52 protein-coding genes and 1 rRNA gene (1 of these 53 only partly in view) are annotated in these 56814 nt (G+C 51.0%); 39 read left to right on the forward strand and 14 right to left on the reverse strand.

Translation table 11 applies throughout. The features are described 5' to 3' along the window. Positions 1-221: 221 nt before the first annotated feature. Positions 222-337: ribosomal RNA gene (rrf, locus tag ACQKE4_RS08240) — 5S ribosomal RNA — on the forward strand. Positions 338-591: 254 nt separating this feature from the next. Here rrf and guaD read toward each other — a convergent pair. The 4 genes from guaD to xdhA are packed head-to-tail and all read right to left on the reverse strand — an operon-like array spanning position 592 to position 6643. Beyond that, positions 592-1911 (reverse strand): guanine deaminase, encoded by a 1320-nt coding sequence (gene guaD, locus ACQKE4_RS08245; RefSeq protein WP_427387784.1) that lies wholly within the window; start codon positions 1909-1911, stop codon positions 592-594. 1 nt (position 1912) lies between these two features. Continuing rightward, complete coding sequence (gene xdhC, locus ACQKE4_RS08250; protein WP_427387785.1) at positions 1913-2782, reverse strand: xanthine dehydrogenase accessory protein XdhC; 870 nt, start codon at positions 2780-2782, stop codon at positions 1913-1915. Then, entirely contained in the window at positions 2779-5202 is a 2424-nt protein-coding gene (gene xdhB, locus ACQKE4_RS08255) for a xanthine dehydrogenase molybdopterin binding subunit (protein WP_427387786.1), read from the reverse strand. The genes xdhC and xdhB overlap by 4 nt, the downstream gene beginning before the upstream one ends. Beyond that, a complete protein-coding gene (gene xdhA / locus ACQKE4_RS08260; RefSeq protein ID WP_427387787.1) occupies positions 5186-6643 on the reverse strand; it encodes a xanthine dehydrogenase small subunit in 1458 nt (485 codons plus the stop codon). Before xdhA ends, xdhB begins: the two co-directional genes overlap by 17 nt. 199 nt (positions 6644-6842) lie before the next feature. Between xdhA and ACQKE4_RS08265 the strand changes: the two genes are divergently transcribed. Together ACQKE4_RS08265 and hrpB are read left to right on the forward strand one after the other, a co-directional pair. After that, positions 6843-7505, forward strand: coding sequence for a TetR family transcriptional regulator C-terminal domain-containing protein (locus ACQKE4_RS08265; RefSeq protein WP_427387788.1), 663 nt, complete (start codon positions 6843-6845; stop codon positions 7503-7505). A 6-nt stretch (positions 7506-7511) separates the two neighbouring features. Then, positions 7512-9959, forward strand: coding sequence for an ATP-dependent helicase HrpB (gene hrpB, locus ACQKE4_RS08270; RefSeq protein ID WP_427387789.1), 2448 nt, complete (start codon positions 7512-7514; stop codon positions 9957-9959). Between the two features lie 5 nt (positions 9960-9964). Here the strand turns inward: hrpB and ACQKE4_RS08275 are convergent, their stop codons facing one another. From ACQKE4_RS08275 to ACQKE4_RS08285, 3 genes are all read right to left on the reverse strand, one after another. Beyond that, positions 9965-12682: a cation-translocating P-type ATPase gene (locus tag ACQKE4_RS08275; RefSeq protein ID WP_427387790.1), complete on the reverse strand. Its 2718-nt coding sequence runs from the start codon at positions 12680-12682 to the stop codon at positions 9965-9967. A gap of 119 nt (positions 12683-12801) precedes the next feature. Next, positions 12802-13014 (reverse strand): hypothetical protein, encoded by a 213-nt coding sequence (locus ACQKE4_RS08280; protein WP_427387791.1) that lies wholly within the window; start codon positions 13012-13014, stop codon positions 12802-12804. A 76-nt stretch (positions 13015-13090) separates the two neighbouring features. Then, positions 13091-13450, reverse strand: coding sequence for a hypothetical protein (locus ACQKE4_RS08285; RefSeq protein WP_427387792.1), 360 nt, complete (start codon positions 13448-13450; stop codon positions 13091-13093). Positions 13451-13583: 133 nt separating this feature from the next. On the opposite strand from ACQKE4_RS08285, the gene ACQKE4_RS08290 reads away from it, so the two are divergent. The 5 genes from ACQKE4_RS08290 (at position 13584) to ACQKE4_RS08310 (ending at position 18185) form a co-directional block, all read left to right on the forward strand. Further along, the gene (locus ACQKE4_RS08290; RefSeq protein WP_427387794.1) at positions 13584-13757 is read left to right on the forward strand and encodes a DUF2970 domain-containing protein; all 174 of its coding nucleotides are present in this window, start codon (positions 13584-13586) and stop codon (positions 13755-13757) included. 127 nt (positions 13758-13884) lie between these two features. After that, on the forward strand, positions 13885-15000 hold the full coding sequence (gene coxB / locus ACQKE4_RS08295; RefSeq protein WP_427387795.1) for a cytochrome c oxidase subunit II: 1116 nt from the start codon (positions 13885-13887) through the stop codon (positions 14998-15000). Positions 15001-15045: 45 nt separating this feature from the next. Continuing rightward, a complete protein-coding gene (gene ctaD, locus ACQKE4_RS08300; RefSeq protein WP_427387796.1) occupies positions 15046-16683 on the forward strand; it encodes a cytochrome c oxidase subunit I in 1638 nt (545 codons plus the stop codon). A gap of 42 nt (positions 16684-16725) precedes the next feature. Then, positions 16726-17328, forward strand: coding sequence for a cytochrome c oxidase assembly protein (locus tag ACQKE4_RS08305; protein WP_427387797.1), 603 nt, complete (start codon positions 16726-16728; stop codon positions 17326-17328). Next, positions 17325-18185: a cytochrome c oxidase subunit 3 gene (locus ACQKE4_RS08310; protein WP_427387798.1), complete on the forward strand. Its 861-nt coding sequence runs from the start codon at positions 17325-17327 to the stop codon at positions 18183-18185. Before ACQKE4_RS08305 ends, ACQKE4_RS08310 begins: the two co-directional genes overlap by 4 nt. Before the next feature lie 5 nt (positions 18186-18190). Here the strand turns inward: ACQKE4_RS08310 and ACQKE4_RS08315 are convergent, their stop codons facing one another. Beyond that, a complete protein-coding gene (locus tag ACQKE4_RS08315) occupies positions 18191-18382 on the reverse strand; it encodes a DUF2909 domain-containing protein (protein WP_427387799.1) in 192 nt (63 codons plus the stop codon). Between ACQKE4_RS08315 and ACQKE4_RS08320 the strand changes: the two genes are divergently transcribed. The 13 genes from ACQKE4_RS08320 (at position 18381) to ACQKE4_RS08380 (ending at position 31119) form a co-directional block, all read left to right on the forward strand. Next, positions 18381-19067, forward strand: a complete 687-nt coding sequence (locus ACQKE4_RS08320) for an SURF1 family protein (protein ID WP_427387800.1) — start codon at positions 18381-18383, stop codon at positions 19065-19067. The two genes, ACQKE4_RS08315 and ACQKE4_RS08320, sit on opposite strands and share 2 nt — an antisense overlap. A 19-nt stretch (positions 19068-19086) precedes the next feature. Next, positions 19087-19596 carry a hypothetical protein gene (locus ACQKE4_RS08325; protein ID WP_427387801.1) on the forward strand — a complete coding sequence of 170 codons (510 nt, stop codon included), beginning with the start codon at positions 19087-19089 and terminating at the stop codon, positions 19594-19596. Positions 19597-19631: 35 nt separating this feature from the next. Next, positions 19632-20669, forward strand: coding sequence for a COX15/CtaA family protein (locus ACQKE4_RS08330; protein ID WP_427387802.1), 1038 nt, complete (start codon positions 19632-19634; stop codon positions 20667-20669). A gap of 124 nt (positions 20670-20793) precedes the next feature. After that, positions 20794-21708, forward strand: a complete 915-nt coding sequence (gene cyoE, locus ACQKE4_RS08335) for a heme o synthase (protein ID WP_427387803.1) — start codon at positions 20794-20796, stop codon at positions 21706-21708. A gap of 404 nt (positions 21709-22112) precedes the next feature. Continuing rightward, complete coding sequence (locus ACQKE4_RS08340) at positions 22113-22580, forward strand: DUF2489 domain-containing protein (protein WP_427387804.1); 468 nt, start codon at positions 22113-22115, stop codon at positions 22578-22580. 290 nt (positions 22581-22870) lie between these two features. Next, positions 22871-23746: an OmpA family protein gene (locus tag ACQKE4_RS08345; RefSeq protein WP_427387805.1), complete on the forward strand. Its 876-nt coding sequence runs from the start codon at positions 22871-22873 to the stop codon at positions 23744-23746. Between the two features lie 223 nt (positions 23747-23969). Then, positions 23970-25892: a threonine--tRNA ligase gene (thrS, locus tag ACQKE4_RS08350; protein WP_427387806.1), complete on the forward strand. Its 1923-nt coding sequence runs from the start codon at positions 23970-23972 to the stop codon at positions 25890-25892. A 60-nt stretch (positions 25893-25952) separates the two neighbouring features. Further along, positions 25953-26444: a translation initiation factor IF-3 gene (gene infC / locus ACQKE4_RS08355; RefSeq protein ID WP_107334128.1), complete on the forward strand. Its 492-nt coding sequence runs from the start codon at positions 25953-25955 to the stop codon at positions 26442-26444. Positions 26445-26525: 81 nt separating this feature from the next. Further along, positions 26526-26720: a 50S ribosomal protein L35 gene (rpmI, locus tag ACQKE4_RS08360; RefSeq protein WP_027959586.1), complete on the forward strand. Its 195-nt coding sequence runs from the start codon at positions 26526-26528 to the stop codon at positions 26718-26720. Positions 26721-26784: 64 nt separating this feature from the next. After that, positions 26785-27138 carry a 50S ribosomal protein L20 gene (rplT, locus tag ACQKE4_RS08365; RefSeq protein WP_078087679.1) on the forward strand — a complete coding sequence of 118 codons (354 nt, stop codon included), beginning with the start codon at positions 26785-26787 and terminating at the stop codon, positions 27136-27138. Between the two features lie 159 nt (positions 27139-27297). Next, positions 27298-28317: a phenylalanine--tRNA ligase subunit alpha gene (pheS, locus tag ACQKE4_RS08370; RefSeq protein ID WP_427387808.1), complete on the forward strand. Its 1020-nt coding sequence runs from the start codon at positions 27298-27300 to the stop codon at positions 28315-28317. 26 nt (positions 28318-28343) lie between these two features. Continuing rightward, positions 28344-30725, forward strand: a complete 2382-nt coding sequence (gene pheT / locus ACQKE4_RS08375) for a phenylalanine--tRNA ligase subunit beta (protein ID WP_427387809.1) — start codon at positions 28344-28346, stop codon at positions 30723-30725. Between the two features lie 94 nt (positions 30726-30819). Continuing rightward, on the forward strand, positions 30820-31119 hold the full coding sequence (locus tag ACQKE4_RS08380; RefSeq protein WP_035579533.1) for an integration host factor subunit alpha: 300 nt from the start codon (positions 30820-30822) through the stop codon (positions 31117-31119). A 222-nt stretch (positions 31120-31341) separates the two neighbouring features. Here ACQKE4_RS08380 and ACQKE4_RS08385 read toward each other — a convergent pair whose 3' ends face one another. Beyond that, positions 31342-31548: a DUF2788 domain-containing protein gene (locus ACQKE4_RS08385; RefSeq protein WP_290835051.1), complete on the reverse strand. Its 207-nt coding sequence runs from the start codon at positions 31546-31548 to the stop codon at positions 31342-31344. Positions 31549-31706: 158 nt separating this feature from the next. On the opposite strand from ACQKE4_RS08385, the gene ACQKE4_RS08390 reads away from it, so the two are divergent. The 8 genes from ACQKE4_RS08390 to ACQKE4_RS08425 all read left to right on the forward strand — a co-directional run bounded on the left by ACQKE4_RS08390 (position 31707) and on the right by ACQKE4_RS08425 (position 41290). Beyond that, the gene (locus ACQKE4_RS08390; protein ID WP_427387810.1) at positions 31707-32171 is read left to right on the forward strand and encodes a flavodoxin; all 465 of its coding nucleotides are present in this window, start codon (positions 31707-31709) and stop codon (positions 32169-32171) included. Positions 32172-32174: 3 nt separating this feature from the next. Next, positions 32175-32552, forward strand: a complete 378-nt coding sequence (locus ACQKE4_RS08395) for a hypothetical protein (RefSeq protein WP_427387811.1) — start codon at positions 32175-32177, stop codon at positions 32550-32552. A gap of 257 nt (positions 32553-32809) precedes the next feature. Further along, a complete protein-coding gene (gene tig, locus ACQKE4_RS08400) occupies positions 32810-34162 on the forward strand; it encodes a trigger factor (protein WP_427387812.1) in 1353 nt (450 codons plus the stop codon). Between the two features lie 67 nt (positions 34163-34229). Further along, entirely contained in the window at positions 34230-34847 is a 618-nt protein-coding gene (gene clpP, locus ACQKE4_RS08405) for an ATP-dependent Clp endopeptidase proteolytic subunit ClpP (protein ID WP_113270706.1), read from the forward strand. 74 nt (positions 34848-34921) lie between these two features. Beyond that, complete coding sequence (clpX, locus tag ACQKE4_RS08410) at positions 34922-36202, forward strand: ATP-dependent Clp protease ATP-binding subunit ClpX (protein WP_427387913.1); 1281 nt, start codon at positions 34922-34924, stop codon at positions 36200-36202. A gap of 257 nt (positions 36203-36459) precedes the next feature. Further along, a complete protein-coding gene (gene lon, locus ACQKE4_RS08415) occupies positions 36460-38871 on the forward strand; it encodes an endopeptidase La (RefSeq protein WP_427387813.1) in 2412 nt (803 codons plus the stop codon). Between the two features lie 196 nt (positions 38872-39067). Then, positions 39068-39340: an HU family DNA-binding protein gene (locus tag ACQKE4_RS08420; protein ID WP_007114333.1), complete on the forward strand. Its 273-nt coding sequence runs from the start codon at positions 39068-39070 to the stop codon at positions 39338-39340. A 126-nt stretch (positions 39341-39466) separates the two neighbouring features. Continuing rightward, positions 39467-41290 (forward strand): SurA N-terminal domain-containing protein, encoded by a 1824-nt coding sequence (locus ACQKE4_RS08425; RefSeq protein WP_427387815.1) that lies wholly within the window; start codon positions 39467-39469, stop codon positions 41288-41290. A gap of 89 nt (positions 41291-41379) precedes the next feature. On the opposite strand, the gene ACQKE4_RS08430 is transcribed toward ACQKE4_RS08425, so the two are convergent. From ACQKE4_RS08430 to ACQKE4_RS08440, 3 genes are read right to left on the reverse strand one after another with little or no spacing between them, the layout of a single operon-like run. Further along, a complete protein-coding gene (locus ACQKE4_RS08430; RefSeq protein ID WP_427387816.1) occupies positions 41380-42153 on the reverse strand; it encodes a UDP-2,3-diacylglucosamine diphosphatase in 774 nt (257 codons plus the stop codon). Positions 42154-42166: 13 nt separating this feature from the next. Then, entirely contained in the window at positions 42167-42667 is a 501-nt protein-coding gene (locus tag ACQKE4_RS08435) for a peptidylprolyl isomerase (protein ID WP_427387817.1), read from the reverse strand. Beyond that, positions 42639-42761 carry a hypothetical protein gene (locus ACQKE4_RS08440; RefSeq protein ID WP_427387818.1) on the reverse strand — a complete coding sequence of 41 codons (123 nt, stop codon included), beginning with the start codon at positions 42759-42761 and terminating at the stop codon, positions 42639-42641. The genes ACQKE4_RS08435 and ACQKE4_RS08440 overlap by 29 nt, the downstream gene beginning before the upstream one ends. Before the next feature lie 61 nt (positions 42762-42822). On the opposite strand from ACQKE4_RS08440, the gene ACQKE4_RS08445 reads away from it, so the two are divergent. The 10 genes from ACQKE4_RS08445 to ACQKE4_RS08490 all read left to right on the forward strand — a co-directional run bounded on the left by ACQKE4_RS08445 (position 42823) and on the right by ACQKE4_RS08490 (position 55485). After that, positions 42823-44502: a glutamine--tRNA ligase/YqeY domain fusion protein gene (locus ACQKE4_RS08445; RefSeq protein WP_427387819.1), complete on the forward strand. Its 1680-nt coding sequence runs from the start codon at positions 42823-42825 to the stop codon at positions 44500-44502. A 12-nt stretch (positions 44503-44514) separates the two neighbouring features. Beyond that, a complete protein-coding gene (gene cysS, locus ACQKE4_RS08450) occupies positions 44515-45909 on the forward strand; it encodes a cysteine--tRNA ligase (protein WP_427387820.1) in 1395 nt (464 codons plus the stop codon). Between the two features lie 102 nt (positions 45910-46011). Next, positions 46012-46938 (forward strand): glycine betaine ABC transporter substrate-binding protein OsmF, encoded by a 927-nt coding sequence (gene osmF / locus ACQKE4_RS08455; protein ID WP_427387821.1) that lies wholly within the window; start codon positions 46012-46014, stop codon positions 46936-46938. Positions 46939-46941: 3 nt separating this feature from the next. After that, positions 46942-48141: an ABC transporter permease gene (locus ACQKE4_RS08460; RefSeq protein WP_427387822.1), complete on the forward strand. Its 1200-nt coding sequence runs from the start codon at positions 46942-46944 to the stop codon at positions 48139-48141. Further along, the gene (locus tag ACQKE4_RS08465; RefSeq protein WP_427387823.1) at positions 48138-49100 is read left to right on the forward strand and encodes an ABC transporter ATP-binding protein; all 963 of its coding nucleotides are present in this window, start codon (positions 48138-48140) and stop codon (positions 49098-49100) included. The genes ACQKE4_RS08460 and ACQKE4_RS08465 overlap by 4 nt, the downstream gene beginning before the upstream one ends. Before the next feature lie 13 nt (positions 49101-49113). Further along, positions 49114-49866, forward strand: coding sequence for an ABC transporter permease (locus ACQKE4_RS08470; protein WP_427387915.1), 753 nt, complete (start codon positions 49114-49116; stop codon positions 49864-49866). A gap of 196 nt (positions 49867-50062) precedes the next feature. Next, positions 50063-51265 (forward strand): thiamine pyrophosphate-dependent dehydrogenase E1 component subunit alpha, encoded by a 1203-nt coding sequence (locus ACQKE4_RS08475; protein WP_427387916.1) that lies wholly within the window; start codon positions 50063-50065, stop codon positions 51263-51265. 1 nt (position 51266) lies between these two features. Beyond that, a complete protein-coding gene (locus ACQKE4_RS08480; protein WP_290835019.1) occupies positions 51267-52244 on the forward strand; it encodes an alpha-ketoacid dehydrogenase subunit beta in 978 nt (325 codons plus the stop codon). A 38-nt stretch (positions 52245-52282) separates the two neighbouring features. Further along, the gene (locus ACQKE4_RS08485; protein ID WP_427387825.1) at positions 52283-53602 is read left to right on the forward strand and encodes a 2-oxo acid dehydrogenase subunit E2; all 1320 of its coding nucleotides are present in this window, start codon (positions 52283-52285) and stop codon (positions 53600-53602) included. An 11-nt stretch (positions 53603-53613) separates the two neighbouring features. Continuing rightward, entirely contained in the window at positions 53614-55485 is a 1872-nt protein-coding gene (locus ACQKE4_RS08490; protein WP_427387826.1) for a protein kinase domain-containing protein, read from the forward strand. Positions 55486-55494: 9 nt separating this feature from the next. Here the strand turns inward: ACQKE4_RS08490 and ACQKE4_RS08495 are convergent, their stop codons facing one another. Both ACQKE4_RS08495 and ACQKE4_RS08500 read right to left on the reverse strand, forming a co-directional pair. Then, the gene (locus ACQKE4_RS08495) at positions 55495-56121 is read right to left on the reverse strand and encodes an ABC-type transport auxiliary lipoprotein family protein (protein WP_427387827.1); all 627 of its coding nucleotides are present in this window, start codon (positions 56119-56121) and stop codon (positions 55495-55497) included. After that, positions 56118-56814 carry the 3' portion of an MlaD family protein gene (locus ACQKE4_RS08500; RefSeq protein WP_427387828.1) on the reverse strand. The gene runs 245 nt beyond the window's last position, so 697 of the gene's 942 nt are visible here — the last part of the coding sequence; its start codon lies off the right edge, out of view; its stop codon occupies positions 56118-56120. Before ACQKE4_RS08500 ends, ACQKE4_RS08495 begins: the two co-directional genes overlap by 4 nt.

Consider the following 56814-nt stretch of genomic DNA (forward strand, 5'->3'; position numbering starts at 1 on the left):
TGGTTGATAGGCACGGTGTGGAAGCGCTGCAAGGCGTTGAGCTAACGTGTACTAATGGCCCGTGAGGCTTGACCCTATAACACCCAAGGGGTCTGGTCGTGATGATAACGTAGGTTGAGAGATCAACGAAAAGACGGATACGCAGCGTGTGGCTCAGGCAACAGCCTGGGCGGCAGGCGATGAGACGATCACAAACAGCATGATGTACATTAAAAGTTACGCCTGACGACCATAGCACGCGTGAACCACCTGATCCCATGCCGAACTCAGAAGTGAAACCGCTTAGCGCCGATGGTAGTGTGGGGTCTCCCCATGCGAGAGTAGGTCATCGTCAGGCACTTATTATGAAAAATCCCCCGGGGCTTACGCCTTGGGGGATTTTTTTTGGGCAAAACTAAAACAGGTGCGGCTATCAGGCTAGAAGCTAATTGTAGGAGGGCGCTTTAGCGCGCGAAGGGCGCCGAAGGCGCCCCGATGTTATCGGTTTGGGAGCCTAAGCAGTTGCGAGCTAAAGCTACCTCCCACGGTGCATCAATCAAGCTGGGAGCCAAATCACTTACCCCATGATGCGCTCCAAGCTATCAGTAACTTTTAGGCTTTATCCCTACGATGCTGGCACTGCCCACCCGCCCAGGTTTCATAAATAGCGCGGTCGTCAGCTAGCATCATTAGCGCAAACAACCGCTCTCCAAGCGTCGTGCAATGACTGATACGTCGAGACAGCAGCGATGTTGCCTGGGTGTCAATCACCACAAAGTCAGCTTCAAGGGTTGGCGCCAACTGACCGATATGGCTATCCAGCGAGAGAGCCTTGGCATTGCCCATGGTTAAGCCATAAAACCCCTGCCATGCGGTAAGGGGCTGTCCGCCTAGTTGACCCACTTGATAGGCTGCTTTAAGCGTTCCAAATCCCGATAAATCAGTACCTGCGCCGATATCACTGGCAAAGGTAAATGCCATGCCCGTTTGTTTGGCTGCTTCCCGGTCGAATAACCCGCTACCCAGAAAAAGATTGGAGCTGGGGCAAAAGGCAATATTGGCGCCTCGATCCGCCAAACGCGTGCGCATACCGTTATCAAGATGAATGCCATGGGCGAAGGTGCTACGGGGCCCGACTAAGCCTGCCTCCTCATACACGGCCAGGTAGTCACGGCTGCCTGGGAACAGTTCGGCTACCCAGTCGAGCTCACCGCTGTTTTCAGCCAAGTGTGTCTGTAACCAAAGGCTAGGGTCATTACGTAAGAGGGCGCCGGCAGCGTCCATTTGCGTTTTAGTTGAAGTCGGCGCAAAACGCGGTGTGACGCTATAGCCCAGGCGGCCATTGCCGTGCCAGTCCTCGATCAGTCGTTCGCTGTCAGCAATGCCTGATGCACCGTCCATCAACGCCTCTGGCGCATTACGATCCATCAATACCTTGCCCACCAGCATGCGCAGCTGGCGTTTTTGGCAGGCGGTGAAAAATGCATCTACGGAGCCGGGATGGCTAGAGCCGAATACCTGGGCAGTGGTAGTGCCCGCGCGTAGCATCTCATCCAAAAAAGCGTTAGAAAGCGCTTCAGCATGGGCATGATTAGCAAAGCGACACTCTTCAGGAAAGGTGTAGTCGTTTAGCCAGTCAAGCAGTTGGCGGCCATAAGACGCCATGATATCCAGCTGCACATAGTGCACATGGGTATCGATAAACCCCGGCATAATCAGCTTGTCACGATAATCGAGAACGTCAGCACCTTTGGGTAGTGAAGGTGAGAGTTCGGCGAAATGGCCGACGGCATGAATATGCTGGCCTTTCAACCAGAGCAGTCCGTCGCCGTAATGCTCTAAGCTGCCCGGTTCGGGGGTATTGCCATCGCCAGGGTCACGGGCAAAACTAATCAATTCGGCACGAATAAACGTATCAGCAGAAGAATTCATATTAACTCGGGGTCGTCGGAGAGTCGGTCATTAACGTTCGCAGTGCCTGGGAGTCAAGACCGCGGTTTTCTTGCGAAGAGGGCGTGTCCGTTAGCCAAAGCAGTTCAGCTACCACCGTTAAAGCAATCGCATAGGGCGTTTTATTACTCAGCTTAGTAGCGTGGATGCGCCCGATGGGGCATCGCACCCGCGCGATTTGATCGGCGGAGTAACCATCGCGCTTAAGGCGTCCTTCAAAGCTAGCCCATTTGCTGTCCGAACCAATCAGCCCAATTGATGCGATGTTATCTTGCGCGATCAGCGCTTTGATCAACGCATAGTCTTCATCGTGGTTGTGCGTCAATACCAGCGCGTGGGTACCTGTAGGCAAGGCGGCAACACTTTGCTGTGCATCCTGGAGTGAATAACAGCTAAGTCGCGGCTGCTGCTGTTCAGGAAATGCATCGCTACGGCTATCGTACCAGTTCAACTGCCAGGGCAGCGGCGCACTTAGCTTTACAATTTGCTGCCCTACGTGGCCTGCACCAAAGATCGCAATGTGCGTTGTAGTGCCTGGAAAGGCTTCCAAAAGGATATTAACGAACCCACCACAGCACTGACCGCTTCGTCCGCCCAGAGAGAAGGCTTCCAAGCTGATGCCGTAGCGCTGCTCTGTCAAACAAGCGCGTGCAGCGCTAATGGTTTGCCACTCAAAGGTACCGCCACCTAGCGTATCGAAGATATCATCGTCGGTGATCACCATGCGTGCACCAGGCTCCCGGGGAGTGGAGCCTGCGCTGGTTACCTGAGTTGCTAGCACATGGGGTATGCCGTCGCGCTGTAAGCGGTGTAGCGCCGCATGCCAGCTTTCTGGGTTGTGACTAGAACTCACAGCACTTTCTTCCTGATAGCATTGGCGGCCAGCATGACCCGCTCCGGCGTGGCAGGTGTATCTAAGTGGGGTGAGGTAGCGTAATCAGTCAGGCTTGATAGTGCGTCACGTAGCGCCGACCAGACACAAATGCCCAGCATAAAAGGGGGCTCGCCCACTGCTTTTGAACGGTAGAGACTGGCCATGGAGTTAGGGTGCCCCTCCAGTAGCGCGACATTAAAGATAGGCGGTAGGTCGCCAAAGGTAGGAATTTTATAGGTTGCCGGACCATCGCTGACCAGCACACCTTTGTCGTTCCACTTAAGCTCTTCACTGGTCAACCAGCCCATTCCTTGAATAAAGCCGCCCTCCACCTGGCCAATATCAATGGCGGGATTTAGTGAATCTCCCACGTCATGCAAAATATCGACACGGTCTACCTGGTACTCCCCGCTCAAGGTATCCACGCTCACTTCTGCCACTGCCGCGCCAAAGGCGTAGTAGTAAAATGGCCGACCCTGACCAATAGAGCGATCGTAGTGAATAAGCGGTGTGGCGTAGAAACCTTTTTCAGAAAGAGAAATGCGATTGAGGTAAGCGGTTTGAACTAGCTCGCCCCAGGGAATGCGTCGCTCACTTTCGCCAAGCCCGGCCACCAGCATGCCATCTTCCAAGCGCATGCCTTCACGGTCTAGGCCTGCGGTAAAGTGCTCAGCAGCGAAGTCAAAAAGACGCTCTCGTAGTTTGCTGGCCGCATCGCGGGCTGCCATACCATTTAAATCAGCGCCGCTCGAAGCAGCAGTGGGAGAGGTATTGGGCACTTTATCGGTGCGGGTCGCAGTAATCCGCACATTATCTACATTTAGGCCTAGTTCACGTGCCACCACTTGACAAATTTTAGTGTGCAGGCCTTGACCCATTTCGGTACCGCCATGATTGATCATAACGCTGCCGTCGGTGTAGACATGCAGAAGGGCACCCGCCTGATTCAGGTGCTGGGCAGTAAACGAGATACCAAATTTGACTGGGGTGAGTGCTAGACCTTTTTTAATCACAGCGCTATTGGCGTTATATTGTGTGATGGCTTCACGCCGTTGCCAGTAATTACTGTCGTTTTCTAGCGTTTCAACCAGTGTATGGAGCAACTGTCGTTGGTCGACTTGCTGACCGTAATGGGTGACTTCGCGGCCATCGCGGTAGAAGTTACGTTTACGCACCGTCAGCGGGTCTTCACCAATCTGGCGGGCAATATCATCCATCGCCCCTTCGATAACCATCATGCCCTGAGGACCACCAAAACCACGAAACGCCGTATTGGAAGCAGTATGGGTTTTTGCTCGGTGCCCAATAACCCGGGCATCACCTAATGAGTAGGCGTTGTCAGCATGAAACATGGCGCGATCGACAATGGCATCGGAGAGATCCGGCGAGTAGCCGCAGTCACCGATCACGGTGATCTCACCGCCTTGAATAATGCCCTGGTCATCAATTGCTAACCGGTATCGGTTATAAAAAGGGTGGCGTTTCCCCGTAGCGCGCATATCTTCACTGCGCGGCAAGCGCAAGCTAATTGACTTACCCGTGCGACGCGCGAGAATGGCCGCGATGCATGCCCATGGCGATGCTTGAGTTTCTTTGCCACCGAAACCTCCCCCCATACGTCTTACTTCCACTGTCACCGCATGAAAAGGAATATCCAATACTTCAGCCACTAACTTCTGGGTTTCGCTTGGGTGCTGATTAGAGGTGTGGACGATAACGCCTTCATCCTCGGTAGGATGGACAACGCACGCTTGGCCTTCCAGGTAGAAGTGTTCTTGTCCGCCAACAAATAACTCCCCTTCAATAACCTGTTTCGCTTGAGCAAGCGCCTGTTGCCAATCGCCTCTAATTTGAGTGTGGGATGGGCGGACAAACTCTTCGCGTTCCGCGGCAGTAATAGGATTTAAGCTGGCGGGCTGCTCATCAATCACCACCGTGGCTAGTTTTACAGCGCGGCGAGCCGCCTGCAGTGACGTAGCCGCTACCGCGAATAAGCATTGGCCCGCGTAGCTGATTTCTTGATCGACAAAAATGGGATCGCCAGGAAAAACCGGTCCAATATCGGTATGCCCTGGCACCTCATTGAAGGTGATTACATCGACAATGCCTGCCGCGTGTCGCACCTTCGCAAGATTCAATTGCGTTAAGGTGCCGTGAGCCACAGGAGAAAGGCCCAGCGCCACATGAAGTGCGCCAGCGGGGAGTACTAAGTCATCGATATAGGCGGCCTTGCCGGTAACATGTTTTTCAGCGCTTTCATGGAAGCTCGAACTCCCCGCTTGCCGATGACCGCTGCTATCTACTGTATGACGGGCCAGAGGGGCGGCCCCTTGAATATGATCGTGTAATTCACGGCGGGCGCGACTGCTATCGCCGTCCAGTTTAGTGAGCGTACGCATGGAGCATCACCTCTTGGTCGGGCGTTGAGAGAGAAAGAAAGAGGCGTTCAAGCAGGTTTTTAGCCGCCTGTTGACGATAATGCTGGCTGCCGCGTACATCACTCATGGGCTGGAAATCCTCGTCGAGTGCCTGCTGAGCAGCGCGAAAAGCCTCAGCAGTAATGGGCCTGCCTTCGAGCATTGCCTCAGCAGCCAGAGCGCGTTTGGGTATCGCCGCCATACCGCCGAATGCAATTCGTACATCGCGTAAGTTGCCTTGAATAACGCGGTAACTGAAGGCGCCAAGCACTGCCGAGATATCATCTTCACGACGTTTAGATAATTTCCACACACGCAGCTCGCTGTTTTGAGTCGGTTGCGGCACAAAGATCCGTGAGACGACTTCATCCACGGCTAATACGGTCTGTTTATAATCCAGGAAAAAATTCTCAATCGCTATGCGACGATTGCCCTTTACGCTAGCCAGTTCTACTTGGGCGCCTAACACGAGCAGCACCGGCGGTGTATCACCGATGGGGGAGGCGTTGGCGATATTGCCCCCCAGGGTGCCTTGGTTGCGAATCTGCTGAGAGCCTAGACGATGCAACAGATGGGCGAAAGCAGGGAAGTGCTCCTCAAATAGTGGCTCGAGCTGGGTATAAGTGACCCCCGCGCCTATCCACCAGCCGGATTGTTGCTCCAGTGTTGCTTTTTCGATGGCTAATAGCTCGGCAACGCGTGTTATATCGATTAGTTGGTCTAGGCGCTTTAAACGCTGGGTGCTTTCAAGCCACAAATCAGTTGCGCCTGCGACGAGTCTTGCTTGCGGCGCTTTAAGGCGCAGTTGCGTTAATGCTGCTAGCGAGTCGGGCTGGGCAAAAAAAGTGTCTGTGGCAGCAGGATCAAGAGATTCTGAGTTGCACTCGGAGGCTGGCAATGCAGCGTCATACCATTGTGGTCGCTCAAAGGGTATATCTTGCATGCGCAGCGCTGCATCACGGATAGGGCGATAGCCCGTACAGCGGCATAGGTTGCCCCCCAACGTCGCTTCAAGGCGTTCTGGCGTTAGCGGCGCAGGGCGTTGTATTAGGTCGTTATGCAAGGTAAACAGCGACATAACAATGCCCGGTGTGCAAAAGCCACATTGACTACCATGACACTCAATCATTGCTTCTTGTGCTGGGTGCAAGGGGCTATTTTTTGCCAAACCTTCAACGGTGATTAGATGTCGCCCCTGTAATTGATGGGCTGGGGTAATGCAGGCATTCACGCTGTTAAACGATTGCGCATTGGCTACAGGATCACCAATAGCGACGGTGCATGCGCCACAATCACCTGAAGCGCACCCCTCTTTGGTGCCTGTACGGCCCAAATGCTCACGTAATAGCGTTAAAATACTGGTGTCTGGTGAAGCATTACACCGCTGAGGGGTTCCATTGAGCAGGAACGCAATCGTTGCCATGCCAAACTCCACTGTAATTGTATAGACTCGGCTTGTATTGACCGATCGGTCAATGTTCTTTGAGCTTGGGACAAAATGCGTCACCTTGCAAGTATTTACTCGCTGCACAGTAGTGGGGCAAGCTAGTAAGTAATGCCAACTTTTGGGGCGAAAACACTTTAATTAATTCGTTTCTTCACTCTTCCAAGGAACCCTGTTAATGACCGCCGTTTCAACTTCACATGACAGTCCAAGCCGGGAAAGGATAGAGAAGAGTATTCTAGCTGCCGCTGAACAAGTGTTTTCTCAGCACGGCTACCGCGGGGCTAGCTTGCAAGTGATCGCTGATCGGGCTGGTCTCCCTAAGGCGAATATTCTTTATTATATGGGCAGCAAGCAAGCGCTCTATGTACGGCTGCTTAACCGCATGATGTTCCGATGGAATGAAGTATTAGAAGACATTACCCCTGACAGTGATCCGGCGACGGTATTGAGTGAGTTTATTCGCACCAAGATGGTGCTTGGTCAGCGCTATCCTCAAGGCTCTAAGCTCTTTGCCGCTGAAATTTTAGCGGGAGCGCCGTTCCTAAATGATTATCTAGCCGGTGAATTACGCGACTGGGTAGCCTCTCGTGCTGCAATTATTCGCCAGTGGTCGGCGCAAGGTAAAATGGATGACGTTGATCCGCGCTGGCTGATTTTCCTAATATGGTCTTCCACTCAACACTACACTGAATATAGCGCTCAGGTGAGCGGTATTCTAGGTCGAGATACCTTGAGCGACGATGACCTTGAGTCAATATCGGCATTCCTTGAGCACGTTATTTTAAAAGGCTGTGGCATACCGCAGCCTGTTGTGAAAGCACATCGGCTGGAAAAGTGAACGCTAATGAGTGTGCTTCCGATTGATCAGCATCTTGATCACGTAAAAGATGTCCTGGCCTCACACAACCGTCTTATGCTCATTGCCCAACCGGGGGCGGGTAAGACAACTCGGGTTCCGCTGAGTTTATTGGCGAGCCATTGGGCTGAGGATAAAAAACTGCTGCTGTTAGAACCTCGCCGAGTGGCTGCTCGTTTAGCGGCTACGTTTATGGCTCAGCAGTTGGGGGAGGCCGTGGGTCAGACGGTTGGTTATCGCATGCGTGGTGATAGCTGTACCAGCGCGCAAACCCGTTTAGAAGTCGTGACTCAAGGCGTACTAACGCGGATGCTTCAGAATGATCCGTTGCTTGAAGGCATCGGCGGGATTATTTTCGATGAATTCCACGAGCGAAGTTTAGAAGCCGATGTGGGTTTAGCGCTGGCGTTAGATGTGCAAGCGAGTATTCGTGAGGATTTGCGCCTATTAGTGATGTCAGCAACCTTGGATGTAGAAGCGCTAATGGGCGTGCTTGGTGAGCAGGTACCTATCATCGAGTGCCAAGGCCGCCAATATCCTGTGACGACGTTTTATCGTCCGCCATCACATCAACAGGAGGGGGTTAACCACACGCTACAAGTGATTAACGAAGCACTTTCAATGCCGGATACCCAAGACATACTGGTTATTCTGCCAGGCGTTGCTGAAATAAACCGGTTAGTAGAAGTATTGAAAAAAGGGTTACCCAACCTCGCTATAAGGCCACTACATGGCCGCATGAGCATCTCAGAACAGCAGGCGGCGCTGGCGGCAAATAGCGCACAACAACGGATTATTGTGTCTACTGCTATTACCGAATCGAGTATCACTGTAGAGGGTGTTAATGTAGTGATTGATGGCGGCTTGGAGCGGGTGCCGCTTTTCCAGCCGCGCACAGGGCTTACTCGATTAACCACACGACGCATCAATCGTGCGAGTGCTGATCAGCGCTGCGGGCGTGCCGGTCGACAATACCCTGGCAGTTGTTTTCGTCTATGGGCCCAAGAGCAGACACTAGTGCCCTATGGCGAGCCCGAAATAGTGCAGGCAGATCTTTCAGGCGTGGTTCTTGAGTTGGCGTGCTGGGGCGTGACATCGCCAAATGATCTGGCTTGGGTAACACCTCCTCCTAAAGGTGCATGGCTCAGTGGCCAGTCACTACTGGTGCAATTAGGTGTGTTAGACCAGGATCACAAGCTAACGGCGTTGGGTAGCCGCTGTGCCAAGTGGCCAGTCGCCCCGCGAATAGCGGTGATGCTTGAGCGTGCTGCTGGCCTCAAGGCGTTGCCACTTGCCTGTGGTTTAGCAGCACTGCTTGAGGGCCGCGAGACAACTGAGCGCTCACTGCATGATGCACTAGCCTTAAGGTTTCGCCAGCCTATGCGCTTTCCCATTTGGCAGCAAGAAGCGGTTAGGCTGGCAAAAAGGGCAGGCGTAGTGCTTGATGAGGCTGGCCTGGAGCCTCTTGGATCGCTATTGGCTCTTGCCTACCCTGATCGCATCAGTCAGCAAGTTAGTCCCGGTAAGTTTCGGCTCGCCAATGGCAAAACCGCCACGCTGCCGTCAAGCGACCCTTTAGCCCACCACTCCTATTTAGTTGCCGCTACATTAAACAGTGTTAGCAGTGAACAGGCGCGTATTGTTTCAGCGCAACCATTAACGCTGTCAGAGCTTTTGTCACTCTATCCGGCGATTAAGCAGTGGCAGTCGTGCATAACGTGGTCCCACGAGCAGGGGCGCTTAGTAGGCGAGGAAGTGCAAACGCATCTGGGGTTAGTGATTGCTAGACGACCTTTGGCTAATTTACCTGAGGAAGAGGTGGCCCAGGCGTTAATGAAAGCAATGCGCCAACAGCCTGGCCATCTCTTCGATGACAAGCTGCAGCAGTTGCGAGGAAGAATGGCACTACTGCGTAATAGTCTCGGCGATGAGTGGCCAGACTGGTCATGTGAGGCGCTTTTGGATTCGCTTGAGAATTGGCTAGCGCCCTATTTGCTGGGCATAACCCGCTTGAGCCAAATCGAAAAACTGCCGCTAGAGAGCTATTTACGCAATACATTAAGTTGGGAGCAGCAGAGTGAGTTTGACCAGTTAGCCCCGCTTGCGCTTGATGTCCCTAGTGGTAAGCAAGCCCGCTTGGATTACCTACCTTGCCTTAATGAACAGCCGCCTGTGTTAGCTTTAAAGCTCCAAGAAGCCTTTGGTTGGCAGGTAACCCCCACGATTGCCAAAGGCAGTGTGGTCGTGATGATTCATCTCCTATCGCCTGCGCGTCGACCGCTACAGGTGACACAGGATTTAGTCAGCTTTTGGCAAAATGGCTACCCGGAAGTGCGTAAAGAGATGCGCGGTCGCTACCCAAAACACCCTTGGCCAGAAGACCCATTAACTGCCGTAGCTACTGCTAATGCGAAGCCTCGAGTGCCGAGCAAATAAGATGTTTAACGCGCACGTCGCCATAGTACTTTTTCACACTCAATGACGAGATAGATCCCTATGCTGGTCAGTACAATGACAAGCCAATGAGCAAAGCGTAGCCCTTCACTAGCAAAAATGAGCTGCATAAAAGGTAAATAAGTGAATGCCATTTGTAGCAGCATGACCAAGCCAATCGCTAGCCACACCGGACGGCTACCGAAGATGCCACTTAATGAGCAGGTGCTATTAATCAAAAAGCGACTGTTAATCAAATAAGCAGCGCTTCCTGTTACCAGCATATTAACCGCACCTGCGCGTGCTAACGCAACGCTTTCGCCTTGAGCCAGCAGCCAGGAGAAGATGCCAAAAACGCTGGCAAGCAGCAATACCGATACAAAGACGACCCTCCATAGTAGAAACATGTCCAGCAATGCTGCGTTGGGATCGCGAGGCTTGCGCTGCATCAAATCGGCTTCACCCTGCTCAAAGGCGAGCGCTAAACCAAGTGTAATGGCCACCACCATATTGACCCACAGAGCCTGCAAAGGAGTAACCGGTAGAGTAGAGCCGGTTAGCACAGCCAGCATGATTGCTAGGCCCTGGGCGCCATTTGTCGGCAGTATGAATGTGATGGTTTTACGAATATTGTCGTAAACTTTACGGCCTTCCTGAATAGCATTGACGATGGTGGCAAAGTTGTCATCTGCCAACACCATTTCGGCGGCATCTTTGGCGGCTTGTGTGCCTTGAATACCCATAGCAACCCCCACATCTGCGCGTTTCAATGCAGGCCCATCATTAACTCCATCTCCTGTCATGGCGCATACCCCGCCGCGCGCCTGCATCGCTTTTACAAGCCTCAGTTTGTGTTCAGGTGATGCGCGGGCGAAGACATCAACTTCAATGATGATTTCTTCTAGCTGTTCATCCGACATTGCCTCAATCTCGCGACCAGTGACGGTGCGCTGGGTATTTGAAAAGCCAAGCTGTTTAGCAATCGCAAGGGCGGTGGCCGCATGATCCCCTGTAATCATGACAGGTCGAATGCCTGCAGCTAAGCACTGCTTTACTGATTCAATTGCTTCTTCACGGGGCGGATCAAGCAGGCCGATAATACCCAGTAGGGTTAACCCATCTTGCAACTGCTCATGTTCAAGTGGCTGATCGTCCGTTGCGGTAATTTCAGCAATGGCTAAGACCCTTAAACCACGAGAGGAGAGAGCATCAATACGCTTCTCCCATTCGCTACTCTCCAGTTTCAAAACGCCAGATGCGTCTCTTACTTGGCTACACATTTCTAGTAGCCGATCTGGTGCCCCTTTAATTAATATGCGTCGCTCTCCGTCAATATTGTGAACGGTGGCCATATATTTATGTTCTGATTCAAATGGAATGGCATCTAGGCGAGGATGATGTTGTCGTAATGGCTGAGCATGTATTCCAGCCTTTCCAGCGGCAACGACCAGTGCACCTTCAGTGGGATCACCGTGGATAATGAATGTAGAATTCTGGTGAGCCAGTTCGGCATCGTTGCAAAGGGTTGCAGCGCGCAGGAAGTGAATAAGTTCGATATGCTCATCAGCACTTATGACGTCTTTTTGGTCGGGGTCATTGTCATTGATCAGAGAAAAGTCACCTTCAGGAGCAAAGCCGATACCATCGATCTCGTAACGTGTACTTGCAAGCCAAATAGCCTGCGCCGTCATTTCATTACAGGTCAGCGTGCCGGTTTTATCTGAAAAAATGGTCGAAATAGAACCGAGTGTTTCGACTGCTGGGAGGCGGCGAATAATGGCATTTCGTTTCGCCATACTCTGTACGCCAAGAGCAAGGCCAATCGTTACAATGGCGGGTAGGCCTTCAGGAATAGCTGCTACTGCCAAGCCCACCGCGGCCATAAACATTTCGTCGATAGGCTGACCGTGAATAACGGTGCCCAGTAAGGCGGTAAGTCCAGCAGCGGCTAAAATAAATAGGGCCAACATCCGTCCGGCGCGATCCAACTGGCGCAAAAGTGGTGTTTTGAGCTGTTCAACACCGCGTAATAGCTCAGAAATTTTGCCAATTTCGGTATTACCACCCGTCGCTACCACTAAGCCTTTAGCGGTGCCCTGTACGACAATCGTTCCGGCATAAGCCATTGAGCTGCGCTCAGCAAGGTCGGCTTCTTGTAAAACAGGGGATGTTTGCTTCTCAACAGGAACGGATTCACCGGTAAGCGCTGCTTCATCAGTGCGACAACGTTTTGCTTCAATTAAACGCAAGTCAGCGGGTACTCGATCCCCACTTTCAATCAATACGATATCACCCGGAACCAGCACTTCAGCCGATATTGTACTGCGCTGACTATCGCGAACCACATTAGCTTGAGGAGAGAGCATATTGCGTATGCTTTGCAGTGCTTGTTCAGCTTTGCCCTCCTGTATAAAGCCGATCAGCGCAATGATCATGACGACGCCGAGAATGGCAGTCGCATCTAGTTGATGGCCTAAGAAGAGACTAGCGACCGCGGCCACTACTAAGATCAATATTAGGATATTGTTAAATTGATCTAAGAGGCGCTTGTACCAGAGGCGGCCTTGCTCTTGTTGAATTCTATTGTGGCCGCCTTGCGCTAGACGCTCGATGGCCTCCTTAGCGGATAAGCCATTAACTGTCGTCTCCTGAATAGCTAAAGCGTCATCAACGCTGCGGCTATGCCAGGAAGGATCGAGCGCCTCACTGCGAGAATAAGTCACCATCCGATACCCCGTTGCGGCCATAGAATGACTTCAGCATAGAGGATTTGTGCTGCAGTGCAGTGATCGAGAGCAAGGAAAGGGTGTGAAATTAAAAACTAAACAATAAACTTGTTAACTTCTTAGTCTTTTGCTGGTTCAGGAATCTCGCCAGGAATTCGGTAGCGAACACCCTCTGCTTGTTGCTCTTCATAACGCTTATTTTCATCTTCTGGCACCACGCCCAGCACGGTCTCTTGAGAGCCATCAGGCCAAGTGTAAGTAGTGCAACCTACTAAAAATAATAGTGGAGCGAGTGCTAAAAGAGGGGTCACACGTTTCGTACGGCGCTGCATTAACATATTCACTCCATGTGAGTAGGGCTATCGGTATGAGGAGACTATAGAGTGTCGTTTACCCGCTTGTAAATCGTTAGATTTCCTCCCACAGGCAGCGACGAAATTCATGCGAGAGTTGGGCCACGTTTTCAATACGCTGAAGGTGGGCATCGGTCAGGGTTTGGATCATGTCTTGGTAATACTGATTGAGATCATTGTGCTGAGGTAATCCACCATTTTTTGCAAAACATTGATTTAGCTTTTCACTACTTTCCGCCATTGCTTGAAAGAATTGTGCTTCCATTTCCATGGTTTGTGCCACATTCTCTAACCAAGCTAAGTGTATTTTAGCCAGCGGCAGTGAGCTTTTTAGCCATTGTTCATGCCAACACAAGAGAATCGGCTGACTGGCTTCAGCGACAGGATTGGAAGATATTTTCTCGGGGTAAGCCATGTCACTCTCCTGAGGGTATTGATAGGGCAGAGAAACGGAGACCGCGCACTGTTTTGTAAAATAATTATAGTCAAGCTTGGGGATTTTGACGGTATGGTGAAGGACTAAAGTACTGGTTCCAATGGGAGGCTTTATGTGGTCAATAGTAAGATCAGTTTTGGCTGCCCTGATAGGGGTGCAAAAGAATCAACGCCGTGAAGAGGATTTCACTAGCGGGAGGCCTGCAGCCTTCATTATAACGGGGGTGATCATTACGCTGATGTTTGTGTTGATACTCATGATGCTGGCTAATTATGCGGCTCGCTGAAAAGCGTTGACAGACATAAGTGTTGAAAGAGATGACGGATGGCACATATTTTCTATACTGCTAATATCCCATTAATCCTGACCTAATCTAAAGGCAGGAGATAACAACAATAAAACTGGAGGTTTCTATGCGATCAGCGTGGCGGTGGCTGTTAGCCATTTCCCTTACTGCAAGCATCTCGCAGGCCCAGGCGAACGGTTGGAATATGCCCGTGGGCGTGACGGATGTTAGCGCTGATATCTATGGCCTGCACATGACCATTTTTTGGATATGTGTCGTCATCGGCCTATTGGTTTTTAGCATTATGTTCTATTCGCTGTTTCGGTATCGCCATTCCAAAGGCGCGAAAGCTGCTAATTTTCACGAACACACCAGTGTCGAAGTGTTATGGACAGCTATCCCTATTTTGATATTGGTAGGTATGGCCATTCCAGCGACAGCAACCTTGAAAAATATGTATGACGCCTCAGATGCCGAGCTAGATGTGATGATCACTGGGCAGCAGTGGCGCTGGCGCTACGAATACTTGGGCGAAGATGTCGCGTTTAACTCAAGTATGAGCACACCGCGTGCTCAGATTCGTGGGGAAGAAGAGCGGGGTGAGCATTATCTTTTAGAAGTGGATCAGCCTTTAGTTCTGCCTATCAACCGTAAAGTAAGATTTTTGATGACATCCGATGATGTTATTCATTCCTGGTGGGTGCCTCAACTGGCAGTGAAACAGGACACTATCCCTGGGTTTATCAATGAAAACTGGGTGAAGATAAACGAGCCAGGTATTTATCGGGGGCAGTGCGCTGAGCTATGCGGTATGGATCACGGGTTTATGCCAGTGGTGGTGCATGCATTAGAAGAAGATGAGTTTGATAGCTGGCTTGCAGAGCGTAAAGAGGCGGCTGAAGAAGAGGCCATGGGCGCTGATCGTGAGTGGGAATTAGCTGAATTAATGGAGCGGGGCGAAACGGTGTATCAGGCGATTTGTTCTTCCTGCCATCAAGGCGAAGGGCAAGGCGTTCCTCCTGCTTTTCCAGCCTTAGCCGGTAATCAAGAGTTAATTGATGATCTAGATTGGCATCTTGATAAAGTGCTTAACGGGGTGTCAGGAACCGCAATGCCCGCTTTTCGTAGCACGCTTAATCCGGTTGAAGTGGCTGCCGTCGTAACCTATACACGTAATGCTTGGGGAAATGATACGGGCGATCTTGTACAGCCATCAATGGTGGTAGAGCAAATAGCCCAGTGATCTGCCAATTAATTGGTGACAACAATAATATCTTCGGAGAGTCGCATGGCGCCCAAACTTCCTCCTCATCATAATTTACAGCATAGCTCGACCGCTGTGGCAGATGGTCAAGCTCATCATGCCCATCCCGCGCCCCCTAAAGGGATTTTGCGCTGGTTGCTCACTACCAATCACAAAGAGATTGGTTCGCTGTATCTGATTTTCTCATTAACGATGTTTTTTATTGGCGGGATATTTGCGCTGGTAGTACGCGCAGAGCTTTTTCAGCCAGGACTGCAGCTGGTTAACCCTGAGTTCTTTAATCAGATGACCACAATGCATGGCTTAATTATGGTGTTTGCAGCAGTAATGCCCGCTTTTACCGGTTTGGCTAACTGGATGATCCCACTGCAAATAGGCGCGCCAGACATGGCACTGCCACGGCTGAATAATTTTAGTTTTTGGCTACTGCCGGTAGCATTCACGCTACTGCTTTCTACGTTACTTATGCCTGGAGGAGGGCCCAATTTTGGTTGGACTTTCTACGCACCTCTATCGACGACGTATGCACCGCCGTCTACTACTTTCTTTATTCTAGCGCTGCATATTGCGGGTATCAGTTCCATTCTCGGGGCCATCAACATCATTGCCACTATCTTGAACATGCGTGCACCCGGCATGCGTTTGATGGATATGCCACTGTTTGTATGGACTTGGTTAATCACTGCATTCCTACTAATTGCCGTTATGCCGGTATTAGCGGGTGTAATCACCATGATGTTAATGGATATCAATTTTGGAACTAGTTTTTTTGATGCGGCTGGCGGTGGTGATCCCGTACTGTTTCAACATCTTTTCTGGTTCTTTGGGCACCCTGAAGTCTACATTATGATTTTGCCCGCCTTTGGTATTGTGTCAGCAATTATTCCTACCTTTGCGCGTAAACCTTTGTTTGGTTATGCCTCCATGGTGTATGCCACCGCTGCTATCGCGCTGCTATCGTTTTTAGTCTGGGCTCACCATATGTTTGTTGTCGGCTTGCCGCTAGTGGCTGAGCTGTTTTTTATGTACACCACGATGCTCATTGCGGTGCCCACGGGTGTGAAGGTGTTCAACTGGGTTACTACGCTTTTCCGTGGCTCGATCAGTTTTGAGTCTCCGATGCTGTTTGCCCTTGCCTTTGTGGTGCTATTTACTATCGGTGGGTTTTCCGGGTTAATGCTGGCAATCGCCCCAGCAGACTTTCAGTACCACGACACCTATTTCGTAGTGGCTCACTTTCATTACGTGTTAGTTCCGGGGGCGATCTTTGCCATTATGGCTGGGGTATATTACTGGTTGCCAAAATGGACCGGGCATTATCCTAATGAACGACTGGCTCAATGGCATTTCTGGTTTTCAATCATTGGCGTTAACTTAACGTTCTTCCCGATGCATTTTGCTGGCTTGGCGGGCATGCCTAGGCGTATACCTGACTATGCGCTTCAGTTTGCCGACTTCAATATGCTTTCTAGCATTGGTGCCTTCTTCTTTGGTACGTCTCAATTAATCTTTGTGCTGGTGATTGTATTGTGTGTGCGTGGCGGTAAGAAAGCGCCAGCCAAAGCATGGGAAGGCGCCGAAGATTTAGAGTGGACCGTACCTAGTCCTGCCCCTTTGCATACTTTTGAAACACCACCCGTATTTCACCGTTCATCACATTGAAGAGCGGCAGAATGAACAGACCCATTAGGGGTGGAGGACATTATGCCAAATCGACAGCAGGCTCAAGCGGCAGGTGTTAGGCGCACCGTCATAAGATCATTGGCTGCGCTACTCGGGATGTTCGCATTCGCCTTTGCGTTAGTACCTTTATACGATGTGTTTTGTCGTATTACCGGGATCAACGGCAAAGTGGATGCGACGGCGCAAAGCATAGTTCATGAGGAAGTGGATACCTCGCGCTACGTGAATGTGCAGTTTATTACCCGCGGTAGCGCGGGTTTGCCGTGGCAAATGAGCGTTGAGATGCGTCAAATGAGTGTGCATCCAGGGCAAACTGCAGAAGTGGACTTTACCTTTTCCAACAATAGCCCCAATGAAACTTGGGGCCGTGCTGTGCCTAGCGTGTCTCCTTCAAATGCCACACGGCACCTTAGAAAAGTAAGTTGCTTCTGTTTTGAAGAACAACAGTTGCAAGGTGATGAGCGCCTAACGATTCCGTTAGTGTTTCAATTAGCCCGCGATCTGCCTGAAGAAATTAATACCATTACGCTGGTATATACCCTTTATCCAGTGCAAGAAACACTTCGCCATACTTCGCTTAATGGCACCCGTAATAACAAAAAAGCCGCGAGGGAAACAATATGAGCAGTGGTAGCTATTACGTTCCGGCAACCAGCCGTTGGCCCGTTTTAGGCTCTCTGGCACTGGGCGCCATGATGATTGGCCTCGGCATTAAGCTGGTTTATGACACCGGGCTACCCTTAGTGTTTATAGGGGTAGTCGGCGTGGTGGCCGTGATGGGGCTCTGGTTTCGTGATGTGGTGATTGAGTCTCAGGGCGGTCTTTACGACGCACAAATGGATCGCTCTTTTCGGTGGGGAATGGGGTGGTTCATTTTTTCGGAAGTCATGTTTTTCGCTGCATTTTTTGGCGCGCTCTTTTACATCCGTGTATTTGCTGTACCTTGGCTGGGCGGTGAGGGGGCAAAAGGTGTCTCTGCGCTGTTATGGCCCGATTTTGTCGCGCAGTGGCCTCTTTTAAGTCCGCCGGATGCTTCCATTGCGGGGCCACAGCAAGTGTTTAGCCCATGGCAGCTACCGCTCGTCAATACGCTTATTTTAATCACCTCGAGCATAACGTTAACGATTGCCCATGAGGCATTAAAAGAGGGTCATCGCAAAACGTGTCGCAATTGGTTAACGGGTACGGTGCTGCTGGGTATTTGCTTTATATTTATTCAGGGTGTCGAGTACTACGAAGCCTATGCACACTATGGCATTACTTTAGAAGCAGGTATTTTTGGTGCCACCTTCTTCATCCTGACCGGGTTTCATGGCGTTCATGTGATCATCGGTACGCTCATCCTGGCGATCATATTAATGCGTATTCATAAAGGGCATTTTGCCCATGAAAATCATTTTGGCTTTGAAGCCTCATGCTGGTATTGGCACTTTGTTGATGTGGTATGGGTCGGGCTATTTATCTTTGTGTATGTACTCTAACTTAATTAGCCCAGTTCGCCTGACCAAAAGCCGAAAATGATCAGGGCCATCAGTAAGCAGGCCAGGCCAATACGCCATTTCAGTGAGGTTAACAGTCGGCGGGAGGAGGCTTTGTCGCGCAGTAGAAATCCTGCTCCTACCGCCAAGCTGATGACCATAGCTAAAAAAACCGCGGCAATGAGTAGTTGTAATAACATGATGAAAACCTCTCGTGGGCAAGGACGCTTTTATAGTTGGTGTTTGTTTTGGGTCATGCTGGTGGCATTAGGTGTCTACCTAGGACTATGGCAGTGGGAGCGGGCTGTTGACAAGCGGGCAGCAATAGCAATACGTGAATCGGCTGATGCGTTGATTGAGCCAGTGATACCGCCAGCGCAGGGTGCAACAGTAACTGTACGAGGGGAGTATCTCGCTGATTATACTCTTTACCTGGATAACCGGGTTGTAGCAGGTCGCATTGGAGTCGCTGTTTTAACGCCACTGCGCGATAACCATGGGCAATTATGGTTGATTCAGCGGGGCTTTCTGGAAACGGGCCCCAGTCGAGCGCCACCTTCTGCAACCACACCAGAAGGGCGGGTAGAAATTAAAGGCGAGTGGCAGGCGACCCAAACGGGCGGTCCGCTGTATGGGGACAACCGCGAGGGGGTTAGGCTGCAGCAATTAAGCCTTTCACCGTGGGAGCCTGAGCTAGGGGCGTTCAGTTATGCTGGCTGGGTACATGCCAGTGAAGGTGATGGTGTCTTAACGCAGTGGTGGGAAGCTAATGTTATGCCACCCAGTCGACATATGGGCTATGCATTTCAATGGTGGGGACTGGCACTGGCAGCATTCTTGATAATGTTAATTGGCGGCTATCGATTACGTCGCGATGCCCAATAATAAGGAAAGGGGTTGGAGCATGCACAGTCGTCAACATAGACAGAGACAGCGTCTCAAATTGATACTGATTTTTGCAGTTTTTTCTGCACCGATGGTAGCTGCTTGGGGCATGGTTAAGTGGGGGGTAGGTATTCCTGATCGTCATACTGCCCACGGAGAGGTAAGGCTGCAGCTACCCCCTCTTAATGAGTGGCCCCTAACGGTTGATGCTACCAATAATGATGATGCCTGGACCCTTGCGTTCGACTGCTCCTTGCAGTGCGATGAACGTATGGATGAGCTTTGGCGCCTTCATCGTGCGTTAGGCCGAGAAGCGCCGCGCTTAACCCGGTTACGCATTGGCGGTGACTTTGAAGAGTTGCCTGGTGAAGTGTCTGGACAATGGAGCGAAGTGCCCGATTGGCAAGAAGACAATAGTGTCTGGTTACTTGACCCATTCGGCAGGCCTGCATTGGCGTTTGATGCTAATGTCGCTTCACGAGATATACTTGATGATATTAGGCATTTGTTTAAGGTAAATCCTCTCTAGGTATTGCCGGCACTGATTAGCCGTAAGGAAGCATCATGCAGCACTCCTTTGAACGTCGCTTACTTTGGCTCGTTCGTTTAACGTTGGTAGGTACTCTTTTTACCGCTGTGGTAATGATGGTAGGCGCTTGGACGCGTTTAGTGGACGCTGGATTGGGCTGCCCAGACTGGCCAGGGTGTTACGGGCGTTTGCTAGTGCCTGATAGCGATCACGCTTCGTTACGCCATCCCGATGTTCCACTGGAGCCTTTTAAAGCCTGGGTTGAAATGGTGCATCGCTATATTGCCAGTCTACTAGGGTTAGTAGTGCTGAGTGTCGTTGCACTGGGATGGCCGCTGCGTAAGCATGTTCATTATCCTTGGCGTTTGAGCTTAGCTCTACTAGTCGTTATTTTGCTCCAGGGTGCATTTGGTGCTTTCACCGTGACGCTAAAATTATGGCCACAGGTGGTTACCCTTCACTTGATGGGCGGCCTAAGCGTGTTGCTACTTTTTCTATGGCTGCACCTGCGCCTACGTCATATTTCTCAAGGGCGCTCTACGCAACCAAGAAAGGGAAATGGTTGGTGGGCACTAGCTGGCTTTGTGCTGGTGATTCAGTTGGCGCTGGGTGGTTGGGTATCTAGCAATTATGCAGGTATTGCCTGCCAGGGATTTCCCACCTGTAACACTCAGTGGTGGCCAGAGATGGATTTCTCGGAAGGCTTCCATCTCACTCAAACAGTGGGGCCCAATTACTTGCATGGCCAATTGCACGCCGATGCACGTACAGCGATACAAGTGGCACATCGCTTAGGGGCGCTTATATTGGGCATTGCGCTATTTATGCTGTGGTGGCGCTATCGTGTTCGGCAAGAAGTCAGTAAGTATCTTTTGATAGTACTGGGGCTTTATGGGGTGCAAGCCGCAATAGGAATTGCAAATGTGATACTTTGGCTACCGTTGTGGTTGGCGCTATTACACACCGCCGGAGCAATTGGCTTGTCGTTAGGTTTGGTTTGGGCATGGTGGCATTGGAGATACGGTGAGTCCGTGCCTGTTTCGGTAAACATGGGTAAGCCTGTGATGACTTGAGTAGCACCTTGCATAAGCAGGCTTAATATCCGTGTCTTCGTTATGAATACGTTATAAGTTGCTATTAATAAAAATATTTTAGAAAAAAATTACAAAAACAAATAAAGCAAGAGGAAAGGCTAAGATGCGAAATACCACAATGACACTGCCGACGGCATTACCTAAAGTAATGTGGGGCTGGAAAGAGTTACTGGGGCTTTGCAAAATCAACGTCGTTGCGGTCATGTTGGTGTGTGCGGCGGTTGGCATGGCGCTAGCAACATCAGGTCTGCCGCCATTAAGCAATGTGGTTTATGGCTTAGTTGGTATTGGGTTGGCATCGTGTGGTGCTGCGGCATTTAATCACATCATTGATCGGCGATTAGATGTGTTGATGAGCCGTACTTCGCATCGCCCCATTGCCAGCAAACGGCTACCGGTGAAAATAGCCACCCTTTGGGCAAGCCTATTGTCATTTGCCGGTGTTTTCTTGTTAGCTTGGCAAGTTAATCTCTTGGTGGCTCTATTAACGGCGGCATCTTTAATTGGTTATGCCTTGATTTATACCGCTTTTCTTAAACGTGCGACGCCGCAAAATATTGTGATTGGTGGTGTTGCTGGTGCTGCACCCCCTCTGTTGGGTTGGGTCGCGGTGACCGGGCAAATCACCCCAGAGCCACTGTTATTGATGCTGATTATTTTTGCTTGGACACCGCCGCACTTCTGGGCGTTAGCCATCCATAAATATGATGATTATGCGCGTGCTGGCATTCCCATGTTGCCGGTAACTCACGGCATTCCTTTTACGCGCTTGCAAATTTGGTTGTACGCCTGGCTAACCGTCTTAACCACATTGATGCCCGTGATGATTGGAATGAGCGGGCCACTTTATCTGTTCGTTGTGCTATGCCTTAATATTCGGTTTATATTTTGGAACTGGAAAGTATGGCGTGGACAAGATGCTCAAGCACCGATCAGGGCTTTTTGGTTCTCAATTCGCTATCTTTTGGGAGTGTTTGGAGCATTGTTGTTAGATCATTACGCTCCCGCGCTGGCTTGATAAGCCAATGCTCAAAGCTTAAAAAAACAGCGATAATCCAGCCATTAATACCCCGAAAATTTAATTAATGGCTGAGGTAATCAAGTAAGCGCAGCTTCTCAAAACCTTTCGATACCTTTCTCCGAGCTTTACCTTATCCTCCTTTTGCTGAATCAAGATTTAGTAACGACACTCTGGCCATGGCTGTTTTGCGTTAAAAAACTGGCGCGGTTGAGTCCCCCACAAAACGGCATCTCACATCATGCTAATAGAACTTGCCTCAAGCAGCGGCGGAATGTCCAATACGGTATGACAATGTCCTGAGATTTGTAGTAAGGCATTCAACAATAGATGTGATTAGCCGAAAGGTGGTATAAGGGTGTACAATTTTCGTCAAGTAATTTGTGCGCTTAGCGAGGAGTTTCATGAGCTCAACTGGAGCGATAGTTTTATTAATAGTCGCGGTTGCTGTCATCGTCGGTTTATGCATTTACGCATGGTCTTTGCGTAAAGAAGTCAGTCGCCGAGAAGCTTTTAGACGCGAAGAAGATAAACGAGCTAAGCAAAATAGCCTAGATAACCTAGACTATGTTGCAGCCGCATTAGTGCAGGAGCAGGTGGACATTACCGAAGGTGCATGGCGTTGCAAGGTATTGTTGGAAATCATTGACCCTAACTTAACTGAAAGGGCGGAGTTTCAGGCATTTGCTGAGCACTATCGTCGTACAAAGCACCTTAAAACGCATTCTGCCCGCCAACAGCTGTCGCCGCGTGAACGGATGCTGGAAGATAAAGAGCGCTTAGCTGCCGAAGGTGAGATGCGAAAAGAAGTATTAGAGGCTGCTAAGGCTGTATTAGAATGGCGCGCCCAAGGTCCAAATGCCTTGGATTAGGAATTTTGATGGCTATCAAGCCACAAAAAAGACATAGCAATTTTTTTTGGTGCCCATTGTGCCAATTTTGCTATGCTGAATGATGTCGGTATTGGCAAGAAGTTGATATCTTGGCATTGTTGCCTTCATGCACGTTAGCGTTAATGATAGGCACAACGTTCGACATTCGTTGAGTATGCAAAGTTCAATAATGTCGAGCAGGCGAAAAATGGATGCTCTCGCAATAAGAAGCATTGGATAGATCTGGTCACTTATGGCCATTTCAGCATTGGATCAAGAAGGAGTCTTACATGAAGAAATCAACAACTGGCTTGCTAATCGGTTCTGCACTGGTAGTTGGCCTTTCTGGTTGCGCCAGCTCAGCCTCGCAGTCCTCTGGTCAAGCAAGTGCTAGCAGCAATGCGGGTAAGAGTTGGTATCAGCATCCGGCCGTGTGTGGCTTGGCGGGCGGCTTGATTGGTGGCAGTATTGGTTACGCCACCAGCAGCAGTTCTGATGAAGAGAGCGGTGCTGCTACTGGTGCTGTTGCTGGTGCTGCTATCGGTGGCTTGCTATGTGCTGATCGTACACCTGAGCCGGTTGCTGCTCAGTGCCCGAGCTACGGTGAAGTGCCTGCTGGTGTTGCTGTTGACGCTGAAGGCTGCCCGCTTGATTCTGATGGTGACGGCGTTCCAGACTACCGTGACCAGTGCCCAGGCACGCCTGCAGGCGTAGAAGTCGACGCCAATGGTTGCCCGCTTGATTCTGATAACGACGGTGTGCCGGATTACCGTGATCAGTGCCCGAACACCCCAGCAGGTGTTGAAGTTAATGCACTGGGTTGCCCGGAAAGCCTAGTACTACGTGATGTCAACTTCGAGTTCGATTCTGCTCAGTTGACTGGTCCTGCTCAACAAGTACTCAACGGTGTTGCCGAGCGTCTAGTTAGCAACCCTGATGTACGTGTTAGCATCGAAGGCCACACTGATTCACAAGGTTCTGCAGAGTACAACCAGCGCTTGTCACAAGAGCGCGCGCAGTCTGTTGCTAACTACCTGGCCAGCCGTGGTGTGAGCGCTAACAACATGCGTGCAGTTGGTTATGGTGAAGAGCAGCCGGTCGCTTCTAACGATACCGATGAAGGTCGTGCTCAGAACCGTCGCGTTGAACTGGACGAATGGAACTAAGTTCACTTGGTATCTTTGGTTTAGCTAGCTGTTCATAATATTTAGCGATCATAAACCAAGTAAAGAAACGGGAGGCTTCGGCCTCCCGTTTTTATTTGATAGTGCGATTAACTCTGGTAGTCTTGCCACTGTTTTAGCGTTGATTTATCAAGCGCCCTCTTAAGACCATTGATAGCGAAATGTGATCCTTGGTATGGATCACCACTGCGCTCAAGGAATCTGAATGCCTATTGTGACACTGCCTGATGGCAGTCAAAGAACGTTTGAAGCACCGCTTAGCATTATGCAGCTGGCAGAATCCATTGGCCCTGGTTTGGCTAAGGCCTGCATCGCTGGAAAAATTGATGGGGTGCTGGTCGATGCCGCCGATCTGATTGATCGAGATGTGCAAGTGGCTATTATTACTGCGCGAGATGAGGAAGGATTGGAAATTATTCGCCACTCCTGCGCGCATTTAGTTGGCCATGCAGTAAAGCAGATGTACCCAGAAGCCAAAATGGCCATCGGTCCGGTTATTGATGATGGCTTTTATTACGATATTGAATTTGGCCAGTCTGTCTCACCGGAAGACTTGGAAGCCATTGAAGCTCGCATGCAGTCATTGATCGAACGTGAGTACGATGTGGTGCGCGAATATGTAAATCGCGACCAGGCTATGCTGACTTTTTTACACCGTGATGAGCCATACAAGCAGGAGATTATTCGCCAAATTCCCGACGATGCGACTATTCGACTTTACCATCACGAAGAGTATACCGATATGTGCCGCGGGCCGCACGTGCCTAACACGCGGCATTTGAAAGCTTTTAAACTCACTAAATTAGCCGGCGCTTACTGGCGTGGTGATGCTGCTAATACGATGTTAACGCGTATTTACGGCACGGCATGGGGTGATAAAAAACAGCTCAAGGCTTATCTCAAGCGACTTGAAGAAGCCGAGAAGCGTGATCATCGCAAGCTCGCACGTAAAATGGACTTATTCCATATTCAAGAAGAAGCGCCAGGTATGGTGTTTTGGCATCCTAACGGCTGGACCATGTACCAAGCTTTAGAAGAGTACATGCGTAATGTTCAGCGCGAGCACGGTTACCAGGAAATTAAAACGCCGCAGGTAGTCGATCTCTCATTATGGAAAAAATCTGGGCACTGGGGGCATTACAGCGAGTTAATGTTCACCACAGAGTCGGAGAAGCGTGAGTACGCTGTTAAGCCAATGAACTGCCCTTGCCACGTGCAGGTGTTTAATCAAGGCTTAAAAAGTTATCGTGACTTGCCATTGCGACTGGCTGAGTTTGGCAGCTGTCACCGTAATGAGCCTTCCGGTTCGCTACATGGGCTAATGCGCGTACGTGGTTTTACTCAAGATGATGCGCATATTTTTTGCACCGAAGGTCAGATCCAGGCTGAAGCGGAAGACTTTATCGCGCTCACGCTGCAAGTGTATAAAGCGCTTGGGTTTGACGATGTAGAGTTAAAGCTATCGACACGTCCTGAAGATTTCCTGGGCGAAGCTGAAATGTGGGATCAAGCAGAGCAGGGTTTAGAGGCGGCCTTAAATGCAACAGGCCTAGCTTGGGACTTACAGCCAGGGGAGGGAGCGTTTTATGGACCTAAAATTGAATTTGCTCTGCGTGATTGTCTGAATCGCGTCTGGCAGTGTGGTACCCTACAGCTCGATTTTAATTTGCCAGGCCGTTTGGGGGCTCAGTACGTTGATGAAGATGGCGTGCGCAAGACCCCTGTAATGCTTCACCGCGCTATTTTAGGCTCCTTCGAGCGTTTCTTGGGGATTCTAATTGAGCACTATGCCGGGGCTATGCCATTATGGCTGGCACCGCAGCAGGCGGTAATCATGACAATCACTGATTCACAGCGTGAATATGCGCTGGAATTAGAGAAACGCCTGCAAAAAAGTGGCTTGCGTGTTAAAGCGGACTTGAGGAACGAGAAGATCGGCTTTAAAATCCGTGAGCATACGTTACAGAAAGTTCCTTACCTCCTTGTGGTGGGAGATAAGGAAGTTGAAGCTGACTCAGTGGCCGTGCGAACTCGTAGCGGCGAAAATCTTGGTATAATGACGGTCGAAGAGTTTACTGAACGTCATACTACTGAGAGAGCAGCCCTGGCGATATCGCCAACAGCCTAAGGAGACGGAGCGATCAAGCGAAGCAATCAGCGCGGGCGTCCAGCAGACAAGCGCCCACCAATGAACGAGCGAATTGTTGAAGAAGAAGTACGCCTTATTGGTAGCGACGGTGAGCAGTTGGGTGTTGTACCCACCACCGAAGCACTTGAGCGTGCTGAATCCGAAAGCTTAGACCTCGTGCAAATTTCAAATGCCGATCCTATCGTCTGTAAGATTATGGATTACGGCAAGTTCGTTTTTGAGACCAAGAAGCAGAAAGCGGCTCAAAAGAAGAAGCAGAAGCAAATCCAGGTTAAGGAAGTTAAATTCCGTCCTGGCACCGACGAAGGCGATTATCAGGTCAAGCTTAAAAACCTGACACGCTTTTTGGAAGGTGGTGACAAGGGCAAAGTCACACTGCGCTTCCGTGGTCGTGAAATGGCGCACCAGGACATTGGTCGTAAACTAATGGAAAGGATTGCGGCAGACCTGGAAGAGATCGGTTTGGTAGAGGCGTTCCCGAAAATGGAAGGTCGCCAGATGATCATGATTATTGCCCCGAAGAAGAAGTGATCCAACGGCGAAGTTAACGGGCCAGCGTGGAAGCGGTGGTCGGCCCTGGGTTTTCTAAAAATATCGAGCGGAGTATTTCTCATGCCGAAAATCAAAAGCAACAGTGGCGCTGCGAAGCGCTTTAAAAAGACGGCTAATGGCTTTAAGCACAAGCAGTCTCACCGTAGCCACATCTTGACCAAGAAATCGACTAAGCGTAAGCGTCAATTGCGTGGAATGAAGCAGATTCACGCGTCTGATAAAGCGCTCATCCAGCGTATGCTGCCGAATCTATAATTCGGGTTTTCGTTTTTCTGAGTGCACAATTTTTTTGCCTCAGCCTTAAAGTCAGGAGTGTGTTATGACTCGAGTTAAACGTGGCGTAGTAGCGCGTCGTCGCCATAAAAAAGTATTGAAACTTGCCAAAGGTTACTACGGTGCCCGCTCGCGTGTTTTCCGCGTTGCCAAGCAAGCTGTTATTAAAGCAGGTCAGTATGCTTACCGTGACCGTCGCAATCGCAAGCGTCAGTTCCGTGCGCTGTGGATTCAGCGTATTAACGCCGGTGCACGCATCAACGGTATGTCTTACAGCCGCTTTGTAGGCGGTCTTAAGAAAGCCGGTATTGAAATCGACCGTAAAGTATTGGCCGATTTGGCAGTACACGAGAAGGCTGCATTTGCTGCCATCGTGGAAAAAGCCAAGGCTGCCCAATAAGGTAGTTTGCACGGGACTTTTGTCCGTGTAATGTACCTGAGGTCATTTCAGAGTGACCCATCCAGGGGAAGAGCAGCCGCTCTTCCCCTGTTTTTTTGTCACCTTAAACGTGCCACGCCATCTTTCGAGATGGATATCGCTTAATTCGGAGTGAAACGGATGGATCACCTTCCTACTCTGGTATCTGAGGCTCGCGACGCTATTCAGGCTGCGCAGAGTGTCGCCGCGCTAGATGAGTTACGAGTACGCTATTTAGGTAAGAAAGGTGAGGTAACCGCCTTGCTTAAAGGTTTGGGTAAGCTGTCTGCAGAAGAGCGACCTGCTGCGGGTGAGCGTATAAACCAAGCCAAGCAGACGCTGGCTGATGAAATCGAGGCTAAGCGACAACAGCTTGAAGGGGCTGCGCTGAATGCTCGTTTAGCAGCTGAAAGTATTGATGTCACGTTGCCTGGGCGTGGGCAATCTACGGGTGGGCTTCATCCGGTGACGCGTACGCTTGAGCGTATTGAAGGGCTGTTCACTCGTATTGGCTATGATGTGGCCATTGGGCCTGAAATTGAAGATGATTATCACAATTTCGAAGCGCTTAATATTCCAGCGCACCATCCTGCCCGAGGTATGGCCGATACCTTCTATTTTGATGCTACGCGGTTGCTACGTACCCACACGTCGCCAGTTCAAGTACGCACCATGAAAAGCAGCGAACCGCCGATTCGGATTGTTTGTCCTGGGCGTGTATATCGTAGCGACTCGGATCTGACCCACACCCCCATGTTCCATCAAGTGGAAGGGTTGTTGGTAGATGAGGGTGTTAGCTTTGCTGACCTGAAAGGAACGATTGAAGATTTCTTGCAGGCATTTTTTGAACGCGATGATCTATCCGTTCGTTTCCGTCCCTCTTACTTCCCATTCACTGAGCCTTCTGCCGAGGTGGATATCCAGTGTGTGATGTGTAGTGGGGCAGGCTGTCGCGTATGTTCTCATAGCGGCTGGCTAGAAGTCATGGGTTGCGGCATGGTTCACCCTGAAGTATTCCGTCACTCCGGTATTGATTCAGAGCGCTACACCGGTTTTGCTTTTGGGATGGGTGCGGAGCGCTTGGCGATGTTGCGCTATGGCGTTAATGATTTGCGCCTGTTCTTTGAAAACGATCTGCGTTTTTTACGCCAATTCGCCTAAGACCGCCGCCAAATACAGGATCAACCATGAAATTTTCAGAACAGTGGCTGCGCGAGTGGGTATCGCCGCAGCTTAATACGCAGGCGATCGCCGATCAGATCACCATGGCCGGTTTGGAAGTCGATGCTGTCGAAGCAGTAGCGGCGGCGTTTAGTGGTGTCGTGGTGGCGGAGGTGCTGAGTAAAGAGAAGCATCCTGACGCAGACAAGCTCAACGTATGTACCGTTAATGATGGTAGTGGCGACCCTGTTCAGGTCGTCTGTGGTGCTTCGAACGTTGAGGTAGGGCAAAAAATTCCTTTTGCCCAGGTGGGTGGAGTGCTGCCCGGCGATTTTAAAATTAAAAAAGCCAAATTACGCGGTGTCGAGTCCCGCGGTATGATTTGTTCAGCATCTGAGTTAGGGCTCGAAGAAGAGACATCGCCCGGCATTATGGTGCTGCCTGCCACAGCTACGATCGGTGTTGATTTTCGAGAGTTCATGAATCTGAATGACATGACCATCGAAGTCGATTTGACCCCTAACCGTGGTGACTGCTTGAGTATTAAGGGGTTGGCACGAGAAGTCGGAGTGCTAAACCGTTTGCCAGTAAACGGGCCTGACATAAAAGCAGTCGTCGCTGAAATCGAGGACACCTTTGCCATTAAGCTTGAGGCGCCGCAACAGTGTCCGCGTTATATGGGGCGAATCATTAAAGGCGTCAACGTTAAGGCTGAAACACCGCTGTGGATGGTCGAACGCTTGCGGCGAAGTGGTGTTCGTTCAATTGACCCTGTGGTAGATGTCACCAATTACGTAATGCTGGAGCTAGGTCAGCCGCTGCACGCCTTTGACCGTGACAACCTAGAAGGTGGCATGCTAATCCGCTTGGCTAATCCGGGTGAGCGTTTAACGTTGCTGGATGGTAGCGATATTGCCTTGCGCCCAGAAACCCTCGTTATTGCTGATCATAAAGGCCCGCTGGCGATGGCCGGTATTATGGGTGGCGAAAATTCAGGTGTGAATGCCAATACGCAGACTATCTTCCTTGAATCTGCCTACTTCACGCCACTGGCGATTGCCGGTCAGGCGCGTTCATACGGCCTCCATACAGATGCTTCCCATCGCTTTGAGCGTGGCGTTGACCCGGCGCTAACCCCAGCTGCCGTTGAGCGAGCTACGCAGCTGTTGATTGAAATTTGCGGTGGACAGGCCGGGCCTGTTGTTGAAGCGCTTAGTGGCGACGATATGCCTAAAGAGCGTGTCATATTTTTGCGCAGTGATCGCTTGGAAAAAGCGTTATCAAAAGCGCTTGAGGCAGCTGATGTCACCGATATTTTGCAGCGCTTGGGGCTTGATGTCAGCGTGCAAGAGGATGGCTGGAAAGTCATTGCTGCCAGCTGGCGTTTTGATCTATCGATTGAAGAAGACCTGATCGAAGAGGTGGCGCGCGTACACGGCTATAATAATTTGCCGGTGCGTCGCCCGGCGGCACGTCTGGCGTTGCGTTCCGCGGATGAAGCGAAGCTTACCCAGGCTCGTCTGCGTCGTCAGATGGTTGCGCGTGGTTTTCAGGAGGCGATTACCTACAGCTTTGTTGCTCCCGAGCTCCAGGCGGCGATTTTGCCTGACGCCGTGACACCTGTACTTGCCAATCCTATCTCAGCTGATTTGTCGGTGATGCGGGCTAGCTTGTTTCCAGGCTTGGTGCGCGCCATGGAGTACAATCTTAACCGTCAGCAGACCCGCGTGCGGTTATTTGAAACCGGGCTGGTCTTTCATGGTGAGCTGGACGCTTTGTCGCAGGTACCCATGCTGGGAGCTCTCGTATGCGGAGGGCGAGAAGCAGAAGGCTGGAGTGGGGCTAAGGAGCGCGTCGACTTTTATGATCTGAAAGGCGATCTTGAAAGTATTCTATCAATGGGAGGGGACGCCGAAGCATGGCGCTTTGAGCCTGCCGAGCATCCAGCGCTTCATCCTGGTCAGAGTGCCCAGTTGTTACATAACGGGGAACCGGCGGGCTGGATTGGTACGATGCACCCTCAAGTGCGCGCAACGCTTGGTCTTAAGATGGATGCTGTATTATTTGAGGTGCGTTTGGACGCCCTTACTCAAGGCCAGATCCCAGCTTTTGCGCCACTTTCGCGTTTTCCTGAAGTGCGACGTGATCTTGCGTTTATACTCAACGATACCACCCCTGTGCAGGCGCTATTAGATTGCGCTAAGCAACAAGCGGGAGAATATTTGCAAGATATTAAGCTTTTTGATGTATATGCAGGTAAAGGCGTCGCAGAAGGATACAAGAGTATTGCTTTGGGCTTGACCTGGCAGCATCCATCGCGCACGCTAAACGATGAAGAAATCAATCAGTTGGTCGATTCAATCGTGACACAGGTGCGTGTCAAGCTGGATGCTGAGCTGCGCGGCTAGTAAGTAGCTAGGAGAGTACTTGGGCCACGCCACGTTGCTTATCACGTTCTTGGCAATGCGTTTGCTACTATGAGTTTGCTGCAAGGAGAGCCTTATGGGTGCGTTGACCAAAGCAGAGCTGGCTGAACATTTACATGCTGAGTTAGCCCTGTCCAAGCGAGAAGCGAAAGCCATGGTCGAAGCTTTTTTTGAAGAGATTCGAGCCTGCTTGCGTGAAAATGAACAGGTAAAGTTATCAGGATTTGGTAACTTTGACCTGCGTGATAAGCGCGAGCGTCCAGGACGAAATCCCAAAACGGGCGAGGAAATCCCCATTTCCGCCCGACGAGTGGTGACGTTTCGACCAGGGCAAAAGCTTAAGCAGCAAGTAGAGCATTACGTAGGTGGGGAGTAGCGCTTCTTTAGACCTTACTTTGCGCTTCGGCTCATGAATACATGATGAGGCAAGCGACATAGGGTCAATTAGGCTTTAAAGCGTATGCACCTAGGTTATTGATATCTAGATTATCAGTAGATAAAAGGAGGGCCTTTGGAAGCCCTCCTTTTTTGCAAGCATGGTCGCTGCTATTCGCCTTTGCTTTCCGGTGCCCTTGCCGATAATAGTGCTTCTAAATCGCTAAATGTTGCCGCCTTCAATCAGCCAGGTAATCACTACCTTAATGACGTAACCCAGCATGCCTGCGCCTAATACAACAAACAGCATGATGGTGCCAAACTTGCCAGCATTAGATTTTTTAGCTAAGTCCCAGATAATAAAGCACATAAATACGATTAAGCCGCCAATCATCAGCGGGGTTATCCAGGCCTCGAAGGTTTGCTGCATAGTCTCTCCTCATGATTGTCTCTGTCACCCACCTCGTTTTCATCAACTGCTGGGGTGGCGTGTGTCATTCTAACCAGTCATGTTAATATTTGAGCAAATTCATCGGGTATTTGTCGACTTAACGGTTGGCACTGTGACACTTTGACAGGGGAGTGACGATGCCAAAGCTGAATATTTTGGTGGGTACGATGTATGGTGGTGCGTTAGATGTGGCAGAGCAGGTCAAGCCGCTGTTTGAAAAGGCAGGTTATACAGTAGCCATTCATGAGCAGCCCGCCGTGGCGGATATCACTGAAAGCGAGGTTGATATCACACTATTTTGTGTGTCGACTACAGGAAGCGGTGATTTTCCCGGTAATTTTGTGCCGTTCGTGCGCCATCTGCGCGATCAAAGCCCATCATTGGTCTCTTTGCGTTATGGCCTTATAGCGCTTGGGGATAGTTCATACGGTGATACTTTTTGTGGTGCGGGTAGGGCACTAGACGCACTGCTGGAAGATCATGGTGCAACGCGTTTGGGTGAGCGTTTAGAAATTGACGCGATGGAAACCTTTATGGCCGACGATGCCGCTATTCCTTGGGTGGAAGAGTGGATTGTTACCCAGCGGTTAGAGGTAAATTAAGAGATGCAGCGTGCCCCTTCTTCACCTCAACGCATCAGCGTTGCGCTCGGTTTATGTTTAGTGATGCTGGCAGCGCTGCCTCGCTATTTAGCTGGCGGGCATGAAACTCGCCAGACGCTCATTGTGATTGCTTTGGTCTTGGTAGCTTCAGCGGTCTTCGTGCAGTGGCGTATGCTGTCGGTTGCTGCGCGTCAAACATTGCCCCGTTTGCTAAAGCGCCTTGTTATGATGATGCTGCTCGGTATGGCGGGAATGGGTATATGGCATGCCTTGTTTACCGATTGGATCAGCTGGCAGGTATTTATTTCTCATGGGGCGACGCTTGGATTACTGTTGCACGCATTGAGCCTTTGGTGGCTGAATGAGCAGCAAACCAGCTAGCTTTTGAAGGCAGAGGTTGAAAAACTCGCTGCATGACGTACAACGCAGTAGAATGGTGGTCATGGCGCAATTGGGGCTAATAATGATGTTAAATGCCCCTTGAAGTACTTAATTACTCGCTTATTCCCTTGTTTTTAAAATTACGTGCCCCCATGTTGCGAGCATGGCGCTTGCCACCTTGCGCCAGGGTTCTTAAAATTGCCCCTTAATCTTATTACATGCAATCAACACAACGCCCAGCCGTTAGAGGACAATTCATGCAAGTTTCTGTCGAGACGACCTCCCAGATCGAACGCCGTATCACTATTCAAGTGCCGGCTGCCGAAATTGACGAGGCCGTTAGTGCTCGCTTGAAAGACACCGCGAAGAACGTTCGCTTGAACGGTTTTCGCCAAGGCCGGGTGCCGATGGCAGTCGTACGTCAGCGCTACGGTCAGGATGCACGCAACGAAGTCGTTGGCGAAGTGATGCGTGAGCGCTATGTACGCGCCATTACTGACGAGGGTTTAAACCCCGCTGGCTTCCCGAAGATCGAACCGTCAGTCAATGAGTCGGGTAAAGATCTTGAATTTGTTGCGGTCATGGAAATCTACCCAGAGGTAGAGCTCGCTTCTATCGAGGGGACTGAAATTGAACGCCCCGTCGTGACTGTTAGCGACGCTGATGTTGATGAGATGATTGACACGCTGCGCAAGCAGAACGCTGGCTGGGAAGAAGTAGATGCTGCAGCAGCCGATGGTGATCAGGTGACTATCGACTTCCAGGGCTTCATCGGTGATGAGCCGTTTGAAGGCGGAAGTGCTGAAGGCCATTCACTGGTAATTGGCTCCAATAGTTTCATTCCAGGCTTTGAAGCTCAGTTAATCGGTGCGAAAGCAGGGGAAGAAAAAAGCATTCAAGTCACGTTCCCTACTGACTATCAGGCTGAGCATCTAGCTGGTAAAGAAGCGACGTTTAAAGTGAGCGTCCATAAAGTTAGCAGCCAGAAATTGCCGGAAGTTGACGCTGAGTTTATCGAGCGTTTTGGCGTTGAAGACGGCGATCAGGAAAAATTCCGCGCTGAAATCAAAAAGAACATGACTCGTGAAGCGTCACAGGCGGTTGATAACCGTGTCAAGCAGCAAGTATTGGATGCGCTAAAGAAGGTCAATGAAATTCCTGTGCCTAGTGCATTGGTACAGCAAGAAACAGATGGCATGAAGCTCCAGGCAGCCCAGCAGTTCGGTTTAGGTGAAGATTTTGACGTCAGCCAGTTACCTAATGAGCTGTTTGAAGAGCAGGCTAAAGGCCGTGTTCAAGTCGGCTTGTTACTTGCTGAGGTAATCAAGGCTAACGAACTTGACGCCGATGATGATGCCATTAAAGCAAAAGTAACTGAGTTGGCTGAACAGTATCAAGACCCTGAAGAAGTAGTGAGCTACTACATGGGTAATGAGCAGCTGAAAACGCAGGTGAAATCTGCCATTCTCGAAGAGAAAGCAGTGGCTAAGTTACTAGAGCAAACGAACATTAAAGACGTTGAAATGTCTTATCAGCAAGCCCTTGCCGCTGCGCAAAAGCAAGCCGAGCAAGATGAGGGTGCTGAAGAAGGCGATCAAGCCAACGCCTAACACCCTGGAACGTGGCGCACCAAACATCGGTGCGCTTTTCCCTTTCCGGACGCAAGGAATCACCTGAATGAGTGAGTTTGATATTCAAAACGCCGGCGGTTTAGTACCCATGGTGGTTGAGCAGAGCGCCAAAGGGGAAAGAGCTTACGACATTTATTCACGCTTGTTGAAAGAGCGCGTAATCTTTTTGGTAGGGCCTGTTGAAGACTACATGGCCAACCTGGTCGTTGCCCAACTGCTGTTCCTGGAGTCGGAAAATCCAGACAAAGATATTCATTTATATATCAACTCGCCAGGTGGTTCTGTCACCGCCGGCATGTCGATTTACGACACCATGCAATTTGTTAAACCGGATGTATCGACCGTTTGTATTGGTCAAGCGGCCAGCATGGGCGCGCTGTTGTTGACCGCTGGAGCTGCAGGCAAACGTTACTGCCTCCCTAACTCACGTGTCATGATTCACCAGCCGCTGGGTGGCTATCAGGGCCAAGCATCTGATATTGAAATACACACCCGTGAAATTCTTGGTATCCGTGAGAAACTGAATCAAATTCTTGCCCATCACACGGGTCAAGATATTGAAACTGTTTCACGCGATACAGACCGAGATAATTTCATGAGCGCCAATAAAGCCAAAGAGTACGGCTTGATTGATGCAGTGCTGGATAAGCGGCCTACATCCTGATAGCGTGATAGGATTCTGCTTTTCTAACGAGCTTTTCCGGCGGCGCAAGCCGCCGAAGTGATAGAGGTATGCGAATGGCCGACGGCAAAGGCAAGGACGAAGGTGGCAAGCTGCTCTACTGCTCGTTTTGCGGTAAAAACCAAAACGAAGTACGTAAGCTAATTGCGGGCCCGTCCGTTTATATCTGCGATGAGTGTGTCGACTTGTGTAATGACATCATTCGCGAGGAAGTTCTCGAAGCCGATGCCGAGAGCGACGAGGAGCGTTTACCTACGCCTCGCGAAATACGTCATACCCTGGATGATTACGTCATTGGGCAAGATCGCGCCAAAATGGTGCTTTCTGTAGCGGTGTATAACCACTATAAACGCTTGAAAACAGATGTGCGCGACGGCGATGTTGAACTGGGTAAATCCAATATTCTGCTAATTGGTCCCACCGGTAGTGGTAAAACGCTATTGGCGGAAACAATGGCAAGGCTGTTGAATGTTCCTTTTACTATCGCAGATGCAACGACGCTGACTGAAGCGGGTTATGTCGGTGAAGATGTAGAAAACATCATTCAAAAGCTGTTGCAGAAGTGTGATTACGATGTTGAGAAAGCGGAACGCGGCATTGTCTATATCGATGAAATCGATAAAATTTCACGCAAATCTGACAATCCGTCAATCACGCGTGATGTGTCAGGTGAAGGCGTTCAACAAGCATTATTGAAGCTTATTGAAGGCACCACGGCATCAGTACCGCCTCAAGGTGGTCGTAAGCATCCTCAGCAAGAGTTTGTGCAAGTTAATACGGGCAATATTCTGTTTATTGTCGGTGGTGCTTTTGCAGGCCTTGATAAAGTTATCCGTGACCGCGCTGAGAAAGGTGGTATTGGTTTCAATGCGGCAGTGAAAAGCAAAGAATCTTCCCGTGGGGTAGGTGAATTGCTGGCGGACGTTGAGCCTGACGATCTGGTTAAGTTTGGCTTGATCCCAGAGTTTGTCGGACGTCTACCGATTATTGCCACGCTGATGGAACTCACCGAAGATGCGTTGGTGCAGATTCTGACAGAGCCGAAAAACTCGCTTGTCAAACAGTACGCTAAGCTGTTTGAAATGGAAGATGTAGCGCTTGAGTTCACCGATGAAGCACTGCGAGCAGTTGCTGAAAAGGCCATGGAACGTAAGACAGGTGCCCGCGGTCTGCGCTCTATTCTAGAGTCGGTACTGCTTGATACTATGTACGAAATTCCCTCGCTGGAAGGTGTCAGTAAAGTGGTTATTGATGCCTCGGTCATTGCTGGTGAGAGCGAGCCGTTATTGGTTTACTCTCAGCAGGAAGAAGCGCGTGTCGACGGCACTGATGGCTAATGGCTAGTCGAGCACCGCGGCCCAGATTCAACCGCTTGCGCTAAATCAAGGGGTCGCCTAGGCGACCCCTTGTTATTGTGGAAAGCGGTTGTAGCATCTAGTGTGAAGCCCAGATGTAAGCATACCTAGTTCATGAAGTTGTTACTGCGTAGCCCAATCAATGCTTATGTGTCTACTACAAGCGTATTGACGACTGCGCAGTACTTTTCCAAGTACTCTTAGTAAGTACTCATCCGATTTGTCGAGGATCGTCTGCGATGCAGCAGAACGCCGAACAGACACAATGTCTACCCCTTTTACCGTTGCGTGATGTCGTTGTTTATCCGCAAATGGTTATTCCTCTTTTTGTAGGTCGTGAAAAGTCTATCCAGGCGCTCGAAGCGGCGATGGAGGCTGATAAGCGTGTGTTACTGGTGGCTCAGCGCGAAGCTTCTCAGGATGAGCCAGATAACGCGGACCTGTATTCAATGGGTACCGTGGCTGACATCATGCAACTACTTAAGCTGCCCGATGGCACGGTTAAAGTGCTTATCGAAGGTAACTTTCGAGCGGATGTACTGAGCGTTGAAGAGAACGCCGCAGGTTATACCCAGGCGTATTTAACGCCGCGTGAGAGTGAGCCTCTCACCAGTCGCGAGCAGGAGGCACTGGTTCGTGTGCTGCTTAATCAGTTTGAGCAGTACGTCAAGCTGTCTAAAAAAGTCCCCAACGAAGTACTTAATTCGTTATCAGGGATTGAAGACCCGAGCCGTCTGGTTGATACCATTTGTGCTCATTTGTCGCTTAAAATTGGTGATAAGCAAGAGCTGCTAGAGATGGATCGGGTGCGTGACCGTATTGAGCATCTAATGGCGCTGATCGAATCTGAGATCGATTTGCTTCAGGTTGAGAAGCGTATCCGCTCGCGGGTTAAAGAGCAGATGGAGAAGACTCAGCGCGAGTACTACCTCAATGAGCAGATGAAAGCAATCCAGAAAGAGATGGGTGAGCTGGATAATGTGCCCAATGAGGCCGAGAAGTATGAGCTGGCCATTAAAGAGTCGGGCATGCCTAAAGAGGCGTCTGACAAAGCTACCCAAGAGCTCAATAAGCTTAAAATGATGGCTTCCAACTCTGCAGAAGCTACCGTGGTGCGCTCCTATCTGGATTGGCTGGTTGCTGTGCCATGGAAAAAGCGCACACGGGTCAAACATGACCTTGTCAAAGCGCAGCAGGTGCTGGATGAAGACCATTACGGCCTAGAAGAGGTTAAAGCGAGGATCCTTGAGTATCTCGCCGTACAAACGCGTGTACGCAAGATGAAAGGCCCTGTGCTATGTTTGGTGGGGCCGCCTGGGGTGGGTAAAACGTCGCTTGGCCAATCCATCGCGCGTGCCACCAATCGCAAATATGTACGTTTAGCGTTAGGGGGTGTCCGTGATGAGTCTGAAATTCGCGGCCACCGTCGCACTTATATAGGTTCATTGCCGGGCAAAATGATCCAGCGCGTGAGCCGTGCGGGCGTTAAAAATCCGCTGTTTCTGTTAGATGAAGTCGATAAATTAGGCATGGATCATCGCGGTGATCCCGCTTCCGCGTTGCTGGAAGTGCTTGATCCTGAGCAGAATAACAGCTTTAGCGATCACTATCTTGAGCTTGATTATGATCTGTCAGAGACGCTATTCATCTGTACTGCTAACTCGATGAATATTCCCAGCGCTTTGCTTGATCGAATGGAAATTATTCGTCTCCCTGGTTACACCGAAGACGAAAAATTGGCAATCGCTAAGCGTTATTTATTGCCTAAGCAGCTAACCGCCAACGGATTGAAGAGCGACGAGTTAACGCTGGAAGATAGCGCGCTTTTAGAGCTTATTCGCTATTACACCCGAGAAGCAGGTGTGCGTGAATTAGAGCGACAGATTGCTAAAGTATCGCGCAAGGTGCTGCGTGAGCGCCTTGAGAAAGAGCGAGATCCGAAAGCCAGTCAAGATGGCCAAAGCTTAATGGCTGAGCAGATTGAGCACTACGCGGGTGTGCGTCGATACAGCTACGGATTAGCTGAGCAGGATGACCAGATTGGTCGCGTAACAGGGCTTGCTTGGACATCCGTAGGCGGCGAGCTACTTAATATTGAATCGGTGGTAACGCCAGGCAAAGGCCGTATTAACAAAACCGGTTCGCTTGGCGATGTAATGAAAGAGTCGGTTAGCGCTGCCCAAACGGTTGTGCGTGCCAGGGCTCATGAGTATGGAATTGATCCAGAGCGGTTCGAGAAAGAGGATCTACACATTCACGTGCCAGAAGGTGCAACGCCGAAGGATGGTCCCAGCGCGGGCATTGCCATGGTGACGGCAATCGTTTCTGCTTACACCCAGCGTCCAGTTCGCTGCGATGTAGCAATGACCGGAGAAGTCAATCTGCGCGGCGAGGTGTTGCCCATCGGCGGGTTGAAGGAGAAATTGCTGGCAGCGCGCCGTGGTGGTATAAAGACAGTCCTAATTCCTGAAGAAAACCGTCGTGATCTCAAGGAAGTACCGGACAATATCAAAAGTGCACTTGATATTCGCCCAGTACGTTGGATAGATGATGTTTTAGCCGTAGCGCTAGCAGCCAGAGTTGAGGAAGGTGCACCATTAAAAAGCACCGAAGCATCGTTTAGCAATAATGCTATTGCAAGTACCCATTAAGCTGTTAAAGCCCAGTCTGGGCTTTAATTTTACTTAATATTTTGGCCCGTTGCTACACGTGGCGGGTCACTCGCGGTATGGTTGCTTGACAGATGTTTCAAGGCATTGCTATAAAACGCAGCTATGCTTTGATCGTCGTATCAATCGGTGACCATGCCGTTCAGAGCCATTTTTTGAAACAATCAAGGGGTGAAGAGTGAATAAGTCCGAGCTGATTGAAGCCATTGCCGCATCTGCTGATATTCCTAAAGCAGCGGCAACTCGCGCATTGGATGCCATGGTGGAGTCTGTCACCGATAGCCTTAAGAAAGGTGAAAGCGTATCACTGGTGGGCTTTGGTACCTTCGCGATCAAAGAGCGTGCCGCCCGTACTGGCCGCAACCCGCAAACTGGTCAGCCTATCCAGATCAGTGCTGCAAAAGTACCTAGTTTCAAAGCAGGTAAAGCGCTGAAAGACGCCGTCAACTAATTTGCCCGCGTTTGCTGTAACCTAATGGGCGCATCGTATTAGCGATGCGCCCATGTTATTTTCTGGCCCCCTATTCGTCCAAATCTGGCGGGTCAATGTGTTTGGCTGTGACTATCTGAGGCTAGCATGCTGCAAAGTATTCGAGATGGCTCCAGGAGCTGGGGTGCCAAAATTATTATCGGTGTCATGGTTGCGGCCATGGCGCTGTTCGGGATTGAGTCACTGTTCGGGCTTTTTGGCAGCGATCCAAACGAAGTGGCGAGTGTTAATGGCCAACCCATAATGCGTCAGCAGGTTGAGCTTGAAGTGCAGCGTGCTCTGCGCTCAGGGCAAGTGCCACCAGAGCAAGAACGTGCGCTACGCAACGATATGCTTGATCAACTAATAACGGCGCAACTGCTTTCTCAGTACGCAGAAGATGGCGGTTTTACCGTGTCTGATAATCAATTGGATCAGATGATCGTCAGCCTGCCAGAATTCCACGATCAAGATGGCCGCTTCTCTGCTGACGTTTTTCGCAACCGCTTAGCAGGTGCAGGCTATACACCCATGTCTTTTCGCGAAGAGTTACGCGTTGATATTCAGCGTCAACATCTTCAGCAAGGTCTAGCGTTCAGCGATTTTAGTCTGCCCAGTGAACAAGAGCGTTTAGCCTCTCTCCAGCGTCAGGAACGTAGCTTCCGTTACGTAGTGCTTGATGGTGGTGATGTAGATACTGACTTAACTATTAGTGAAGAAGACCTTGAAAGTTACTATGAGGCCAATCAGGAACGCTATGAGCGTCCTGAGCAAGTACGCTTAGAGTATGTTCTGATTGATCGCCAATCGATGGCACAAGAGCAAGATATTGATGAAGATGTATTGCGCGATGCATGGCGTGAGCAAAATCGTGATGCAGACCGTCGTGTTTCCCATATCATGGTCACGTTTGGTAATGATCGGTCTCGTGAAGAGGCCCAGGAGTTAGCCGCATCCGCTCGTGAAGCGCTTGATGAAGGCGAGTCTTTTGCTGATACCGCGGTGCGCTACTCTGACGATACGGCTAGTGCAGAAGAGGGCGGCGATCTAGGTGTCATTAGTCGAGGCTTCTTTGGTGATACCTTTGATGATGCGGCGTTTGGTCTTGAAGAAGGCGATATTTCTCAAGTAGTCGAGCTTGATGGTGCTTTTCATATTATCCAAGTCACCGACATTCGCGGACCTACCTTTGAAGAGCAGCGTGATCAGCTGCAGCGCGAGGTTGCGCTTCGTGACATCGATAGTGAATTTAATCAGCGCGTGCAGCAGCTAATCGACGAAAGCTTTGCTGCTGAAGATTTACAGAGTGTTGCTGATGAAATTGGCTTAACGCTACAAGAGAGCGATTGGCTCGCTCGTGATGACACAGCTGAAGGCGTATTATCCGAGCCTGGCGTGATCGCTGAAGCTTTTAGTGACGATGTATTAGTTGAAGGCTACAACAGCGAAGTCATTGAGCTTGACCAGGATCGCCGTCTAGTACTTAGGGTTGCCGAACGACGGGAAGCGACCTTGCTTTCGCTTGATGACGTGCGTGAGGAAGTCGAGATGTCCGTAGCTGCATTACAGCAGCAAGAAGCACTGCGTGAAGAGGCTCAAACGCTGATTGCAGAGCTGCGTAGCGGCAGCGATCAGGGCGACATTAGTTGGCTCGAAGCCAATAGCGTCAGTCGTCAGTCTGATTCCACCGTACCACAGTTGATTGTTCAGGAAGCGTTCCGTATGCCGCGCCCTGAAGAGGGCGAGAGTGTCTATCGTGCCGTAGAGCTACCGCAAGGTGTTGCTTTAGTAGCCTTAGATAGCGTGACTGACGGTGAAGTCGACGAGCAAATGGAAACGTTTGTGTCGCAAATGGCTGAGCAGCTGCGTGCGCAATCGGTGCTGCAGGGTTTGATTGATGACCTACGCAGCAATGCGGATATTGAGCGATAAAGCTAGCTTCTCAGTGACTTAAAACTCAGTTGTTGGGTAACAAAAAAAGCCGATCTCAATGATCGGCTTTTTTAGTGGTGAATAAGTGGTTAAGGATTAGGCGGTTGAGCCAAGGCAAACTGACGCAATCTTGGAGCCGTATGGTCAGAGCGTTCGATGACAATATCCCAGCCGTGCTGGGCATCCCAGTCACCTAGTACATACCGTTTCGCCGGTACATCCTCAACGGTCAGGTCATGCACTTTTGGGCGGTGGGTGTGGCCGTGAATCATTGTTGTCAAACCATGGCGCTCCATCACCCTCACTACCTCTTGATGAGTGACATCCATGATCGCTTCTGCTTTATTGGCATTGGCTTCACCTGATTGGGCGCGCAAGCTTTGCGCCAGGGCTACCCGCTGTTCCAAAGGCAGGGCGAGCATTTGAGCCTGCCACTCTGGGTGACGCGACTGCTGGCGAAAAGCCATGTAGGCCTCATCCTGAGTGCACATACTGTCGCCGTGCAGCAGCACAACGGGCACGCCCTGAATCTCCACTTCCTCAACATCGGGTAGTAGAAATGCCTGGCAAGCCGTGATGAAGCGTTCGCCGAGTAGAAAGTCGCGATTGCCGTGCATCAAGTAGACAGCGGTGCCGTCGCTACTGAGCCTGCGCAAATGACGAATCACCTCTTGAGCAACGTCGCAAAGCGGATGTGTTTTGGCGTCAAGCAGATCATCGCCAATCCAGGCGTCAAAAAGATCACCAAGAATATAGAGCGCATCTGCTCCTGGAGCAGTGTGCTCTAAATAGCGGTAGAACCCCTGATTAATCTCAGGGGTATCGCTACTTAGATGCAGGTCGGCAACAAGCAGTGTGCGCATAAGGCTCCCTAGTTTATTCCGCTTCCTTGATGTAAGCGCGCTCAATGATGACATCTTCAGCCGGAACATCGGCGTGCATACCACGGCGAGTGGTCGTGACATTTTTAATCGTATTCACAACGTCCATGCCATCAACAACTTCGCCAAATACCGCGTAGCCCCAGCCTTGCAGACTTTTGCCGCTATGATCTAGAAAGCTATTGTCGCCCACATTGATAAAAAACTGCGCAGTTGCAGAGTGTGGATCCTGGGTGCGAGCCATTGCCAGTGTGCCGATAGTGTTTTTTAAACCATTGTCAGCTTCGTTATCGATTGGGTCACGGGTCGACTTTTGCTCAAAATCTTTATCAAAGCCGCCGCCTTGAACCATAAAGCCATCAATTACCCGGTGAAACAGGGTGCCGTCATAAAATCCGTCGCGAACATACTGCTCAAAATTCGCCGCGCTAATCGGCGCTTTTTCATGGTTAAGAGCGATGGTGATGTCACCGTGGTTCGTCTGTAATACGATCATTGATAAATTCCTGTTCAATAAAGGCGTTCGCCTTGGCGCTGTGCATCGGCGTCACGTTATAATAGCTGTTTTGTCCTGCACCGCGAAGGGCCATAAGGGTATCCTAGGTCTACACGGCTCAGCACGCCATCCACCACGAGGTAATTAACACCACCATGACCAACGAGACCACCCCAGCGCCGAACTTCATTCGTAACCAAGTACGCGACGAGATCGAGGGCGGCCAGGTCACTAAAATCGTGACACGCTTCCCCCCGGAACCTAATGGCTTTCTACATATCGGCCATGCGAAGTCGATCTGTCTGAATTTCGGGTTGGCGGAGCAAATGGGTGGCGAGTGTCATCTACGTTTCGATGACACCAACCCTGCCAAAGAAGAACAGGCGTATATCGATGCGATCAAAGAAGATGTCAGTTGGTTGGGCTTTGAATGGTCCGGGCCGGTGCGTTTTGCCTCTGACTACTTTGACCAGCTCTATGCCTGGGCGCAGCACCTGATTCGTGAAGGCAAGGCTTACGTTGACGATCTTTCTCCGGATGAGATTCGTGAATATCGCGGTACTTTGACGGCGCCGGGTAAAGCCAGCCCCTACCGCGAGCGCAGCGTGGATGAAAACCTTGATCTGCTTGAGCGTATGCGTAAGGGTGAATTTGGCGAAAGTGAAAAAGTGCTGCGCGCTAAAATTGACATGGCCTCACCCAATATCAATTTACGCGATCCGATTCTTTACCGAATTCGTCACGCAAGCCATCATCAAACCGGGGATAAGTGGAAAATCTATCCCTCTTACGACTTTACCCATGGCCAGTCGGATGCCATTGAAGGCATCACGCACTCAATTTGCACGCTGGAATTTGAAGATCACCGCCCGTTGTACGAGTGGTTCTTGAATAATTTACCGGTACCTGCAAAGCCGCGCCAGATCGAGTTCGCACGTTTGAATCTCGATTACACCCTGACCTCCAAGCGCAAACTTAAGCTGCTGGTTGACGAGAAAATTGTCGCTGGCTGGGATGACCCGCGTATGCCGACTATTTCCGGTATGCGCCGCCGCGGCTATACGCCAGCCTCTATCCGTAAATTCTGCGAAATGATTGGTGTTACGCGCGCTGACGGTGGCTTGGTTGATATCGCTATGCTGACCCACGCCATTCGCTCGGATCTTGAAGACAATGCCCCGCGTGCGATGTGTGTGTTAAACCCGCTGAAAGTTGTGTTAACCAACGTACCTGAAGATCACCAAGAGATTTACGAAGTACCGGGTCATCCCGCCCGTGAAGATATGACCATGCGTAAAGTACCGTTCACTCGTGAGCTCTACATCGATCAAGAAGACTTTATGGAAGAAGCCCCTAAAAAGTTCTTCCGCTTGGCGCCAGGCAAAGAAGTACGCCTGCGCAATAGCTACGTGATCCGCTGCGATGAAGTGATTAAGGACGCCGCCGGCGAAATCAGCGAGCTGCACTGCTCGGTGGATTTCGACACCCTGGGCAAAAATCCCGAGGGGCGTAAGGTGAAAGGCGTCATTCACTGGGTCAGTGCTACCCATGGCGTGCCGATGGAAGTTCGTCTTTATGACAATTTGTTCACCGTTGAGCAACCCGATCGCGATAAAGACGCTGACTTCCTTGAGCACCTAAATCCTGAATCGCTAACCGTTTACCAAGCGATCGGTGAACCCAGCCTTGCCGAGGCGCTACCTGAGTCACGCTTCCAGTTTGAGCGTGTCGGCTATTTCTGCGCGGACCGTCATGACTCAACGCCAGAGCATTTGGTGTTTAACCGCACGGTCGGATTGAAAGATAGCTGGGCGAAAATCAAACAGAAGGGTTAAGGAAAACGTCATATGCATATTTACAATACACTGACGCGTCGCAAAGAACCTTTCACCCCGCTGGTCGCGGGAAAAGTGAGCATGTATGTCTGCGGCATGACGGTGTATGACTACTGCCACCTTGGTCACGCCCGCGTTATGGTCGCCTTTGATGTGATCACGCGCTATTTGCGTGAACGTGGTTATGACGTTAACTACGTGCGCAATATTACTGATATCGACGATAAAATTCTTAAGCGCGCCGACGAGAATGGCGAAAGCATCACCGCGCTGACTGAGCGCATGATCGCTGCTATGCATGAGGATGAGGCGCGGTTGTTCGTTTTGCCGCCAAGCCATGAGCCGCGAGCGACTGGCCATATCGGTGATATCGTGGCCATGATTGAAACACTGATTGAAAAAGGCTTTGCTTACGCCGCGGACAATGGGGATGTCTACTACCGGGTGCGCAAATTTGCCGATTACGGCAAGCTTAATAATCGCCAGCTTGACGATATGCGCTCCGGTGCGCGGGTTGAGGTGGATGTCCATAAAGAAGACCCCCTTGACTTCGTCCTGTGGAAAGCCGCAAAGCCAGAGGAAGCGCACTGGGCGTCACCCTGGGGTGATGGGCGGCCTGGCTGGCATATCGAGTGCTCGGCCATGTCGACCTGCTGCTTGGGAGACACCTTTGACATTCACGGCGGCGGGCCGGATTTAACCTTTCCGCACCATGAGAATGAGATTGCCCAAAGTGAGGCGGCTACGGGGAAAACCTACGTTAATACCTGGATGCACGCAGGCGCTGTAAGGGTCAATCAGGAGAAGATGTCTAAATCATTGGGCAACTTCTTTACCATTCGCGATGTGTTGGCCGAGCACGATCCTGAAGTAGTGCGGTTTTTATTGGTCGCCAGTCACTACCGTAGTGCGATTAACTACTCAGTAGACTCGTTGACTGAGGCGAGAAAATCATTAACGCGTTTATATACGGCGTTGGAAGGGGTAGCGTTCGTCACGACCACCAGCAGTGAGCCTTCGGCCTACCGGCAACGCTTTACTCAGGTAATGGATGATGATTTCAACACGCCTGAAGCTTTAGCAGTGTTGTTTGAGCTAGCCCGTGAGGTCAACAGAGCCAAGCAGGAGAATCCTGACCAAGCGCCTAAGCTTGCGGCTGAACTAAAACGGCTTGGCGCTATTTTGGGCCTTCTTCAGCAGGTACCGCAAACGTTTTTAAAAGGCACCCAGCAACAGGGTATGCCGCTTAGCGAAAGTGAGATAGAAACGAAAATTGCTCAGCGCATCGAGGCTAAAGCGAATAAAGACTTCGCTCAGGCGGATGCGATTCGTGATGAGCTCGCGGCGCTGGGGATTATTCTGAAAGACTCTCGAGAGGGTACTTCCTGGGTGTTAGAGGCTCCTTAAACGTGCTTAAACGCTGAAGGCATTTATAGTGTAAACGCTGAAGGCTCTTATACTGGTTAAGAGCCTCAGTTGTTAAAAAGCCCACTTCAAAAGGAATTCAAAATGCGCTTTTCAGCTAATTTGTTCATCGCTAAGCCTCTTGTCATGGCTTGCGCACTGTCTATTGCTGCTATTTCTCAAGCCAACGCCAACGACCCGATAGTAGTGTCATCCAAAATCGATACGGAAGGTTCGGTATTGGGTGAGTTGATTATTCAAACCCTGGAACGTCATGGTATTACTACCGAAAATCGGTTGCAGCTTGGCGGTACCAGCGTAGTACGCACGGCCCTGGAAGCTGGCGAAATCGACCTTTATCCAGAGTATACGGGTAATGGTGCATTCTTTTTTGATATGACCGACAGTCCGGTCTGGAATAATCCCGACGAGGCTTATGAAACGGTACGTGAACGTGATGCTGAACAAGGCCTGATTTGGCTGCAGCCCGCGAGCGCTAATAACACCTGGGCGATGAGTATTCGCGAAGATGTGGCCACCGAGAATGAGCTGGTGAGCTTAGATGATCTGGCTGCTTATTTGGCTGATGGTGGTGAATTCAAATTTGCCGCAAGCGCGGAGTTCGTTGAATCGGCTCAGGCACTGCCCGCTTTTCAAGAAGCCTATGGCTTTGAATTAAGCGATGAACAACTGTTAGTGCTCTCTGGTGGCAATACCGCCGCCACCATGCGGGCTGCTGCACAGCAAACCAGTGGTGTTAACGGCGCCATGACCTATGGCACGGACGGTGGCTTAAGTGCGCTTGGCCTTGTTGTCCTTGAAGATACTAAAGGCGTTCAACCTGTTTACCAGCCTGCTCCTGTGGTGCGGGAAAGCGTATTGGAAGCACACCCTGATATTGAAGCGCTACTCAATCAGGTTTTTGCTACACTCGATGAGCTCACCCTGCAAACGCTCAATGCGGATGTTGCCGTCAACGGACTCTCCCCGACCCAAGTAGCCAGCGACTACCTTGATTCCCTGGATAACTAATTAATGTCGCTATTGGATGCGCTGCCCACCCCACGAATGCGTTGGGAGGGGCGGAACCCTAATGTGGTGCTTATAAGTCTCAGCCTCGCGATGCTTGGTGCATTTTGGACGTTAGACGTCGTGAGCATGGCACCCAACCGCATTGTGTTGGGAACTGGGCATGGCGCATTAGAGGCCTTCGGCTGGCCAGGCGTGCTGTTCATCACGTTACTGTTTTCAGCCATTGGGATTTTTGCGTGGCAACCAACCTTACCTCACTATCGTGCTTTGCTTACAGTGGTGGTTGGGTTAATGGCGTTGATGCCGGTAGGGCTAATCGCAAGCGGTCTCTTATTGATTGATCCAGAGCTTCCGCAGGCACGTTTAGGTATTGGCACGGCTTACTGGGTCGTGCTCTTTGTCCTGATGCTGTGCTTAGTTGAAATTCGTTTACGCTTACATCTGACGCGTCTCCGGACCACGCTATTGCTTAGTGGCGTAGCGCTTGTATGGTGGCTATGTGCGTCTTTTTGGTTGGATAATCTTGCGCTAGTTCAAGAGTTTAGAGCACGTGATCGCCAGTTCTTAACCGCCGTTGGGCAGCATATTAGGTTAGTGAGTATAGCTGTGGGCGTCAGTGTGGTGTTGGGGTTACTGCTCGCCATGTTGATGCGACGCTATGCCCGCCTGCAGAAGGGGGCGTTTACACTGCTTAATTTCTTACAGACCATTCCCAGCCTAGCGCTATTTGGTTTGCTGCTAGCACCGCTTGCCTGGCTTGCAGCAGAGGTGCCATTTTTGGCGCAACTAGGTGTTAGCGGTATCGGTACAACGCCTGCTTTAATTGCCCTGATTGCTTACAGCCTGCTTCCCATGGTACGCAATACCTATATCGCCCTTGAAGAGGTTAGCAAAGACACCTTAGAGGCAGCAAAAGGCATGGGTATGCGCGCAGGACAGCGTTTTTGGCAGGTTCGCTTGCCGTTGGCGTTACCGGTGCTTTTGGAAGGGATACGTATTACCACTGTACAGGCCATTGGGCTTACTGCCGTGGCGGCTCTGATTGGTGCTGGCGGACTGGGTACCTTTATTTTTCAAGGTTTGGGTCAAGCTGCCATGGATATGGTGCTACTTGGCGCACTGCCGATTTTAATAATGGCTCTGGTGGTAGATGCGGGGCTAGGTGCATTAGCAGAAGCGCTACGCCCCGGAGGGGATGAATGATTGAGCTTTCCCATGTCTCTAAGCGATTTGGTACTGAAACCGCGGTGGATGATATTTCACTGCGCGTACCCAAAGGCAAATTTTGTGCGTTAGTCGGCACTTCGGGTTGCGGTAAATCGACCACTTTGCGCATGATCAATCGCTTAATTGAGCACAGTGAGGGTGACATCATCCTTGATGGGCAGGCGATTGAAGCGTATGACCCGGTAAAACTACGCCGCAGAATTGGCTATGTTATCCAGCATACTGGACTGTTTCCCCATTGGCGCGTGGCGCGCAATATTGGTTTAGTCCCCCGCTTGCTCAAGTGGCCTGCGGCGGAGGTTCAATCACGGGTAGAAGAGCTGATGAATTTGCTCGGCTTACCAGTGGGAGAGTTTGGGGATAAATATCCTCATCAGCTTTCCGGTGGGCAAGCGCAGCGAGTAGGTGTAGCGCGGGCACTTGCTGCCGACCCCGACATTCTGTTGATGGACGAGCCTTTCGGTGCGCTTGATCCTATTACCCGTGAAAAGCTACAGGACGAGTTGGCCAAGCTACAGGCACGAATGCAGAAAACCGTTGTGTTTGTAACCCATGACATGGATGAGGCCCTTAAGCTTGCCGATCATCTAGTCGTGATGCGTGAGGGGCGTATTGTTCAGCAAGGCACGCCGCTGGCGCTATTGCAGCATCCTGCTGACCCCTTTGTAGAGTCACTGTTAGGTGGCCTTGAGCGGGGGCTTAAGCAAGCCGCATTAACCCGTGTTAGAGATCACATGACATCAATGGGCCCAACCTTGCCTGCCCAGTCACGTATTCCAGCGGATTTTTCGCTGCGCCAAGCGCTCTCCATGATGCTGCGTGACCATAGTGACCGCCTGACGGTGGTGGACCAGCACGATGTCCCCATTGGTGAGTTGACGCTGCGCAGAATTATTAAAGAAGCACAGTTCGATAGAGGCGGCTCGCGTGAGTGAACAGCTGAGCGTAATGCAATCACGGCAGCAGGCGCCAATGTGGTTATGGCCACTGCTCTGGGGCACTTTGCTGCTGATTAGCGTCATGGGGATGCCCTACGCTGAAGCACTGTTTCGTTGGATAGAGCCCAATGCTCGTCAGGTCATTTATGCGCGTGCCGAGTTTTATGTATTGCTAGGTCGCCATTTGCTAGTGGTGGGAGTTGCAGCGGCTGTCACCATTTTGGTGGGCGTATTAGCAGGGATTGCGGTCACTCGCGAACGCGGCCGTGATTTTTTACCGCTGGTGGCCCAGTTAGCCTCCCTTGGGCAAACATTCCCACCGGTGGCCGTTTTGGCGCTGGCGGTGCCGGTGCTGGGGTTTGGTACCTTACCCATTATGGTAGCGTTAATGCTCTATGGGCTTTTGCCCATCGTGCGTAATACGCTCACCGGCCTGCAAGAAGTCGATAACGAGATTAAAACAGCGGCCCACGCCATGGGTATGACACCGACTCAAACCCTTCGCCAGGTCGAGCTGCCGCTGGCGGCACCGGTTATTCTGGCAGGAATTCGTACCTCGGTGACTATCAATATTGCCACCGCCGCGTTAGGTGCCACCGTGGGCGCAAGTAATTTAGGCGACCCAATTATTGCGGGCATCGTTAATGGCAATATGGCTTATGTCGTGCAGGGTGCGTTGACCATCGCGTTGTTAGCGCTAACGGTTGATAGCCTGTTTGAACTGCTGCAGCGTAAGCTGAGGTCCCGCTTTTCTACGCCCTAGCCGGTGCCATAAACTTACTTATTATGTGTTTCTCTGCGGCTTAAGTAGCATCCCTAAAGTGCTTGTGCTGCGTTACTGTCCTACGTGTTGTGGTAGCCCTGGATGTTGTGTTGGCCAATGGCAGATAAATCCACTGGCAAAAACGGCCAATACCAGCAACACTGCCCTCAAAAGGGGTAAAACAAGGACAATAATGATGACACAGTATCTGCACCAGCCAGCCTTTATGACTGGCGATGAAATTTCGATACCGACGTTTAGTCTGCTCAATCCAGAAGGGGAGTTGCATAGCGGCGCTGTCGAACCTGTACTTGAGCGTGACCATGCCCGGCGTATTTACCAAGCGATGCTTGCCACCCGTATCTTGGATGAACGAATGATGGCCGCCCAGCGTCAAGGGCGACTAAGTTTCTACATGCAGTGTACCGGGGAAGAGGCCGCCGTGGTGGGGGCCACCGCTGCTCTCAATGACGCAGACATGATCATGGCGCAGTACCGTGAGCAGGGTGCCTTGATGTATCGCGGCTTTTCAATTGATGAATTCATGAATCAGCTGTTCGGCAACGAGCTGGATTACGGCAAGGGCCGACAAATGCCGATCCATTATGGGTCGCGTAAGCTGCACTACATGACGATCTCTTCTCCCTTGGCAACGCAAATTCCTCAGGCGACGGGCTACGCTTACGGCCAAAAGCTCGCAGGGAACGGCCATTGCACGTTAACCTTTTTTGGTGAAGGCGCAGCGTCAGAAGGAGATTTTCATGCAGCGCTGAATATGGCCTCGGTGCATCAGGTGCCGGTGATCTTTTTCTGTCGCAACAACGGCTATGCCATTTCGACGCCTTCTACAGAGCAATTCGCCGCCGACGGCATTGCGCCACGTGCATTCGGTTATCACATGCACGTGATCCGGGTTGACGGAAACGATGTCTTGGCAGTGTATGAAGCGACCCGTCAGGCACGCAAAATTGCCGTTGAACAAAATCAGCCGGTGTTGATTGAAGCCATGAGCTACCGCCTTGCCGCTCACTCCTCCTCAGACGACCCTTCAGGCTATCGCTCTAAAGATGAAGAAGAGGTATGGCGCGCCAAAGACCCACTGCTGCGGCTACAAAAGTGGCTATTGAACAAGCAGTGGTGGAGCGAAGAGGAGGAGGCTGCTCAGCAAGAGACGCTGCGCCGAGAAGTGTTGGAAACCATGAAGCGTGCAGAGAAGCGTTCATCGCCGCCACTGGAGAGTTTGATCAGCGATGTCTACGCCGATATCACCCCAGCACTACAGCGTCAGTTTGATCAATTAAAACGTCATATACGTCGCTACCCGGATGCCTATCCCCGCGGGGCAAAGTCGCTGGACTTGGATGTAAGCACGGATTCTGATTCCCAGGGAGAGGCGTAACATGGCTACTATGAACATGCTCCAGGCGATTAATAACGCACTGGATATTGCCATGGCAGAGGATGAAAAAGTCATTTGCTTTGGTGAAGATGTGGGTATATTTGGCGGCGTATTTCGTGCCACCAGTCACCTGCAGGAGAAGTACGGCAAAGCGCGCTGCTTTAATACGCCACTTGTGGAGCAGGGTATTATCGGTTTTGCCAATGGCTTAGCGGCTCAAGGCTCGGTGCCCGTCGCGGAAATTCAATTCGCCGATTATATTTTTCCCGCCTTTGATCAAATCGTCAATGAAACCGCCAAGTTCCGCTACCGCTCTGGGGATCTATTTAATGTCGGTGGGCTGACTATTCGTACCCCTTACGGTGGCGGTATCGCCGGCGGCCTCTATCACTCTCAATCACCGGAAGCTTATTTCACCCATACACCTGGATTAAAAGTGGTGGTGCCGCGCAACCCCTATCAGGCCAAAGGGCTACTGCTTGCCGCTATTCGCGACCCGGACCCAGTGCTTTTCCTGGAGCCAAAGCGTCTCTATCGAGCGGCGGTGGGTGAAGTGCCAGAGGATGATTACCAACTGCCCATTGGCGAAGCCGAAATCACCAAAGAGGGTACCGATATTACCGTGGTCGGTTGGGGCGCGCAGATGGAAGTCATTGGTAAAGCGGTAGATTTAGCTGAAGAGCAGGGTATTGCCTGTGAAGTTATTGATCTGCGCACGCTGCTGCCCTGGGATGCAGATACGGTCGCTGAATCTGTGCTTAAAACAGGACGTCTTGTTGTTAGCCATGAAGCCCCGTTAACCGGCGGCTTTGCGGGTGAAATTGCCGCCACGATACAAGAACGTTGTTTTCTCTACCTGGAATCGCCGATTGCACGGGTGACCGGGCTGGATACGCCTTTTCCGCTGGTGTTGGAAAAAGAGTACCTGCCTGATCATCTGAAAATTTTTGAAGCGATTCGCGAAAGCGTCAATTTTTAGTGGCTATTAATGCCTAAGAACGCATGGGGAGAGTAACAATGAGCGATTTTTTACTGCCGGATATTGGCGAAGGCATCGTCGAATGTGAAGTAGTTGAGTGGCGTGTGGCCGAAGGCGACACAATTGAAGAAGACCAGCCTATCGTTGAAGTTATGACCGATAAGGCATTGGTTGAAATCACTGCCCCTGAAGCGGGGGTTGTGACCAAGCTGTATGTTGCTCAAGGCCAAATTGCCAAAGTGCATGCGCCCTTGTATGCCTATCAGATCGATGGGGAAAACGCAGCCGTTGTCGACCAGGAACACGCAGAGGCGGCGATAGCGACGAACAATGAAGTGCCAGTTGAACTACCCACAAGCCTTTCAAAACCAGACACATCAGCAGCAGCTCCTGCTGCGCCATCAAAGGGTGCCGCTACGGGTGAGTACGGCGTAGGGCATGGAAAAGTGCCTGCTAGCCCTGCGGTTAGGCGTTTAGTGCGTGAGCACTCCCTAGAGCTTACTGAGATTGCGGGCAGTGGCAAAGATGGCCGTGTACTCAAAGAGGATGTGTTGGCGCATCTTGACCAAACACCACAAGCGCAAACTTCACCTAATCAGGCGACAGAGCAATCAGCCAGCAATTCACAGCCTGCAAGACAGCCAGAATTTCAGGCGCCTAGGGTAGAGACTCTTCGCGGCATACGCGCAGTAATGGCCAAACGTATGGTCGAAGCGGCTAGCACCATCCCGCATTTCCACTACGGCGAAGAGATTGATGTCACCTCACTGCTGGCGCTTAGAGAGCGCTTAAAACCGCTTGCCGAGGCTCAGGGTGAGCGACTAACCCTGATGCCCTTCTTTATGAAAGCCATGGCATTAGCAGTAGCCCATGAGCCAATTGTAAATGCTCAGCTAAATGCAGCCGGGGACGAGTTGCACTATTACCCTCAGTGCAATATTGGTATGGCGGTGGATAGTAAAGTGGGTCTGATGGTACCCAATGTGAAAAACGTTGAGCGCTTAACCCTGCTGGAGATCGCTCGTGAAGCAGGTCGATTAACTACGGCTGCACGGGAGGGGCGAGTTGACCAAGCGGATCTAAAGGGAGGCACGATTAGTATTTCTAATATCGGCGCGCTTGGCGGCACCTACGCAGCGCCGATCATTAATGCGCCTGAAGCCGCGATAGTGGCAATTGGCAAAACCCAGTGGCTGCCACGCTTTGATGACCAGGGCGCGGTGCAGCGTAGGGCGATTATGACGATTACCTGGGCAGGTGATCACCGCTTTATCGATGGTGGCACCATCGCGCGCTTCTGCAATGCCTGGAAAGGCTTTCTTGAAGCACCGGAAACCATGCTGCTTCATTTGGGCTAACAGGCCACACTATGCCACCACAGGTACCGCTTCAGCAGTTTTACATACCCGAAGAGCAATCGGTATACCTGCTGAGCCACCACGATGCCCGTAAGCTTAAAGACTGGGTGGCGCTGTGCCAAGTGCAGCTCACCCAGTTGGGCTATCAAAGCATTGAGTTGATCGGCAAGGGGGCTTATGGTTTTGTATTTGCTGGCAGCGCGCCCACTGTTGGCGTGGGTGCTAACCCGAACTACGTGTTCAAGTTTTCACGCATTACTCTACCAACCCATTTACAAGAGCGCCTCGAAGAAGAGGCGTTTATGCTTGATCAAGTCTCCCACCCGCGAATTCCTGGTTTGATCACCTATCAGCGCTCGCGAGGGCAATCAATACTGGTAATGGAGCGGGCGCCTGGCCTGAATTTGGAGCAAGTATCGCTCAAGCAGGGGCGTCTCTCTCCACGCTTGATTGTGCGTATCGCCGCGCAGTTAGCCGATATTCTTATCGCGCTTCGACATGAAACGGGCCCTCAGTGCCGTCCGGTGGTGCATGGCGATATCAAGCCCTCCAATTTAGTATTTGACTCTGAGCATGAATCCATTGCGCTGATTGATTGGGGCTCATCGGTATTTGCTCAGCTAGATGCTCAGCTGCAGTTTGTGGGCGCCAACGTGATGGAGCTGATGTCGGATAATTTGCAGCAAACCAATGCCCGCCTAGGGGATGTGTACTTTATCGGAGAGGAGCAGTTGAACGGAGCGCTCTCTTCGCCGCGCTTTGATGAGCAGGGGGTAGCCGGGACACTGTATGCGCTGGCGTCGGCACAATCCTGCCGCTTTGGTCATCGAGCCATTCCCGCCAGTTCACTTGGCTTACCCATGGAGTTCGCTCGCACCTTGGATGGCATGCTCGACCCCGACCCACAGGTTAGACGCAAAGCGGGTGACTACTTCGTACAGCGTATGTCGCGTATGGCCCGAGTCGTGATGATTGATTTGCCTACTGAGGTTAAAGTGCCCTTAGTGCCGGTCTGGGGGCGACCTGCCGAGCAGGAGATTGATACAGTTGTCTATAGCTCGCGCAAAGCCTTTCTGCGAGAAGCCTTTTCACAGGAAGAGCATGCCCAAGAAACCCTAAATGACGTTAACGATGTGCAGCTAGACCGCTACTACAAGCAGTTTATGCAGGGAATGGGCGAAACCGAAAAGGCCTTTTTGGCCTCAGTGAGCCGGTTAGGAAAATATCCCGTGGTAGGGGGGTTGGCAGTACGCTGGGAACGTGAAGGGGTGTATATCGACTCTTCATTAAACCTGCATGACCCTGCGCTCAAGCCTGCCTTTATCGAGGCGGTTAATAATATGGTGCATCTCGCGCGGGCGATTCATCGCCAAGGGGTATTTAAAAGCTGCCTGTTCAATGCTCGCCAAACGCTCCATTTAGAACGCGCTTCAGCGGATGACGCCTTTGTCAGCGAGCCAAATATGGCAATCAGCTATGAGCTGAGTGCGGTGCCGGAGCTTGAGGATCGCACCCGTCAACACAGCTATTTTGAAGATGGCCCCGACCCCGAAGAGTTACTGGTGCTGCCTGAATCGATCATGCGCGTGCTGCAGCAACTAAACGACATTCATCATACCGGTATGATTATTTTTGAAGCGTTACCCCAGCACCTTAAAATTCATAGCTACTACCGTTTGCTTGACCCTGCCAAAGAGCATGAATTTCGCACGCTGCTGGCGAGTATTCTTGCATCGGTTAACCAAATCGAAGGGTTGGGGGTCTCCGGCTTCATGAAGATGCCCTACAAGGACACGCGCTACTTTCCCCACCTGGAAAAACAGCCAGAGCGCTATTATCCCCGCGACCCGCGGGAGTATGTGAAAAAAATATCAAACCAGTAGAGTGATTTTTTAGCGCTCCGGGCTGTTGATCACATCGGTCTGCTGCGCTAACCACGCTGCCAGCTGTTCGGTCAGCTCGTCGCTAGCACGTCCAAACGCATCCACTACCTCCGCAATGTCGACGCTGCTCGCTTGAGCACTGGTGCTGAAGTTCATGGCAGCAAGTGGCGTTCGGTTCGAAGTGCCGACCAGCTGTACATCAAGCTGCACCCTAACCGTAGGTGGATTGGTCATATAATCGCTCTGGAAGTGACGTAGTTCACTGAGTAGCAGCAGATCATGCGGCAAGCGGTCACTGCCTACACCAGCAAATAGCTGGCTCTGTTGTAACCCTGCAATCAAACGTGCCTTAAGCAAGTCAGGTGCATCTTCATGCCAACGGGCACCCTCGTAGACATTGACCACATTACGCTCTGGATAAACCACAATCCGGTTGCTACTGAGCAGATGTCCCGCTTCAGGATCGGCAATGCCTAGGCGCTGGCTAGCGCTACTAGATGAGATAGCCGCAGCCGGCAAGTCGCTGGCAGGCAAACGGTAAAGCGTGGCAGGCTCGCTTTCGGGCAGTATCGAACAGCCCGCACTGAGTAGAAGGGCAGCACTGACTAGAATAGTGGCGGGGATACGTAAACTCATGGGCGGAACTCCTCTACCTGATCACGGCCCAGGAAAAAGTCCGTCGGGCTCTCTTCCAACTGGCGGGTAATACGATCCAGCGTACTCAGTGTTGAGCGAAGCGAAGAGAGCGCTGGCGCAATATTCTGCGCACCTTGCAAACTGCCTTCAATGGCACCTGCGTTAGTCTCCACTAACTGCTCAATGCGCTGGGCGGCACGCGCCACATCGCGGCTAGCATCGGCAGCGCTTTGCATGACTATACGGCCATCCTCGCGTAGTAGCTGAGTGGCTTCATGACTGAGTTCATCAATACTTGCAAGCGTAGTGGTTGCCTGACGCGCAGCGTCGCCAAACAGCGCCATATTGTCATCTAGGGCTTCTTGCTGAGTGGCAATCATCTCGGTGATCTGGGCAATATTGGTCAAAATATTGCCAGCCTGCTCACGGTTATTATCGTCAAATAGCTCGTTAACGTTTTGTAAGATCGAATTGATGTTCTCGATCATCTCTTCACCCTCATCGAATAGCGTGGCGATAGGGGAAGGGTCGGCCTGAATAAACGGCTCCTCATCGTTGGTTTGATCAACCAAGCGTGGGCTCTCTGGGGTGCCGCCGTGGAGCTGAACGGACATGCTGCCGGTAATACTGGCAAAGGCGAGTCTGGCGCGAGTATCTGTTTTGATCGGTGCATCATCGTAGACGCGGATATTG

This window comes from Halomonas sp. NPDC076908, assembly GCF_050269715.1.
Lineage (GTDB): Bacteria > Pseudomonadota > Gammaproteobacteria > Pseudomonadales > Halomonadaceae > Vreelandella.

Excerpts from the sequence above, each read along its gene's own strand:
- guaD (WP_427387784.1), bottom strand. The coding sequence starts at position 1,911 with ATGAATTCTTCTGCTGATACGTTTATTCGTGCCGAATTGATTAGTTTT.
- xdhB (WP_427387786.1), bottom strand. The coding sequence starts at position 5,202 with ATGCGTACGCTCACTAAACTGGACGGCGATAGCAGTCGCGCCCGCCGT.
- xdhA (WP_427387787.1), bottom strand. The coding sequence starts at position 6,643 with ATGGCAACGATTGCGTTCCTGCTCAATGGAACCCCTCAGCGGTGTAAT.
- ACQKE4_RS08265 (WP_427387788.1), top strand. The coding sequence starts at position 6,843 with ATGACCGCCGTTTCAACTTCACATGACAGTCCAAGCCGGGAAAGGATA.
- hrpB (WP_427387789.1), top strand. The coding sequence starts at position 7,512 with ATGAGTGTGCTTCCGATTGATCAGCATCTTGATCACGTAAAAGATGTC.
- ACQKE4_RS08275 (WP_427387790.1), bottom strand. The coding sequence starts at position 12,682 with ATGGTGACTTATTCTCGCAGTGAGGCGCTCGATCCTTCCTGGCATAGC.
- ACQKE4_RS08280 (WP_427387791.1), bottom strand. The coding sequence starts at position 13,014 with ATGCAGCGCCGTACGAAACGTGTGACCCCTCTTTTAGCACTCGCTCCA.
- ACQKE4_RS08285 (WP_427387792.1), bottom strand. The coding sequence starts at position 13,450 with ATGGCTTACCCCGAGAAAATATCTTCCAATCCTGTCGCTGAAGCCAGT.
- ACQKE4_RS08290 (WP_427387794.1), top strand. The coding sequence starts at position 13,584 with ATGTGGTCAATAGTAAGATCAGTTTTGGCTGCCCTGATAGGGGTGCAA.
- coxB (WP_427387795.1), top strand. The coding sequence starts at position 13,885 with ATGCGATCAGCGTGGCGGTGGCTGTTAGCCATTTCCCTTACTGCAAGC.
- ctaD (WP_427387796.1), top strand. The coding sequence starts at position 15,046 with ATGGCGCCCAAACTTCCTCCTCATCATAATTTACAGCATAGCTCGACC.
- ACQKE4_RS08305 (WP_427387797.1), top strand. The coding sequence starts at position 16,726 with ATGCCAAATCGACAGCAGGCTCAAGCGGCAGGTGTTAGGCGCACCGTC.
- ACQKE4_RS08310 (WP_427387798.1), top strand. The coding sequence starts at position 17,325 with ATGAGCAGTGGTAGCTATTACGTTCCGGCAACCAGCCGTTGGCCCGTT.
- ACQKE4_RS08320 (WP_427387800.1), top strand. The coding sequence starts at position 18,381 with ATGATGAAAACCTCTCGTGGGCAAGGACGCTTTTATAGTTGGTGTTTG.
- ACQKE4_RS08315 (WP_427387799.1), bottom strand. The coding sequence starts at position 18,382 with ATGTTATTACAACTACTCATTGCCGCGGTTTTTTTAGCTATGGTCATC.
- ACQKE4_RS08325 (WP_427387801.1), top strand. The coding sequence starts at position 19,087 with ATGCACAGTCGTCAACATAGACAGAGACAGCGTCTCAAATTGATACTG.
- ACQKE4_RS08330 (WP_427387802.1), top strand. The coding sequence starts at position 19,632 with ATGCAGCACTCCTTTGAACGTCGCTTACTTTGGCTCGTTCGTTTAACG.
- cyoE (WP_427387803.1), top strand. The coding sequence starts at position 20,794 with ATGCGAAATACCACAATGACACTGCCGACGGCATTACCTAAAGTAATG.
- ACQKE4_RS08340 (WP_427387804.1), top strand. The coding sequence starts at position 22,113 with ATGAGCTCAACTGGAGCGATAGTTTTATTAATAGTCGCGGTTGCTGTC.
- ACQKE4_RS08345 (WP_427387805.1), top strand. The coding sequence starts at position 22,871 with ATGAAGAAATCAACAACTGGCTTGCTAATCGGTTCTGCACTGGTAGTT.
- thrS (WP_427387806.1), top strand. The coding sequence starts at position 23,970 with ATGCCTATTGTGACACTGCCTGATGGCAGTCAAAGAACGTTTGAAGCA.
- infC (WP_107334128.1), top strand. The coding sequence starts at position 25,953 with ATGAACGAGCGAATTGTTGAAGAAGAAGTACGCCTTATTGGTAGCGAC.
- rpmI (WP_027959586.1), top strand. The coding sequence starts at position 26,526 with ATGCCGAAAATCAAAAGCAACAGTGGCGCTGCGAAGCGCTTTAAAAAG.
- rplT (WP_078087679.1), top strand. The coding sequence starts at position 26,785 with ATGACTCGAGTTAAACGTGGCGTAGTAGCGCGTCGTCGCCATAAAAAA.
- pheS (WP_427387808.1), top strand. The coding sequence starts at position 27,298 with ATGGATCACCTTCCTACTCTGGTATCTGAGGCTCGCGACGCTATTCAG.
- pheT (WP_427387809.1), top strand. The coding sequence starts at position 28,344 with ATGAAATTTTCAGAACAGTGGCTGCGCGAGTGGGTATCGCCGCAGCTT.
- ACQKE4_RS08380 (WP_035579533.1), top strand. The coding sequence starts at position 30,820 with ATGGGTGCGTTGACCAAAGCAGAGCTGGCTGAACATTTACATGCTGAG.
- ACQKE4_RS08385 (WP_290835051.1), bottom strand. The coding sequence starts at position 31,548 with ATGCAGCAAACCTTCGAGGCCTGGATAACCCCGCTGATGATTGGCGGC.
- ACQKE4_RS08390 (WP_427387810.1), top strand. The coding sequence starts at position 31,707 with ATGCCAAAGCTGAATATTTTGGTGGGTACGATGTATGGTGGTGCGTTA.
- ACQKE4_RS08395 (WP_427387811.1), top strand. The coding sequence starts at position 32,175 with ATGCAGCGTGCCCCTTCTTCACCTCAACGCATCAGCGTTGCGCTCGGT.
- tig (WP_427387812.1), top strand. The coding sequence starts at position 32,810 with ATGCAAGTTTCTGTCGAGACGACCTCCCAGATCGAACGCCGTATCACT.
- clpP (WP_113270706.1), top strand. The coding sequence starts at position 34,230 with ATGAGTGAGTTTGATATTCAAAACGCCGGCGGTTTAGTACCCATGGTG.
- clpX (WP_427387913.1), top strand. The coding sequence starts at position 34,922 with ATGGCCGACGGCAAAGGCAAGGACGAAGGTGGCAAGCTGCTCTACTGC.
- lon (WP_427387813.1), top strand. The coding sequence starts at position 36,460 with ATGCAGCAGAACGCCGAACAGACACAATGTCTACCCCTTTTACCGTTG.
- ACQKE4_RS08425 (WP_427387815.1), top strand. The coding sequence starts at position 39,467 with ATGCTGCAAAGTATTCGAGATGGCTCCAGGAGCTGGGGTGCCAAAATT.
- ACQKE4_RS08430 (WP_427387816.1), bottom strand. The coding sequence starts at position 42,153 with ATGCGCACACTGCTTGTTGCCGACCTGCATCTAAGTAGCGATACCCCT.
- ACQKE4_RS08435 (WP_427387817.1), bottom strand. The coding sequence starts at position 42,667 with ATGATCGTATTACAGACGAACCACGGTGACATCACCATCGCTCTTAAC.
- ACQKE4_RS08440 (WP_427387818.1), bottom strand. The coding sequence starts at position 42,761 with ATGGCCCTTCGCGGTGCAGGACAAAACAGCTATTATAACGTGACGCCG.
- ACQKE4_RS08445 (WP_427387819.1), top strand. The coding sequence starts at position 42,823 with ATGACCAACGAGACCACCCCAGCGCCGAACTTCATTCGTAACCAAGTA.
- cysS (WP_427387820.1), top strand. The coding sequence starts at position 44,515 with ATGCATATTTACAATACACTGACGCGTCGCAAAGAACCTTTCACCCCG.
- osmF (WP_427387821.1), top strand. The coding sequence starts at position 46,012 with ATGCGCTTTTCAGCTAATTTGTTCATCGCTAAGCCTCTTGTCATGGCT.
- ACQKE4_RS08460 (WP_427387822.1), top strand. The coding sequence starts at position 46,942 with ATGTCGCTATTGGATGCGCTGCCCACCCCACGAATGCGTTGGGAGGGG.
- ACQKE4_RS08465 (WP_427387823.1), top strand. The coding sequence starts at position 48,138 with ATGATTGAGCTTTCCCATGTCTCTAAGCGATTTGGTACTGAAACCGCG.
- ACQKE4_RS08470 (WP_427387915.1), top strand. The coding sequence starts at position 49,114 with ATGCAATCACGGCAGCAGGCGCCAATGTGGTTATGGCCACTGCTCTGG.
- ACQKE4_RS08475 (WP_427387916.1), top strand. The coding sequence starts at position 50,063 with ATGACACAGTATCTGCACCAGCCAGCCTTTATGACTGGCGATGAAATT.
- ACQKE4_RS08480 (WP_290835019.1), top strand. The coding sequence starts at position 51,267 with ATGGCTACTATGAACATGCTCCAGGCGATTAATAACGCACTGGATATT.
- ACQKE4_RS08485 (WP_427387825.1), top strand. The coding sequence starts at position 52,283 with ATGAGCGATTTTTTACTGCCGGATATTGGCGAAGGCATCGTCGAATGT.
- ACQKE4_RS08490 (WP_427387826.1), top strand. The coding sequence starts at position 53,614 with ATGCCACCACAGGTACCGCTTCAGCAGTTTTACATACCCGAAGAGCAA.
- ACQKE4_RS08495 (WP_427387827.1), bottom strand. The coding sequence starts at position 56,121 with ATGAGTTTACGTATCCCCGCCACTATTCTAGTCAGTGCTGCCCTTCTA.